53 protein-coding genes and 1 pseudogene (2 of these 54 cut by a window edge) are annotated in these 57,671 nt (G+C 51.9%); 11 read left to right on the top strand and 43 right to left on the bottom strand.

Going from position 1 to position 57,671, the window contains the following annotated elements; all coding sequences use genetic code 11:
- From RDN66_RS12520 to pabB, 16 genes and pseudogenes are all read right to left on the bottom strand, one after another.
- Positions 1–113, bottom strand: the 5' end (the start) of a protein-coding gene (locus RDN66_RS12520; RefSeq protein ID WP_308537885.1) for an EAL domain-containing protein. Its footprint begins 1,453 nt before the window's first position; 113 of the gene's 1,566 nt are visible here — the first part of the coding sequence; the start codon lies at positions 111–113; the stop codon falls past the left edge of the window.
- A 136-nt stretch (positions 114–249) separates the two neighbouring features.
- Positions 250–1,614, bottom strand: a complete 1,365-nt coding sequence (sdaA, locus tag RDN66_RS12525) for an L-serine ammonia-lyase (RefSeq protein WP_035891630.1) — start codon at positions 1,612–1,614, stop codon at positions 250–252.
- Between the two features lie 340 nt (positions 1,615–1,954).
- Complete coding sequence (locus tag RDN66_RS12530) at positions 1,955–4,438, bottom strand: calcium-binding protein (protein WP_308537886.1); 2,484 nt, start codon at positions 4,436–4,438, stop codon at positions 1,955–1,957.
- Positions 4,439–4,579: 141 nt separating this feature from the next.
- Positions 4,580–4,729: pseudogene (locus RDN66_RS24305) on the bottom strand (hypothetical protein); the annotation flags it as partial.
- A gap of 30 nt (positions 4,730–4,759) precedes the next feature.
- Positions 4,760–4,849, bottom strand: a complete 90-nt coding sequence (locus RDN66_RS12535; protein WP_202217762.1) for a calcium-binding protein — start codon at positions 4,847–4,849, stop codon at positions 4,760–4,762.
- 12 nt (positions 4,850–4,861) lie between these two features.
- A complete protein-coding gene (locus tag RDN66_RS12540) occupies positions 4,862–7,912 on the bottom strand; it encodes a calcium-binding protein (RefSeq protein WP_202217763.1) in 3,051 nt (1,016 codons plus the stop codon).
- A gap of 51 nt (positions 7,913–7,963) precedes the next feature.
- The gene (locus tag RDN66_RS12545; protein ID WP_202217764.1) at positions 7,964–8,512 is read right to left on the bottom strand and encodes a hypothetical protein; all 549 of its coding nucleotides are present in this window, start codon (positions 8,510–8,512) and stop codon (positions 7,964–7,966) included.
- Between the two features lie 23 nt (positions 8,513–8,535).
- Positions 8,536–9,027 (bottom strand): hypothetical protein, encoded by a 492-nt coding sequence (locus RDN66_RS12550; protein WP_202217765.1) that lies wholly within the window; start codon positions 9,025–9,027, stop codon positions 8,536–8,538.
- Between the two features lie 294 nt (positions 9,028–9,321).
- Positions 9,322–9,711 carry a hypothetical protein gene (locus tag RDN66_RS12555; RefSeq protein WP_202217766.1) on the bottom strand — a complete coding sequence of 130 codons (390 nt, stop codon included), beginning with the start codon at positions 9,709–9,711 and terminating at the stop codon, positions 9,322–9,324.
- A 112-nt stretch (positions 9,712–9,823) separates the two neighbouring features.
- A complete protein-coding gene (locus RDN66_RS12560; protein WP_202217767.1) occupies positions 9,824–10,312 on the bottom strand; it encodes a hypothetical protein in 489 nt (162 codons plus the stop codon).
- A gap of 293 nt (positions 10,313–10,605) precedes the next feature.
- Positions 10,606–10,989, bottom strand: coding sequence for a hypothetical protein (locus RDN66_RS12565; protein ID WP_202217768.1), 384 nt, complete (start codon positions 10,987–10,989; stop codon positions 10,606–10,608).
- Between the two features lie 109 nt (positions 10,990–11,098).
- A complete protein-coding gene (locus tag RDN66_RS12570) occupies positions 11,099–11,647 on the bottom strand; it encodes a hypothetical protein (RefSeq protein WP_308537887.1) in 549 nt (182 codons plus the stop codon).
- Positions 11,648–12,153: 506 nt separating this feature from the next.
- Positions 12,154–12,726 carry a hypothetical protein gene (locus RDN66_RS12575; protein ID WP_308537888.1) on the bottom strand — a complete coding sequence of 191 codons (573 nt, stop codon included), beginning with the start codon at positions 12,724–12,726 and terminating at the stop codon, positions 12,154–12,156.
- A gap of 23 nt (positions 12,727–12,749) precedes the next feature.
- Positions 12,750–13,307: a hypothetical protein gene (locus RDN66_RS12580; protein ID WP_202217771.1), complete on the bottom strand. Its 558-nt coding sequence runs from the start codon at positions 13,305–13,307 to the stop codon at positions 12,750–12,752.
- A 220-nt stretch (positions 13,308–13,527) separates the two neighbouring features.
- Positions 13,528–14,106, bottom strand: coding sequence for a CoA pyrophosphatase (locus tag RDN66_RS12585; RefSeq protein ID WP_035891628.1), 579 nt, complete (start codon positions 14,104–14,106; stop codon positions 13,528–13,530).
- 2 nt (positions 14,107–14,108) lie between these two features.
- Positions 14,109–15,464 carry an aminodeoxychorismate synthase component 1 gene (pabB, locus tag RDN66_RS12590; RefSeq protein WP_308537889.1) on the bottom strand — a complete coding sequence of 452 codons (1,356 nt, stop codon included), beginning with the start codon at positions 15,462–15,464 and terminating at the stop codon, positions 14,109–14,111.
- 90 nt (positions 15,465–15,554) lie between these two features.
- Between pabB and RDN66_RS12595 the strand changes: the two genes are divergently transcribed.
- Together RDN66_RS12595 and RDN66_RS12600 are read left to right on the top strand one after the other, a co-directional pair.
- Entirely contained in the window at positions 15,555–15,740 is a 186-nt protein-coding gene (locus RDN66_RS12595; protein ID WP_035891624.1) for a YoaH family protein, read from the top strand.
- A 40-nt stretch (positions 15,741–15,780) separates the two neighbouring features.
- Complete coding sequence (locus tag RDN66_RS12600; RefSeq protein ID WP_369708911.1) at positions 15,781–16,476, top strand: phosphodiester glycosidase family protein; 696 nt, start codon at positions 15,781–15,783, stop codon at positions 16,474–16,476.
- A 70-nt stretch (positions 16,477–16,546) separates the two neighbouring features.
- On the opposite strand, the gene RDN66_RS12605 is transcribed toward RDN66_RS12600, so the two are convergent.
- The 9 genes from RDN66_RS12605 to RDN66_RS12645 form a co-directional block, all read right to left on the bottom strand.
- Entirely contained in the window at positions 16,547–16,867 is a 321-nt protein-coding gene (locus RDN66_RS12605; RefSeq protein ID WP_035891621.1) for an AzlD domain-containing protein, read from the bottom strand.
- A complete protein-coding gene (locus RDN66_RS12610; RefSeq protein ID WP_202217773.1) occupies positions 16,857–17,609 on the bottom strand; it encodes an AzlC family ABC transporter permease in 753 nt (250 codons plus the stop codon). Before RDN66_RS12610 ends, RDN66_RS12605 begins: the two co-directional genes overlap by 11 nt.
- 168 nt (positions 17,610–17,777) lie before the next feature.
- Positions 17,778–18,788, bottom strand: a complete 1,011-nt coding sequence (gene gap, locus RDN66_RS12615) for a type I glyceraldehyde-3-phosphate dehydrogenase (RefSeq protein ID WP_202217774.1) — start codon at positions 18,786–18,788, stop codon at positions 17,778–17,780.
- A 78-nt stretch (positions 18,789–18,866) separates the two neighbouring features.
- Positions 18,867–19,847 (bottom strand): helix-turn-helix domain-containing protein, encoded by a 981-nt coding sequence (locus RDN66_RS12620; protein WP_308537890.1) that lies wholly within the window; start codon positions 19,845–19,847, stop codon positions 18,867–18,869.
- A 60-nt stretch (positions 19,848–19,907) separates the two neighbouring features.
- Entirely contained in the window at positions 19,908–21,785 is a 1,878-nt protein-coding gene (locus RDN66_RS12625; RefSeq protein ID WP_202217776.1) for a flagellin, read from the bottom strand.
- 125 nt (positions 21,786–21,910) lie between these two features.
- On the bottom strand, positions 21,911–22,288 hold the full coding sequence (locus tag RDN66_RS12630) for a hypothetical protein (RefSeq protein WP_202217777.1): 378 nt from the start codon (positions 22,286–22,288) through the stop codon (positions 21,911–21,913).
- 122 nt (positions 22,289–22,410) lie between these two features.
- A complete protein-coding gene (locus tag RDN66_RS12635; protein ID WP_202217778.1) occupies positions 22,411–23,658 on the bottom strand; it encodes an MFS transporter in 1,248 nt (415 codons plus the stop codon).
- A gap of 140 nt (positions 23,659–23,798) precedes the next feature.
- Complete coding sequence (locus tag RDN66_RS12640; protein ID WP_202217779.1) at positions 23,799–24,698, bottom strand: L,D-transpeptidase family protein; 900 nt, start codon at positions 24,696–24,698, stop codon at positions 23,799–23,801.
- Positions 24,699–24,784: 86 nt separating this feature from the next.
- Positions 24,785–25,681 (bottom strand): LysR family transcriptional regulator, encoded by an 897-nt coding sequence (locus RDN66_RS12645; protein ID WP_202217780.1) that lies wholly within the window; start codon positions 25,679–25,681, stop codon positions 24,785–24,787.
- A gap of 129 nt (positions 25,682–25,810) precedes the next feature.
- On the opposite strand from RDN66_RS12645, the gene RDN66_RS12650 reads away from it, so the two are divergent.
- Entirely contained in the window at positions 25,811–26,662 is an 852-nt protein-coding gene (locus RDN66_RS12650; protein ID WP_202217781.1) for a nitroreductase family protein, read from the top strand.
- A 57-nt stretch (positions 26,663–26,719) separates the two neighbouring features.
- Here the strand turns inward: RDN66_RS12650 and RDN66_RS12655 are convergent, their stop codons facing one another.
- From RDN66_RS12655 to RDN66_RS12665, 3 genes are all read right to left on the bottom strand, one after another.
- Positions 26,720–27,484, bottom strand: a complete 765-nt coding sequence (locus RDN66_RS12655; protein WP_202217782.1) for a class I SAM-dependent methyltransferase — start codon at positions 27,482–27,484, stop codon at positions 26,720–26,722.
- A 143-nt stretch (positions 27,485–27,627) separates the two neighbouring features.
- Positions 27,628–28,479, bottom strand: a complete 852-nt coding sequence (locus RDN66_RS12660) for a Vmh family MBL fold metallo-hydrolase (RefSeq protein ID WP_308537891.1) — start codon at positions 28,477–28,479, stop codon at positions 27,628–27,630.
- Between the two features lie 7 nt (positions 28,480–28,486).
- Positions 28,487–29,137 (bottom strand): DsbA family protein, encoded by a 651-nt coding sequence (locus tag RDN66_RS12665; protein ID WP_202217784.1) that lies wholly within the window; start codon positions 29,135–29,137, stop codon positions 28,487–28,489.
- 109 nt (positions 29,138–29,246) lie between these two features.
- On the opposite strand from RDN66_RS12665, the gene RDN66_RS12670 reads away from it, so the two are divergent.
- Positions 29,247–30,128 carry a LysR family transcriptional regulator gene (locus RDN66_RS12670; protein WP_123652008.1) on the top strand — a complete coding sequence of 294 codons (882 nt, stop codon included), beginning with the start codon at positions 29,247–29,249 and terminating at the stop codon, positions 30,126–30,128.
- Positions 30,129–30,182: 54 nt separating this feature from the next.
- On the opposite strand, the gene RDN66_RS12675 is transcribed toward RDN66_RS12670, so the two are convergent.
- The 3 genes from RDN66_RS12675 to RDN66_RS12685 form a co-directional block, all read right to left on the bottom strand.
- The gene (locus RDN66_RS12675; RefSeq protein ID WP_202217785.1) at positions 30,183–31,445 is read right to left on the bottom strand and encodes an MFS transporter; all 1,263 of its coding nucleotides are present in this window, start codon (positions 31,443–31,445) and stop codon (positions 30,183–30,185) included.
- A gap of 64 nt (positions 31,446–31,509) precedes the next feature.
- A complete protein-coding gene (locus RDN66_RS12680) occupies positions 31,510–32,457 on the bottom strand; it encodes an aminoimidazole riboside kinase (RefSeq protein ID WP_202217786.1) in 948 nt (315 codons plus the stop codon).
- A 30-nt stretch (positions 32,458–32,487) separates the two neighbouring features.
- Positions 32,488–33,924 carry a glycoside hydrolase family 32 protein gene (locus RDN66_RS12685; RefSeq protein ID WP_202217787.1) on the bottom strand — a complete coding sequence of 479 codons (1,437 nt, stop codon included), beginning with the start codon at positions 33,922–33,924 and terminating at the stop codon, positions 32,488–32,490.
- 173 nt (positions 33,925–34,097) lie between these two features.
- Between RDN66_RS12685 and RDN66_RS12690 the strand changes: the two genes are divergently transcribed.
- Positions 34,098–35,093 carry a LacI family DNA-binding transcriptional regulator gene (locus RDN66_RS12690; protein ID WP_202217788.1) on the top strand — a complete coding sequence of 332 codons (996 nt, stop codon included), beginning with the start codon at positions 34,098–34,100 and terminating at the stop codon, positions 35,091–35,093.
- A gap of 17 nt (positions 35,094–35,110) precedes the next feature.
- Here RDN66_RS12690 and RDN66_RS12695 read toward each other — a convergent pair whose 3' ends face one another.
- From RDN66_RS12695 to RDN66_RS12715, 5 genes are read right to left on the bottom strand one after another with little or no spacing between them, the layout of a single operon-like run.
- The gene (locus tag RDN66_RS12695) at positions 35,111–35,839 is read right to left on the bottom strand and encodes a molecular chaperone (protein ID WP_308537892.1); all 729 of its coding nucleotides are present in this window, start codon (positions 35,837–35,839) and stop codon (positions 35,111–35,113) included.
- Positions 35,839–37,173 carry a fimbrial protein gene (locus RDN66_RS12700; protein ID WP_202217790.1) on the bottom strand — a complete coding sequence of 445 codons (1,335 nt, stop codon included), beginning with the start codon at positions 37,171–37,173 and terminating at the stop codon, positions 35,839–35,841. The genes RDN66_RS12695 and RDN66_RS12700 overlap by 1 nt, the downstream gene beginning before the upstream one ends.
- A gap of 11 nt (positions 37,174–37,184) precedes the next feature.
- Complete coding sequence (locus tag RDN66_RS12705) at positions 37,185–39,719, bottom strand: fimbria/pilus outer membrane usher protein (protein ID WP_308537893.1); 2,535 nt, start codon at positions 39,717–39,719, stop codon at positions 37,185–37,187.
- A 15-nt stretch (positions 39,720–39,734) separates the two neighbouring features.
- A complete protein-coding gene (locus tag RDN66_RS12710) occupies positions 39,735–40,454 on the bottom strand; it encodes a molecular chaperone (protein WP_308537894.1) in 720 nt (239 codons plus the stop codon).
- A 40-nt stretch (positions 40,455–40,494) separates the two neighbouring features.
- Positions 40,495–41,028, bottom strand: coding sequence for a fimbrial protein (locus RDN66_RS12715; RefSeq protein ID WP_308537895.1), 534 nt, complete (start codon positions 41,026–41,028; stop codon positions 40,495–40,497).
- 920 nt (positions 41,029–41,948) lie between these two features.
- Here RDN66_RS12715 and RDN66_RS12720 point away from each other — a divergent pair.
- Positions 41,949–43,436, top strand: coding sequence for an EAL domain-containing protein (locus tag RDN66_RS12720; protein ID WP_308537896.1), 1,488 nt, complete (start codon positions 41,949–41,951; stop codon positions 43,434–43,436).
- A 281-nt stretch (positions 43,437–43,717) separates the two neighbouring features.
- Here the strand turns inward: RDN66_RS12720 and ychF are convergent, their stop codons facing one another.
- Entirely contained in the window at positions 43,718–44,812 is a 1,095-nt protein-coding gene (gene ychF, locus RDN66_RS12725; RefSeq protein WP_035891582.1) for a redox-regulated ATPase YchF, read from the bottom strand.
- 159 nt (positions 44,813–44,971) lie between these two features.
- Positions 44,972–45,556: an aminoacyl-tRNA hydrolase gene (pth, locus tag RDN66_RS12730; RefSeq protein WP_035891580.1), complete on the bottom strand. Its 585-nt coding sequence runs from the start codon at positions 45,554–45,556 to the stop codon at positions 44,972–44,974.
- A gap of 279 nt (positions 45,557–45,835) precedes the next feature.
- On the opposite strand from pth, the gene ychH reads away from it, so the two are divergent.
- The gene (gene ychH / locus RDN66_RS12735; protein WP_035891578.1) at positions 45,836–46,111 is read left to right on the top strand and encodes a stress-induced protein YchH; all 276 of its coding nucleotides are present in this window, start codon (positions 45,836–45,838) and stop codon (positions 46,109–46,111) included.
- A gap of 90 nt (positions 46,112–46,201) precedes the next feature.
- Here ychH and lysC read toward each other — a convergent pair whose 3' ends face one another.
- On the bottom strand, positions 46,202–47,563 hold the full coding sequence (lysC, locus tag RDN66_RS12740) for a lysine-sensitive aspartokinase 3 (RefSeq protein ID WP_202217798.1): 1,362 nt from the start codon (positions 47,561–47,563) through the stop codon (positions 46,202–46,204).
- Positions 47,564–48,174: 611 nt separating this feature from the next.
- On the opposite strand from lysC, the gene RDN66_RS12745 reads away from it, so the two are divergent.
- Together RDN66_RS12745 and RDN66_RS12750 are read left to right on the top strand one after the other, a co-directional pair.
- Positions 48,175–49,560, top strand: a complete 1,386-nt coding sequence (locus tag RDN66_RS12745) for a diaminobutyrate--2-oxoglutarate transaminase (protein ID WP_072011324.1) — start codon at positions 48,175–48,177, stop codon at positions 49,558–49,560.
- Positions 49,561–49,575: 15 nt separating this feature from the next.
- Positions 49,576–51,039 carry an aspartate aminotransferase family protein gene (locus RDN66_RS12750; protein ID WP_035891569.1) on the top strand — a complete coding sequence of 488 codons (1,464 nt, stop codon included), beginning with the start codon at positions 49,576–49,578 and terminating at the stop codon, positions 51,037–51,039.
- Positions 51,040–51,130: 91 nt separating this feature from the next.
- On the opposite strand, the gene dauA is transcribed toward RDN66_RS12750, so the two are convergent.
- The 4 genes from dauA to lolB form a co-directional block, all read right to left on the bottom strand.
- Positions 51,131–52,813 (bottom strand): C4-dicarboxylic acid transporter DauA, encoded by a 1,683-nt coding sequence (gene dauA, locus RDN66_RS12755; RefSeq protein ID WP_202217799.1) that lies wholly within the window; start codon positions 52,811–52,813, stop codon positions 51,131–51,133.
- Positions 52,814–52,937: 124 nt separating this feature from the next.
- Positions 52,938–53,885: a ribose-phosphate diphosphokinase gene (prs, locus tag RDN66_RS12760; RefSeq protein ID WP_003856663.1), complete on the bottom strand. Its 948-nt coding sequence runs from the start codon at positions 53,883–53,885 to the stop codon at positions 52,938–52,940.
- A 206-nt stretch (positions 53,886–54,091) separates the two neighbouring features.
- Positions 54,092–54,940: a 4-(cytidine 5'-diphospho)-2-C-methyl-D-erythritol kinase gene (gene ispE / locus RDN66_RS12765; RefSeq protein WP_202218103.1), complete on the bottom strand. Its 849-nt coding sequence runs from the start codon at positions 54,938–54,940 to the stop codon at positions 54,092–54,094.
- Positions 54,940–55,563, bottom strand: coding sequence for a lipoprotein insertase outer membrane protein LolB (lolB, locus tag RDN66_RS12770; protein WP_035891565.1), 624 nt, complete (start codon positions 55,561–55,563; stop codon positions 54,940–54,942). Before lolB ends, ispE begins: the two co-directional genes overlap by 1 nt.
- Positions 55,564–55,760: 197 nt before the next feature.
- Between lolB and hemA the strand changes: the two genes are divergently transcribed.
- Together hemA and prfA are read left to right on the top strand one after the other, a co-directional pair.
- Positions 55,761–57,017 carry a glutamyl-tRNA reductase gene (gene hemA / locus RDN66_RS12775; protein WP_123652483.1) on the top strand — a complete coding sequence of 419 codons (1,257 nt, stop codon included), beginning with the start codon at positions 55,761–55,763 and terminating at the stop codon, positions 57,015–57,017.
- A gap of 35 nt (positions 57,018–57,052) precedes the next feature.
- Positions 57,053–57,671, top strand: the 5' portion of a protein-coding gene (gene prfA, locus RDN66_RS12780) for a peptide chain release factor 1 (RefSeq protein ID WP_035891560.1). 464 nt of this gene lie beyond the right edge of the window; the window shows 619 of its 1,083 coding nt (coding positions 1–619); the start codon lies at positions 57,053–57,055; its stop codon lies off the right edge, out of view.

Below are 57,671 nucleotides of genomic sequence, written 5' to 3' on the forward strand. Positions count from 1 at the left end.
TGCGAAATAAATCGTATTCCTAGTGTCAACGCAAAAGCACAGAGCGCGACAATCACACAGACGGCGATTCGCTTATGAAGGTAGAGCCTGATAATTCCTTGTGCTGATTGCATATCCGCTGCTCGTCGCGCTTTGAGTGGTTATGAAAATAGCAGTGACAACAGAGCAAGTGTAGTGGGTAGCGAAAATAGTGAGAAAAAATAGGGAAATAAATCGCCTACCCGTATTAGGGGTAGGCGAAATAACGTATTAGTCGCACTGAACCTTAATGGCCAGACCACCACGCGACGTTTCGCGATATTTGGCGTTCATGTCTTTACCGGTTTCGTACATGGTTTCAATAACCTTGTCGAGGGAAACGCGCGGCTCGCTGGTACGACGCATCGCCATACGTGCGGCGTTAATCGCTTTGACCGAGGCAATGGCGTTACGCTCAATGCACGGCACCTGAACCTGACCTGCAACCGGGTCACAGGTCAGACCGAGGTTATGCTCCATACCAATTTCCGCCGCGACGCACACCTGCTCTGGGCTGGCACCCAGCAGCTCAGCCAGGCCGGCCGCCGCCATCGAACAGGCTACGCCCACTTCACCCTGGCAACCCACTTCCGCGCCGGAGATAGAGGCGTTCATCTTATACAGCGCGCCAATGGCACCGGAGGCCAGGAAGTAGCGAATATAGATATCCGGGCTAACGGACTCGATAAAGTGATCGTAATAGGCCAGTACCGCCGGAACGATACCGCAGGCGCCGTTGGTCGGTGCTGTGACCACGCGGCCACCGGCGGCGTTCTCTTCGTTTACCGCCAGCGCGAACATGTTCACCCAGTCGATGACGTTCATCGGGTCGCTGGAGAGCTTATCGCTGGAAACCAGCATACGGCGCAGCGCGGAAGCACGACGCGGTACGCGCAGCGGACCCGGCAGCACGCCTTCGGTATTCATGCCGCGGTCAATACAGGCGCGCATGGTCTGCCAAACGTTCTCGAAGTAGTCTTCAATCTCTTTCTTGCTGTGCAGCGCCAGTTCGTTCTGCATCACCATGCCAGAGAGCGACAGGCCGGTCTCTTTGCAGTAGTTGAGCATTTCGGTCGCTGAAGCAAACGGGTAAGGCACCTGCACTTCACCGCTGTCCGCTTTGCCAAAATGCTCTGCGTCGACGATAAAACCGCCGCCGATAGAATAATAGGTTTTGCTGTAGAGCTCGGCGTCACCTGCCCAGGCGGTTATCTGCATGCCGTTTTCGTGCAGCGGCAGATTACCGTTATGGAAGCGCATGCCGTTATCGGCCGGGAAATCGACCTCAACGCGGCCAAGCGCTAGCAGCAGACGGCCGCGTGCTTCAACGTCACGAATAAATGCCGGGATGGCATCAATATCGACGGTATCCGGCTGGTTGCCCGCCAGACCCATAATAATCGCGATATCGGTATGGTGGCCCTTACCGGTGAGGGACAGTGAACCATAGACGTCGACGGCAACGCGCGTCACGTCATCAATCAGTCCCTTTTCGACCAGGTCATCGACGAACTGTTTGCCAGCCTTCATCGGCCCTACAGTATGGGAAGATGAGGGACCAATCCCCACCTTAAACATGTCGAATATACTAATCACTTTAACACTCCTGACAGGGTTGCCGCGTTGTTGCGGCAACGATGTAATAACTGCGCATAGTGTATGAGGGAACCTGAAACTCAGCTTAACTATTCACATGAATTTAATTAATGTGTAGCGTTGATTTTACTAATGCTGAAAAGCTGGTTTTCAGGGTAAGTATAGTCAGGGTTTTAGGCCCACCTGTAGCGCCAGCTCACGAATAATGCCTAAGGTTAGCCCCGACATAGCGCTGAGGCTACAACGGCCAGACTAGATTACTGCGTAGCAATACAAATAGAGAACCCGGAGCGTAAATTATTGCCGGGCTCTCTATGGTGGAAAGAACTAGTCGCCTGAATCAAAGATGAAATAGTGGGCTGGTTGGAATCCGAGAGGAACTGAGCACAGGGCCAAAATCAACGATGCTATCTGCATCATCGTCAAATTCTGACATAAATGCCGCCATCTGTTCGCGGATCAAAGACATTGAGACCGGTGCATCGGTTGGCGCAGCCAGAGGCAGTTGAATATCATATTCTACATAATTCAGGATATCTTCCGGTGCCCAGTCAGTGCCATCGGCAAAACTAATATGTTCCACCTGATATTTCGCCGCAGTGAAGTAATTTTTCACCGTCACGCTGTCAGTATTGCCGGAAAAATTGATCACCAGATCGCCACCATTGCGCTGTATTCGGGCATCCTTTGCCTGCACACCTTCACCAAAGCGTAAGGTATCTGCATCACCGGTGTTTTTGCCGCCTTCAGTAATCGTGTCCTGTCCATTTCCGACATTAAACAGATAAGTATCGCTACCGGTTCCGCCTTTCAACGAATCATTGCCTGTACCTCCAGCCAGCAAGTCATTATCGTCACCACCGTCCAGACTGTCATTGCCATCACCGCCGCTCAGCCAGTCGTTATCGAAGCCGCCGGTAAGCATATCGTTTCCTGCATCGCCGTACAGCATGTCCCGACCGTATTCCCCTTTGAGCGCATCATCTCCTTCACCGCCAGACAACAAATCATCCCCGTCCCCACCAAACAATGCATCATTACCGTCGCCACCATAAAGCGTGTCTTCACCACTCGCACCATCAAGTGTGTCGTTTCCTGCATCGCCGTACAGCGCATCATTGCCACCCGCGCCGTAGAGGCTATCATTTCCGCCAGCGGCATGGATAACGCTGCCACAGTCCAGTGCCAGCAGGGTCTGTGCTTCACTCGTACCGGTATGTATTTGTGATAATACGGCGGCGGTATCCCAGACCGTACCGTCGGCAAACATGATCTGTTCTATCTGGTAGAGGAGCTCATCGCCCCCCTCGGTAGAGAAATAGTTTTTAATCGTCACGCTGTCAGTGCTGTTTTGAAAATAAATGATAAGGTCGTTATCCCACTGCTGCATAACAGCATTTTCTGCCAACAGACCATCACCGAAATGCAGCGTGTTGGTTTCGTTTACGTGACGACTTTCGCTGATGATGTCCTGCCCATCTCCTGCATTAAACAGATAGGTATCCCCATCCTCACCACCTTCGAGGGTGTCATTGCCCGCGCCACCTACCAGTATGTCGTGGCCACCGTGTCCCATCAGTCGATCATCGCCATCATCACCATAAAGCGCGTCATCAACATCAGAGCCGTACAATTTATCGTTTCCACCTGCTGCATGGATATCGCTCCCGCGATCGAACGCCCACAGTGTCTGAGCTTCGTCGCTACCAATCAGTATCTGGGCTTGTACGGTGGCATAATTCCATACCGTACCATCGGCAAAAGTAATCAGGTCGACCAGACAGCGATCCTGATCAAAGTAATTTTCTACCGTAATACTGTCGCTGTTATCGCGGAAGGTAATCGTTAAGTCAGTGCCGCTCTTATCAGCAATGGTGTTGCTCGCCAGCAGGCCATCACCGAGCACAAGGGTACCTGGAACGTAACTTTCGTTATCTGCATTAGGGGAGGGGATGTCTCCATAAGAAAAGTTTGCAGTGATTCGATCCTGACCATCTCCAGTATTAAACAGATAGGTATCACTACCAGACCCGCCGTACAGCACATCATTGCCTGCACCGCCTGCCAGCACATCATCACTCTGCCCGCCGTACAGTACATCATCTCCGCCACCTGCATAGATTACGCTGCCATGGTCGCTCGCAATCAGCGTTTGATCTTCATCTGTTCCCACTTGAGCAAATGCTTCCACCGCAGCAATATCCCAGAGCGAGCCGTCGGCGAAAATGATCAGGTCAACAGGGTGAACGTCCTGCGCGAAATAGCCGGGAATGACGATGCAATCGTCACCCCCGCGGAAGTCAATAACCAGATCATCATAGTAACGAGCAACATGCGAATCTTCCCTATGCAACCCATCGCCAATGCGCAAAATGTTGTGGTCGAGATTGTCGGCATAGCGGCAATCCTCGATAATATCCATACCATCCCCGGCGTTAAATACATAAGTATCGCTACCTGCGCCACCCGTTAAGATATCTTGTCCGGCTCCACCGGTTAGCGTATCGTTACCATCATTGCCATAAAGGCGATCGTCTCCGGAGAGCCCCGTTAACGTGTCATCATTACTACCGGCCTCCAGAACACTGCCTTCTTCTTGAGCAATGAGGTTTTGCACAACATCTTTTATGACAACGACACCATCAAGAATGGTTGCCGTATCCCAGACTGAGCCATCAGCAAAAACAATCTGCGCTATTGGCCAGGTGTTAGAATGGAAGTAGTCAATGACGGTAATACTGTCCGCACCGTCGCCAATGGTAATCAGCAGATTGCCATCCTTTCGCTGCAGTTGTATCTGGTCAGGAAGAATGCCGCTACCCAAGCGCAGGATATCCTGCTCCTGATGAGTGTTATTCCACGAGTCGTCAGTGTCGCCATAAATGACATCATGTCCATCGCCGACATTAAACAGGTAGGTATCATTACCGCCGCCACCGCATAACGCGTCGTTTCCCTGGCCGCCGGAAAGAATATCATCTCCTTCATTACCAATAAGCTCATCTGAGCCATTATCACCATAAAGAATGTCATTCCCTAGCTCTCCGAAAAGAACATCATCCCCGCCCGCGGCATGAATTTCATTGCCCTCAGGGAAGGCCCACAGGGTCTGGTTGCCCTCAGTGCCGACAAGAAATTGGGAGTTTCATTCGGTAAGATCCCAAACAAAGCCGTTGGCAAACGCCAGCTTTTCGACTTTGTAGTCGTCAGCAAGAAAGAAATCCGTTATCGTCACGCTATCGTCGCTTCATCGAAAGTCGACAATAAGATCGTCCCAATCGCGACTGAATTCCACCTGCTCGGGCGATAATCCTTCGCTGAAATAGATAATATCCTGCTCGCCGTGATACTCTTTTATTATATCCTGTCCGTCACCAACATTAAAAATATAAATATCATCACCACCTTCTCCTTTAAGTACGTCATTGCCTTTTCCGCCGGAGAAAATGTTATCATCTGCATTGCCAGAAAGTGTATTGCTGCCGTCATCGCCTAAAATGATATTATCATTTACAGTTAAAGATGGCAGATATTGGAGCATCCTAGGTTCATTTTTGATGAGATTGACATACAGACTGACTAATTGTACTCGGTTATTATCCGAATAGATGGTTAGATTAAATAATGCTTGTGTAACGTCATCAAGCTTACCATATTCTCCATTTAAATATAGGCTGTGAATTAACTGTTCTGCCGCGCTCAGGCTGAGTACCAGACCAGTAACCCTGGAGTTATATCCCGTCAGAACCACATCTTTAAGCTCTTCGTATAAATAAGTCTGCGCAAGAATTTGAGCTTCGGTATAATTTCTGAATTTTTGATATTCATTAAGTAGTACCAGTGATGCTGAATCTCCTACCGTCGACCCGCTATATTTATTGTTATAAGGTGACATGGTTAACTGCTCAATGACCGCAACCTGTTGTAGGGTAATGGCATAGAGTTGAGTCGCCTTAACATCCTGTACCCCTGCCCACTGGTAAATTAGCTTGTCTAGTAACGCATCTTTTTTAGTACGGTCTGTTTCGATAAGATAATCACGAAGTAATGCTTGCAGAATATCATCCGCCACCATCGCCTGACGTAAATCAGGAAGATGCCCAAAACCCCGAGCATTAGGGAGCCGAATGACCTCTTCGGTCAGAGGCAAATCGTTATTGTGAATTCGAACGGATTTGTCCACCTTAAACCAAATATCCGCGCAGGCTGCGGTTATACCGTTGTCCAGCGTAACGTTGCTAATTTGCTTATGATATTCACCGTTATCATCCTGATATGTTGAAGCGGAATAGCGAACGTTGACGGCAGTGATACCCGCATCCGCCATGCTATATAATTCCCCGGCGTCCGTTTTGCCATTACTATTTTTATCCTGCCAGATATGGAGCGACGACCAGGCTTTATCATTGCTATCCAGACTACCGTCCAGATTATCATCCAGTTCCGCTAGTGCCTGAAAACCATTACTGGCTATGCTACCATCGCGCAAGCGCGTGTTGTTACCAAACAGCTCCAGACCGCTGGTAATCTTCCCGTCGCCATTAAGATCCCGCACTAACAGGCCGTCAGTGGCGGCTACCCAGCCGCTAAGTTCTTTGAGTCCATCATTGGCATGATCAAAATAGACCTCTTTATCGGATAATGTTTCGACGCCATTACCGTTCAGATCGATAACAACAGGAGATACCGTCTCTTCAGCTGCACCATCGTCTGGTTCGTCATCGGGCTCTCCTTCTTCACGTAACGTAATACCCATTGCGGAATAAATGTCGCCGCCATCGGAATCCTTGGTTTGCCGGGCATATTTTTTAAAATCAACAATTCGCAGCCCATCATTAATGACCAACGTGTCACCGTCAAAATAGTATTTGTCACCTTCGCTACTTAAATAGGTGATATTGCTATCGGCTTCAGTTTCTGGAACTGCTTCTGAGTTTTCATCTGTGTTTTCTTTTTTCTCAAGAATAGCTTCGGTCAGTTCTATTAATTGACCGTCAGCATTCTTAAGAAATATAGCACCATCAGGATTACTCCCTGCCGTAATAATAATAGTGTCATACTCATCGACAATATAGGTATTAAAACCGGCACCTCCATATAAAGTGTCGGCTTCACCATCATCAAGCTCATCTTTACTGCCCCCGTAAATGACATTTCTGCCTTCACCGCCGTACAAAATGTCTTGTCCCGAACCGCCTTCAAGGGTGTCGTCGCCGTTTCCTCCTTCCAGATAATCGCTTCCCGCAGCACCCGAGATGACATCATTCCCTTCATTGCCATAAAGATAATCGCTCCCACCGGCGCCAGTAATACTGTCAGATTTCTGGCTACCAAATATGATTTTGTGGTCATCCATCGAGATTCCGCGGCCGTCTATGCTTAATTGCATATAATCACTGCCAGACAGCGGTGTGCTCATGTCCACAAAATCATAATTGCCGTATGTTGAATCGCTGTTCATCTGCTCACTGACGTCCAGACCCTGCAGTTGATACTGAATCCGCCAGTAGGTCATTTTTGCGCGATCCTGCCAGTACTGTTCAGAGTAATTAGCGTACTGATACTCCGGGTTGAGCGCGTATGCCGAATAATTGTAATCAGTAATCACAAAGGGATTAAGGTTAATCAGTGCATAACGGTACGCCAGGCTGTTTTTTGCCATTGCCGCCATGGCACTCGCACTGGAGCGCGTATCCAACGTATAGCGGTGTTCCGGCGTAAATCCGGGAGGTAAGCGGTTTGGTAATTGACCATTCACTCCAGTGAAGACATTCTTGATTCTGTCCAGCAGATCCATCACCCCGTTGGCATCATGGTCGCGGATCAAATCGGCGTATTGGTCCACCGTTTCTGCCGTAATGAATCCTCCCAGTATCGCAGTCCCAAACCCTACTGCTGCAATGACCGATGCAGGCGCTCCCACTGTTGTGGCCGCTGCTCCAGCCGCGATCCCTGCCAGAGTAGCAACGATCTCGCCACCAAACTCTTCAAGGGCAAATTCAATCCAAATGGAAATGGCTTCATTTTTATCACCGCGATCCATCGCAGCTGACGATTCCGCAGCCACCATCGCCAGTGATGCCCCTAATAATGTCTTGCCAACTAATGGAGCATGTTTGACTAGTTTTGTACTTATTTCCGCCAGGTAATTCGCCGTTTTTTTATAGCTGGTGAGTTGGGCATCATTCAGTATACGTAGTTCTTTTCTTAGATTATTAATATAATCTACATCGCTGTAGCTTTCCGGAGTGATATTAAGCCACGAGTCAATGTGTCCGTGTATAAGGTCGGTGCCCATGATGTTTTGCCAGGCGGAGTCGCGTAGCAGTTTAAATATCTCAGAGGTGCTTTATCCTGAAAGTTCCGATTTGGGGATACCCTCAATCGTCGTGATATTAGGGTTATCCATCAGGGCCGGTAATTCCGTTGCGCCAAATACCCGAGTGGGATCGGTGTTCATGCCGACCAGCAGACGGACTTCACCGGTGGTTTCCGCAACAAAACGCTGGGAAATGATATCCCATGCACCGTTGGGCTGGCGGACACCATCGATAATTTCGCCAAAGAGGAATTGATTAGATTTAGAGCCAATCTTATATGGGTTATCAGCAAAAATAGAAAGTAATGTATCTTTAAATGCCTTGCTTTCCATGAATTCACTTGCTTTAGTTTTATCAATAAGACGTATATCAGGATTGTCTTTTAAACCATTGACTATATCTGATGATCTGATGGTATTCATATTACCATCAGATGTTTCAACTTCACCTAAAGCCCCACTGTAAAGTACCGTTGTACTGCCAGCACAACTGACGTCGAGTTGATATAATAGCTCCCGTAACTCTGCTTCAGTAGTGATAGAGCTCAGCAGATTGTTTGCCTGTCTTGTCGTTAACATATCCCTGTCCTCATATCCTTTCGTTAAAATTCAAATCTGACAATGGTGTCTGGCATTTGATATCTTGCGCCGAGAATCCCAAAAACCCCCAGCGCTTCTTTCAATACCGATATCAGTTGATTTTTTTCTTTGTTCTCCTTTATTTCAGTAGGAAAAGAGACAAGCTGCCATATAACAATTCGAGGTGATTCATCACGATAATTGCACGTGCTATCATTTGAACATTTAAGTCTGAATTCATAATTTTTTCCCGAATAATGGAGGATAAACACATACACTCCGGTCGGTTCAGGATAACCACTACGACTATTTTCATAACTATGTATAACTCCAGGGTGCATCAGCCAGATATTTCTCTCCCGATCGATAGTGAGATTAGGTCTGTCAGAACCGTCAAGACGGGCCTCTGGCCATTTCCGATTGCCCGGCCCCAGGTCACAGGCGTTATAGACATTATCCAGATCAAATTTTTGAATCTCTTTTTCATCGGTAATAAATTCATTCACAAAACCCATATTATTCACCTCATTAAAACATTTCATTAAAACAAAAAGTACCAGTATATTAATATATATGTGATACGTGGTTTTCTGCTTACTTTATATCGTAGAAAATCGCGTGCGTCATGAATTATTATTTACAACAACGAATTTTCTTTGCACGCTAAGTCCTGGTGTCGCTAGTCAACATCGCAGGTGAGGGAAGTTTGCCATGCTAAAGATATCTGGTGCGGGTGTGATGATATTGCGTGTATCTACTAAAGCTCAGAGCAAGGATTCATTCAGAGGAAAGAGATTTGTTAACGAGGACTATGCAACGGCGCCAAATACCCGAGTGGGGTCGGTGTTCATGCCGACAAGCAGACGGACTTCACCGGTGGTTTCCGCAACAAAACGCTGGGAAATGATATCCCATGCACCGTTGGGCTGGCGGACACCATCGATAATTTCGCCAAAGAGGAATTGATTGGATTTAGAACCTACGTTGTAACGATCATCACCGAATATTTGGAAGAGTATGTCATCAAGTGCAGGATTTGATAAAAATGCACTGGCCTCTGTTTTATCGATAAGACGAATGTCAGGATTATTTTTTAAATCATTAACTATATCAGATGCTCGAACAATACTCACTGCTTCACTAGTTGAGCCGACCTCTCCTAATACACCACTATAAAGTACGTTGTGCTGCCAGAACAACTGACATCCAGTTGATATAATAGGGCCTTTAATTCTTCCTCAGATGAAATGGTGTTAAGAAAACTATTCGCTTGCTTTGTTGTTAACATATCCCTGTCCCTATAGTCTTCCGTTAAAACTCAAATCTGACAATCGTGTCAGGAACCTGGATTCTAGCTCCGCGAACACCAAAAATTGTCAATGCATTTTTCAAAGACGAGATTACCTCAATATACTCGTTTTCATTATTTATTTCCGGTGAGATAGATATCAGCTGCCAGATGATAATAAATGGTAAACTATAAATATTCGGACTACTATCCTCTGATTGTTTAAGTTTAAATTCATAATTTTTTCCTAGATAATGTAATATAAATACACGTACCCCTGTGGGTTCTGGATAACCGGATCGACTATTATCATAACTTGTTACCCCCCCGACAAACATGAGCCAAATATTCCTTACTCGATCAATAGTGAGGCAAGGTCTGGCAGAACCGTCAAGGCGGGCCTCTGGCCATTTCCGATTGCCCGGCCCCAGGTCACAGGCGTTATAGACATTATCCAGATCAAATTTTTGGATCTCTTTTTCATCGGTAATAAATTCATTCACAAAACCCATATTATTCACCTCGATAAAACATTTCATTAAAATAACAAGTATCAGTATATTAATATACGTATGATAAATTGTTCTCTGCTTACTTTATATCGTAGAAAATCGCGTACGTCATGAATTATTATTTACAACAACGAATTTTCTTTGCACGTTAAGTCCTGGTGTCGCTAGTCAACATCGCAGGATAGGGAAGTTTGCCATGCTAAAGATATCTGGTGCGGGGGAATGATATTGCGTGTATCTACTAAAGCTCAGATCAAGGATTCATTCAGAGAAAAGAGATTTGTTAACGAGGACTATGCAACGGCGCCAAATACCCGAGTGGGGTCGGTGTTCACGCCGGCTAGTAGACGGACTTCACCGGTGGTTTCCGCAACAAAACGCTGGGAAATGATATCCCATGCACCGTTGAGCTGGCGGACACCATCCATAATTTCGCTGTAGAGGAATTGATTGGATTTTGAACCCACTTGGCGAGGGTCATCATCAAATATCCGTTGTAAAGTGTACTCAAGGTCAGAATTGTCAATTAAAAAGATCGAGGCTTCTGTTTTATCTATTACACGAATACCAATAGCAATAGTATTATCTAGCTCAGATACAATATTTGAAGTATGTATGTCTTTGGTAATAGAATAATTATATAAAACAGTAGTTTCCTCAGGGCAGTTGACATCCAATTCATTTAATAGATTACGTAATTCTTCGGCAGTAGTGATTGTTGCTAATTTTCTATTGCCCTAATTTGTTGTTAACATAAATCACATCTATATCATTCATTAAAGTAAATTAAAAATCAAATTCAACAACCGTGTTTGCTATTTGACGACGAATTCCATCCTGACCGAATGTGATCAGCGCATTCTTTAACATAGGTATTATTCTAACCGGTATTTGTTCTTCATTTTGGTTTGGTGAAACCAACTCCCATATAATTACATATGGATTACTTTTATAATTTAAAGATGTGCGTGGTCCACGCTTCAATCGGACATTATATTTTTTATTGTCGCAATGAAAAATAAAAATATATTCACCTGCCGGTTCAGGGTAACCCGTTCTACTAATTTCATTATCTTGACTGTGTACCATGCCAATATTCATCAACCATATATTGTGGCTATGATTTGTCGTCCAGTAATATTGACACAATTGAGACCCTCTTAACCGTCGCTCTGGTTGTCGACGAGCCAATGGATTATAATGATTCCATAATTCATCTAAATTAAATTCTTTGATGAGTTTTTCATCTGTAACATATTTATTCACAAAATTCATATCATTTACCTCGTTAAAATATTTTATTAAAACAACAAACGCTAATGTAATAATATACATGTGATACGTTGTTCTTTTTTTATTTTATATCGTAGAATATCGTGTGTCATGAACTATCATCTTCAATGAGGATTTTTCTTCGTATGTTTAGTTAAGGGGGCTCTAGTCAACTTTTCACGTTGGAAAAATGTTATTGCTAAGGATATCTCGTTCCAATGTAATGATATTGCGTGTATCTGCTATAGCTCAGATAGTTCATCACGAAAATAGAAAATAATGTATCATTAAATGCCTTGCATTTCATAAATGCACTTGCTTCAGTTATTATCGATAAGACGCATATCAGTATTATCTTTAAACCATTGACTATATCTGATGGTATTCATATTACCATCAAATGCTTCAACTTCATCTAAAGTTCCACTGTAAAGTACCAGTTGTACTGCCAGCACAACTGACGCCGAGTTGATATAATCGCTCCCGTAACTCTGCTTCATTAGTGATAGAGCTCAATAGATTGTTTGCCTGTCTTGTCGTTAACATATCCCTGTCCTCATATCCTTTAGTTAAAATTCAAATCTGACAATGGTGTTTGGCCTCTGAATATTTGCGCCAAGAATTCCAAAAACCTCCAGCGCTTCTTTCAGTACAGACACCAGTTGTTTTTTTTCTCTGCTTTCCTCTATTTCAGGAGGAAGGGAGACAAGCTGCCATATAACAATTCGAGGTGATTCAGTATTAATATTACGTGAGCTATTCTTTGATTGTTTAAGTCTGAACTCATAATTTCTTCCTGAATAATGGAGAATAAACACACACACTCCCGTCGGTTCAGGATAGCCAGTCCGGCTATTTTCATAGCTGTATACATCACCTGGGTGCATCAGCCAGATATTTCTCTCCCGATCGATAGTGAGATTAGGTATGTCAGAACCGTCAAGGCGAGCTTCTGGCCATTTCCGATTACCCGGTCCCAGATCACAGGCGTTATAGACATTATCCAGATCAAATTTTTGGATCTCTTTTTCATCAGTAATAAATTCATTCACAAAGCCCACACCATTCACCTTGCTGAAACCTAAATCCGCTTCAGTTGTAATGGACCTCAGAAGATTGTTTGCCTGTCTTGTCGTTAACATATCCTTGTCCTCATATCCTTTCGTTAAAACTCAAATCTGACAATGGTGTTTGGCCTCTGAATATTTGCGCCAAGAATTCCAAAAACCTCCAGCGCTTCTTTCAGTACAGACACCAGCTGTTTTTTTTCTCTGCTTCCCTCTATTTCAGGAGGAAGGGAGACCATCTGCCAGATTACAATTCGAGGTGACTCAGTATTAAAATTACGTGAGCCATCCTTTGATTTTTTAAGTCTGAACTCATAATTTTTTCCTGAATAATGGAGAATAAACACATACACTCCCGTCGGTTCAGGATAGCCAGTCCGGCTATTTTCATAGCTGTATACACCACCTGGGTGCATCAGCCAGATATTTCTCTCCCGATCGATAGTGAGATTAGGTATGTCAGAACCGTCAAGGCGGGCCTCAGGCCATTTGCGATTGCCCGGCCCCAGGTCACAGGCGTTATAAACATTATCCAGATCAAATTTTTGGATCTCTTTTTCATTGGTAATAAATTCATTCACAAAGCTCATATTATTCATCTCGCTAAAATATTTAATTAAAACAATAGATATCGATAAGGTAATATGGCGCGACATCGTATTTTATGCTTATGTTATATCGCAAAAAATCGTTCTCGTCGTGATTTATTGCTTACGATAAATACAATATAGTGGTGAATATATACTGATTGATAATTGATCTACTGTATAGTGGTTACCACTATTGCCGAGGTGGGGTTTAACTATTATGTTCACAATAGTAACCGCCAGCGGCATCGCGCTGGCGAAAATAATCTCTATTTGAATTGGTGGACGCTCAGGGTTTAAGGCCCACCTGTAGCGCCAGCTCACGAATAATGCCAGCGGTCATGCCCCAGACAAAATAGTGCTGATACCACGAGAGCCAAACGCGATGCTCATTGCCACGGCGGTGAATATCGAGCGGGTGATAACGCCCCAGACGCAGCGCTTCGGCAAGCGGCATTTCAAACACCGACGCCACTTCATCTTCACTGGCGTGATAGTGCAGATCCGGTGGGATCACCCCGAGCACCGGCGTAACCTGAAAGCCGGTCACGCTGTCGACCGGCGGCAGCACGCCGATAATATCCACGCACTCCGGAGGAATGGCGACCTCTTCCTGCGCTTCACGCAGTGCGGCGGCAATCAGCGAGGCATCGGTGCTGTCTACGGCACCGCCGGGGAAGGCCACCTGGCCGGGGTGTTTGCGCAAACGCGCCGAGCGCTGGGTCAGCAGCAGGCCCGGCTCGGGGCGGCGAACAATGGGCACCAGTACCGCCGCCTGTCTGGCGTTTAATGCTGCCCGCGCGGTCTGCGGGCGAAGCAGCTGAAAGCGGGAGAGGAAGTCATCCAGGTTCAGCGCGGGCTCTTGCATTGTCAGGACTCCAGTTGTTGAAGGATTCTATTCACTTTATCAAATGTTTCCTGATATTCCGCATCTTCGTCGCTGTCGGCGACAAGGCCGCCGCCCGCCGAGCAGTAAAGCGTGCCGTCCGAGGCCGTTACCGTGCGAATGGTGATGCTGGTATCCATGTTGCCGCAGGCGCTGACATAGCCGATGCTGCCGCACCAGGCGTTACGGCGATGGGGCTCCAGCTCGTCGATAATTTCCATCGCGCGAACTTTTGGCGCGCCGGTAATTGAGCCGCCGGGAAACGCGGCGCGCAGCAGATCGGTAGCGTGCAGCGTCGCTGGCAGCTGTGCGGTGATGGTGCTCACCAGATGATGTACCGCCGGGAACGGTTCAACGACGAACAGCTCCGGCACGCGTACACTGCCCGGGACGGCGACGCGCCCGATGTCGTTGCGCATCAGGTCGGCAATCATCAGGTTTTCTGCACGATCTTTCGGCGAGTTGGCCAGCCGCTGGGCCTGCTCGGCGTCAGCCTCTGGCGAGCCCAGACGCGGCAGGGTGCCTTTAATCGGCCGAGTCTGAATGCAGCCCTGCTCGAGCTGAATAAAACGCTCGGGAGAAAGGCTAAGAATGGCGCTCTCATCAAGACGTAAAAACGCGCTAAACGGCGCACGATTCGCGCGGTTGAGTTCCACAAAGGCCGCCCATTCGTCGCCGCGATAGCGCGCCTGAAAACGCTGGGCGAGGTTCACCTGATAGCAGTCGCCGCTGTGCAGATAGGCCTGCACCTGGCGAAACTTCTCGCCGTATTGCTCGCGGGTCATGTTCGACTGCCAGCCAGAGGTGAGGGCGAACGGCTCGGCGACAGGGGCAATCTGTTGTTCCAGCCAGCGTAAGCGGGCCTGAATATCGCCGTGGCAGAGCAGCGTTACCTTCTGGCGCTGATGATCCACAATCAGCGCCCAGTCATAAAGCCCAACGGCCATATCCGGCACACTCACATCCTGCCGCGCCTGGTCGGGCAGCTTTTCAAAGCGACGGCCTAAATCATAGCCAAAAAGACCAACCGCACCGCCGGTAAACGGAATGTCGGCGAGGGGAGCGGTCGTGATGTTAAGCCGTTCAATGGCCTGCTGCAGCAGCGCGAGCGGGCAGTCACCGGAGGCCTGTGTTTGCCCTGCTTGGGTGATGAGGGTGCTGTCGCCACGGGTTACCAGGGTCTGGCAAGGGTCGGCCACCACGATATCGTAACGGCTGTGCGGGTGGTCCGCGAAGCCTGAGTGCAGCATCATCGCCCAGGGCGATGCGTTTAACGGGGCAAAGTAGTGTTCGGCGGCATCCTGTCGCCAGGGAAGCGTCATCGTTGAAGGGGGTAACATTGTTTCTCTGTCCAGCCTTGTTGCACTGCCACTGGCGAATGTTCGGGCAGCATGAAATAATACGCGCTCACAATGTAGCAGGAGTAAATGATGTTTGCAGGATTACCTTCACTGAGCCATGAGCAGCAGCAAAAAGCCGTTGAGCGCATTCAGGAACTGATGTCGCAGGGCATGGCTAGCGGTCAGGCGATTGCGCTGGTGGCCGAGGAGCTGCGTGCTACCCATACTGGCGAGCGTATTGTCGCGCGTTTTGAGGATGAAGACGAAGACGAATAACGTCATGTCCATTCGTACAATACCGCTGCTGCTGGCGCTGATGGCCGTGCCTTTCGTGGCAGCTGCGGGCAGTTCGTGTCGCCTGACGGACCCCAATCTCACGCTACAAAGCTATACCGCCGATCCCCAGCACGAACGCATTGCCATGTACTGGCTAAAAGCCAACGGTAAAGACTACGGTTCGCTGCGCGCGCTGCTGTCCGACATTAACGGCGACGGTCGCGTGCGGATGGCGATGAACGGCGGCATCTACGATAAAGCCTACGCCCCCCTTGGGCTGTATATTGAAAACGGCCAGCAGAAGGTGGCGGTAAACCGGGCGTCCGGCGGCGGAAACTTCTTTATCAAACCCGGCGGTGTTTTCTACGTTAAGGGTGACCGTGCGGGGATAGTCAGCCTCGACAAACTGAAATCGACGAAAGGCATGGACTACGCGGTGCAGTCCGGCCCGATGTTGATTGAAAACGGCGTGATTAACTGGCGGCTGAAACCGTCGGCAAGTTCACGCAAACTGCGCAACGGTGTCGGGATCACCGCGCAGGGCAAGGTTGTGTTTATGCTGAGCGAGCGGGAAACCAATTTCTATGATTTCGCCTGCTATGCGAAATCGCGCCTGAACGTGCGGCAAATGCTCTATCTCGACGGCACCATCTCAAAGATGTACCAGCAGGGGAGCAGTGTCCCCTGGCAGTACCATCCTTTCGTCACCATGATAACCGTGGAAACACGCGAGTAGTCCGGACGAGGCGCATCGCGCCGACTCCGGGGACTTATCCTCGCATATTACCGCTCGCCCGGTTACGCACCTAAGCCAACAAATAGCTTAACCCCATAAACGCCGCCATTCCCGCAATCACCGTCGCAAACAGGCTGCGGCTCAGCGCACCAATCAGCGTGGCTACCGCGGCCGCCAGCAGTGAAATGCTGATTCCACTGCCGGTTAACGCCGGTTTTCCCACCAGTTCAGCGGCGATAATGGCCGACATAATCGCCGCAGGAATAAAGCTCAGCCACTGCTGCAGCGCAGGCGGCATACGAAAACGCGACAGCAGCAGTACCGGCACAACGCGCATTAGCGCGGTTACCCCCGCCGAAAACACAATCGCCAACAGAATATTACGCTCCATCCTGATGCTCCTTTTGCTTAACAAATCGCATTCCTAGCGTTGCCAGCGTCGCGGCAACAGACGCGGCGACAATCACCACCAGGCTGGTATCGGTATGCCCGGACATGAGCAGCGTAATGATCACGGCCACCGCGATGCTGAAAGACTCCAGCAGCTTACGACGGCTGGCAAACCACAGCATCAGCACCAGGCCGATAAACATCGACACCAGGCTAAAGCTCAATCCTTCCATCAAGGCTTCCGGCAGCGCTGACGCCAGCCCCGCGCCAATCACGCAGGCCAGGATCCAGTTCAGCCATGCCGCAACGTTCAGGCCAAACATCCACGCAAAGGAAACCTTATTCTGCGCGCCCGCGCGCTGTATCGCGACGCCAAACGTTTCATCGGTCAGCAGCAGACCGCTGACGATTTTCTGTAACGTTGTCTGCTCACGAAAATAGACGCTCATTGCCGAACTCATCAGCAGATAGCGCAGGTTGACCAGCAGCACGCTGAGCACCACGGAGGCGACTTCCGCGCCTGCCGCCCAAAGCGAATAGAAGAGAAACTGTGCTGACCCGGCGTAGAGCAGGCTCGCCAATAGCGCCGTTTGCAGGGTAGTAAAACCGGAAAGGGTACCAATGGCACCGGCGGCGAAACCAATGCTCCAGTAGCCTGGAATAGTGGGGAAGCAGGCGATTACCCCGGCGCGAAACTGTGCCCTGGCCTCATTGCGTGGTGAGGCGGCGGTGTGAGTTAACATCCATCTGTCCTGTGGTTTGTATGTCGGTCTGACGATGGGCACGAGTGCGCCATCTTTTATAAGAAAATCGTATGTATCAGAACAAACAGCATATTACAGGTTTGATGTCGGAGGATAAAAAAATCCACGCGGGGGCGTGGATTTTAGGGGCGATGCCAGAACGTCGGATTAGTTTTCGCGTTTCGCCATCATCACCGCGAGGTCGACGAGACGGTTGGAGAATCCCCATTCGTTGTCATACCAGGCCAGGATTTTAACCATATTGCCGCCAATCACCAGCGTTGACAGACCGTCAATAATGGAAGAGCGCGGGTCGCCCTGGTAATCACTTGAAACCAGCGGCTCATCACTATAGCCGAGGATCCCTTTCAGCGGACCTGCCGCGGCGGCCTCACGAAACGCATTGTTCACCTCTTCAACGGTGACATCACGCTCAAGGGTTACGGTCAGGTCGACGATGGAAACCACCGGTACCGGTACGCGCAGTGAATACCCGGTTAAGCGTCCGTCCAGTTCGGGAATGACTTTACCCAACGCTTTCGCCGCACCGCTGGAGTAAGGCACGATTGACAGCGCAGCAGCGCGCGCGCCTCGCAGGTCTTTCTCTGGCTGATCGTGCAGTGCCTGGCTGTTGGTATAAGCGTGGGTAGTGTTCATCAGACCATGTTTGATACCAAAGTGCTGATGCAAAACCTGCGCGGCAGGCGCCAGCCCGTTGGTGGTGCAGCTACCGTTGCTGACGACAACGTGTTTGTCCGGGGAATAGAGTCCGTTATTCACGCCCATCACGATGGTCAAATCCTCGTTTTTACCGGGGGCAGAGATAATCACGCGTTTTGCGCCACCGCTGTGGATATGCACCGCTGCCTTGTCGCGTTCGGTAAAGAAGCCGGTGGCTTCAATGACGATGTCGACCTGTTCCTGGCGCCACGGGATGTTGGCCGGGTCGCGTTCGCTAAACACTCTGATGGGCTTTCCGTCGACCACCAGCCGTCCTTCACCGGCGGAGACCTCTGCGGCGAGGGTGCCGAGCAGTGAGTCGTGTTTCAGCAGGTGCGCCAGCGTTTTGCTATCCGTCAGATCGTTAATCGCCACAATCTGCATATCCGGGTTGCCCAGCGCCGCGCGCAGTACGTTACGTCCGATTCGGCCAAAACCGTTAATACCGACCTTTACCATGATCAACTCCTTATCTGTTGTCTCTGGCATTACTGTAGGCCGGTGGCTATTTGGCGTAAATGACAAAAAAGGATCACTTTACGCCATTTTTCGGCAGTGGAACCGCTGGCGATATTCTCCCGGTGTCAGGTGAAGCTGTTTTTCGAACATACGACGCAGATTAATGCTGCTGCCAAAGCCGGTTTGCTGGGCAATTCTCTCCAGCGTGTCGTTCGTCTGCTCTAGCCTTTGTCGAGCGGCAGCCAGACGGGCTTCAGCGACATAGCGGGCCGGAGAGGCACCGGTTTCCCGGGTGAAGACGCGGGTGAAATTTCGTGGGCTCATGGCCACTTTTTCCGCCAGTTTTTCCACGCCAAGGTCGTCGGTGAGATTATCAAGGAGCCAGGCCAGCAGGTCGTTAATGGGGCCAAGCGTGCTGGTTTGTTGAAGGTGGTAGCGGCTAAACTGCAGCTGGCTGCCGGGGCGATGCAGGTACATCACAAAATCCTGGGCGATATCGCGCGCCAGGCTGAAGCCGTAGTCCTCTTCAACCAGCGCCAGCGTCAGGTCAAAACCGGAGCTGACGCCGCCGGAGGTCCAGATATTGTCGTCCTGCACATACAGCGGCCCACCTTCCACGCGTACCTGAGGATATTCTGCTTGCAGGGTTTCCAGCAGCTTCCAGTGGGTGGTGGCGCGCCTGCCGTTCAGCAGCCCGCTCTGTGCGAGCAGCATCGCGCCGCCGCAGATAGAGGCGATACGGCGAGTATGGGGGGCGGCAAGACGCAGCCAGTCGACGACAGCAACCCCTTCCTGCGGATTCTGCCCTCTGCCGGTAATGATGATGGTATCAAGAGGTTCCCGCGGGTCTATCTCGTGGAGACGATGATCGGCCAGCAGATTTAAACCCGACTGGCCGTGGATCACCTGATGCGGTTGAGTGGTTGCCAGCTGGACCTGGTAGCAGGGAGTGGTGGCGTTTTCTGGATGCAGACGGTTTGCCTGCATCAGGATGTCAGCAATACCAGCGGATTCGAACAGCATGCCGCCATCGGGGACGATAATCAGGATTTTCTTCATGTCCTGAAAAGTAGTCTTTTTACAGAATAAGTCAACAGGACATAAGAGGGCGGTGACCCGTTATCCCTGAAGCAGCGACAGTACCGCTTCGGGTTGATGGTTTGATTTTGCCAGCACAGAGTTGCCCGCCTGCTGTACAATTTGTGCGCGAGACATTTGAGAAACCTCGGCTGCGTAGTCAGCATCTTCAATCCGTGAACGTGAAGCGCTGAGTGCTGAAGAGGTGTTGGTTTGTACGTTCTGAATGGACTCAAGACGGTTCATTGTGGCCCCCAATTGACTTCGGCGCTGATCAACCCGAGCAATGGCAGCATCAATCGCCGCCAGCGGGTCGTCAGGCTGGCGAAGCCGAATACCGTCTGCTGTTTCTTTCAGGTTGATGGTCGTCCAGCCTGTAGCCGCATCGGTAGAGGCGGTGTAGCTATTTGGATAATAAATCTGGACTTCACCGCTGCCGTTGAGAGTTTTAATCAGCAGTGTCCCGTCGGTTTGTTTCACCATCGTCGCGGTTTTTCCATCAACGCCGAGGTTCATGATGTAATTGCCATCGGCATCCGTGCTCAGCACATTCGCAAAGGTCCTGCCTGCGTTATCGGTATAGCTGAGCTGCATTTTGCTCGGGTCGAGGGTGATATTCGACGAGCCACTTACGGTGGTGACGGGAGTAAAGGCATTCTGCGAAACTGCGCTATTCGCCTTCACGGTGACGCTTGGTACCCCGCCATCGCTTTGCATCGAGACCGACGCCGCGTAATAGCGATAATCGCCACCGCCATTATCCACTTCCATGTAGTATTGATTTCCGCTCTTGACCAGCCGAGAGGCGCTGGAGATATCCGCACCGCTGTTATCAAGGAAGGTTGGCGTTATGCTGGTTAAATCGACGTCAGGCGTGCTGGTGACCTGGACGGGAGCGTTGAGCGTGGTCAGCGCCGTGGCGTCGGTTATCTTTGCCTGCATCGCACCAGTCGGCCCCCAACTGAGCTCTGCGGCAAAATAGTCAGTGCCTTGCTGGATGTAGTACTTCCCATCGCTATTCACCAGTGCATCTGCTGTGATAGGCGTGTTGGTATCATCCATAAAGGACAGTCCCACGACGGCGCGGGAAGACAGCGTATCGACACCGCTATACAGCGCTGTGGCGGAGGTCGGTATCACGTTAACGTCGGCAGAATCAGTGGCGGTGGTGTAGGTCGCACCATAGGTCGCTGGAAGATAGGTATTTTTACCTTGCGCGTCCGTCGCCTGAATATAAAGTTGTCCGTTATTGTTGCTGCGTACCAGCTGCGCGAAACTGTAGGTGCTGCTTAGGGTAAATGTCACGCTGGTGGATGGATCGCTCAGTGAAATGTTGCTGGCGCTGCCCAACAGCTGGTCGGTTGGCGTCACTTTACCGCTTATCCCGCGAATAACCAGATCGGTCAGACCCAGTTCATTAACGCTAAAGCCCGGCTTACCAAGGAAAAGGCCCATGGTTTCGTTGTCGTTGACGCCGACCTGCAGGGAGACGGTTCCCGCGCTACCATCAAGGACATTTTTGCCATTAAAGCTGGTCTGGCCGTTGAGTCGGGCTATCTCTTTGAGGTTGAGGTTAATCTCGGCCTGGATGCTGTCTGCATCCTCTAAAGAGTAGGTTTCACTCATTGCCTGGACGGAAAGTTCACGGATGCGCTGCAAGCGCTGGTTTACTTCACTCAGTGCACCTTCAGCGGTTTCTGCCATGGAGCGTCCGTCGCTCGCGTTTCTGCGTGCCTGCAGCAATCCCGCTATCTGGCTCCCCATTCGGTTGGCGATCGCTTGCCCAGCAGCATCATCCTTAGCGCTGTTTATGCGTGATCCTGAGGAAAGGCGTTCAATCGACTGCTGTAAAACAGAGCTGTTTTTTAATGCGTTGTTTTGTACGACCAGAGTATTGATGTTGGTGTTGATCCCTGCCATCTTGCGCCCGCATTTTTGATTTTGCTTTTACGGTATATCGTCCGGATGGAAGAAATATTTAGACATAAACATAAAAATCAGCGGGTAATTTGACAAGGGGCGGTGTTAACCCCCGTAATCTTTGATTAAAAGCAGCCCTGTTGGATGATAGGTTTACCTACTGCGACCACGGTATGGGTTTTTGGGTCGACGTTTAGCACCACTGAGCGAATTTGCGGGCAGATAACCTCCATGCTCTGTTTACTGCATTCCAGCTGTAGCCAGCGATGCTGAACGCCATCCTCGGTCTGGACGTGATTCAACGCGGGAGCGGGACTACAGATGAAGCCGTTTTCAGCCAATCTGGCCTTTGCGGCGTTCATACTCAGGCCAACGACATGCAGCGCGTCAACCTCTTTGGCATGCGTACTGTCTGATACACGAGTCAACATGCAGCCAGACAGCGAAGCGGTGAGAAGGAGTAACGGCGCAATGCGCAGGAAGGCGAAGTATTGAGTGAGCATCCGGCAATTTTTGTGGGGTGACATCATCATTCACCGTAACGGGTTATCGGGGTGTTACGGCACGCTATCATTGAATCATAGACAATGAAAACCACGCTGCGCCGTTTTTGTACCCGAGGAATTCAGCTATTGACTGCTTTGTGCGGTTTCGCCTGCGCGGCATTATCAAGTCGTCGGATAGCGGGCACCAGGCTCGCGCATACCGTTGCCATAACCACCGCGACCGCAGATACCATCAGCACATGACTGCTGCCAAAACGCATGGCCAACGGGCCCGCAACCAGCTCGCCGAATGGGATAGCCACAAAAGAACCCACCGCATCGTAGGCATATACGCGCGCCAGCTTTTCTGGCGGAATATGCGTCTGCAATGAGTGCGCCCAGGAAACGCCGAAGAGGCCGAAAGCCACGCCGGTAACAAAGAAAGCGACAATCAACCACGATGCGCTGACAGCCTGGCTCAGCATAAAAATCGGCACCGCGCAGAGGACAACCAACATCACGCCAATGAAAAGATCCCGACGCGGACGCCAGCGCAGCGCGAGGAAGGTACCGGCGATAAGCCCAATGCTTTGCGCCGCGACGATCATGCCCCAGCGCGCGCGACCAAAAGAGGCGTCCGCAATGGCGGGACCGAGCACCATCACCACGCCGCTGAACGCCGCATTGACGATGGTGAACTGCACGACGATAGACCATACCCAGGAACGGCTGGCGAACTCTGTCCAGCCTTCTTTTAAATCCTGCAAGATATTGCTTTGTGACTCGCTTGCTTTAATGGCGCTGACCCGAATCAGGGAGTAGAGCGGGGCGGCGGCGGTGAAGCCAAGCGCATCAATCGCCAGTCCCCAGCCGGGCCCCACCGAGCTTGCCAGCACGCCGCCCAATGAGGCGCCAATAACCGTCCCGCTATAGACGCCAAGCTGAATCAGGGCGTTGGCTTCACGCAGGTTTTGGGAGGGCACCGTTTGAGGAACCAGCGCAGACGACGCCGGTAGAGCAATGCCCGCCGCCGCGCCGTTCAGCGCACCGAGGAGCGCAAGACTGATGACGGTGGCGGAGCCATCCAGCACCGACCACGCGACAATCCCCTGGGAAATGGCGGCCACAACGGAGGAGTAGACCAGCACGCGGCTGCGTGAATAACGGTCGGCCAGCACGCCGCCGAGCAGCAGAAACGCGACGTTAAAAATCGAACGTGACGCGACGACAATGCCTAAATCGGAGACCGAACCGCCGATATCAAGCACCGCAAAAGCCAGTGCAATCGGGGCAATGCCGTTGCCAAGAACGGTCAGTAAACGCGCCGTAAAAAGATGGCGAAAAACGGGGAAATGCCAGGCTCGAATTTTTTTATTATGCGTCGTCATTGTCGCGGCAACTTCTGGTCTGAAGAATGGGTAAGAGCAAGAGGTCGCAACAGAGTATCGGCAGGTTCAGCGGGGGTAAAGCGGCAGCGCTAAAAAAATCCACGCCGCGACGTGGATTTATCATGATGCGGTATTCGATATTAATTCAACCTGACCGGCATGCCTGAACGCATCGCCAGCGCCTGTTTGAGAACGGGCTGCTGGATATCCGCCGCCGCTAACGTGGCGTTGAGGGATGCCGGTATCACCGTTGCTTTTGCGGTGCTGGCACCCGATTCAGATAACGGGCTGTGCACTTCGATGTAGCGCGCGCCGTCAGGTTCAACGCTGGCTTTTACAGGCTGATTAACAAACTCAACGCGGGTGCCAACGGGAACTTCGCTAAAGAGTTTTTTCAGATCGTCGGCCCGTAAACGCACGCAGCCGTGGCTGACGCGCAGACCAATACCAAAATTCGCATTGGTGCCATGAATGGCAAACTGATTGCCAATATACATGGCATACAGCCCCATTGGGTTATCCGGCCCGGCGGGGACGACCGCTGGCAGGATATTCCCTTCGGCGGCAAATTCAGCACGCTCGTTCGGGGTCGGTGTCCAGGTCGGCCCGACCTTTTTCTGTTTCACTGAGGTGACCCAGTGTTCTGGGGTATCGTGGCCAATCTGACCGATGCCGACCGGGTAGATTTCAACCGTACCACTGCCCGCGGGGTAGTAGTAAAGGCGCATTTCAGCGGTATTTATGACGATTCCCTGATGGACGGTGTCAGGTAAAAGCGTCCGTGACGGGAAAGTCAGGACGGTACCCGGTGCAGGTAAATACACATCCACGCCGGGGTTCGCATCCAGCAGGTTACTCATACCGATATGATGCTTTGCCGCGTAGGTCTCCAGCGGCGATTTTTGCCCCTGCGGGATCTGTTCGTATTGGTTGCTGCCGACCAGACTGCCGCCCCCGTTGGGCAGCGTGTAGGTAAGAGCAAATGCGGGCGAGACGCTGAAGGAAATGACCAGTGATACCAGTAATGTGTTAACTTTCATTTGGTTGAATTGTACGACAAATTAGCGTGCCATTGATTGTACTCGCCTGGTATCTGCAACTCCATTGTTTTCGGCGGGTCACTGCGCTACTGAAAATCAGAAAACCGCTCTACCATCCAGTCTATAAATAGTCTCAGGCGCGCATTCAGCTGTTTTGTCGGTGGATAGATAATCGAAACGGGAAATGCCGTCCGGGTAATATCGGTAAGTACGGGAACCAGTTCACCCGACTCAACAAAGCGTTTGCTGACTGAAGCATGCGTTTGCCCAACCCCCATGCCATTTACAAGCATACCTATCAATGCGGCGCTATCATTGGCGGCGATATCGAAGTTGGCGACGAGTTTTTCGCCTCCGCGGTTTCGAAAGCGCAGTGGCCAGGCTTCTCCCGTTGCAGCGCTAAAATAGCCGACAATCTTGTGCTCATTTTCAAGGCAGGAAAGGTTCTTCGGAACGCCATATTGTTCGAGGTAACCGGGACTCGCACAAGTTATTAATTGATCGACAAATAATTTCCGAGCGATTAAAGATGAGTCTGCCAGCTCACCGGCACGAATAACACAATCAACGCCTTCCTCAATAAGGTTTACCGGCCTGTCACCAACGCCAATTGCTAACTGAATGTGAGGATAGCGTTCGCGAAATTCAGCCAGTACGGGTAGGAGTACAAAGTTAGCAAGCGAGGAGTGAAGGTCGATTCTCAGCCTTCCTTTGGCAGCCGCCCCCATATCTCTTAGCGCTGATTCTGTCTCATCAAGCCTGGAGACAATCTTGCTTATCCTTCTGTAATACTCTGCACCCTCGGTAGTGAGAGTGACCGAGCGCGTAGTGCGCTGTATGAGTTTTGTACCCAGATGAGCTTCTAACTCTTTGAGCGTTTTGCTGACCGTGGAACGTGGTAGCCCGAGGTGAGCGGCGGCCTTTGTGAAAGAGCGTGTCTCAACGATGCGCTGGAATGTACGTATAGCTAATAAATGGTCCATATGTCCATTCTATAAGAAGCGGCCTGATTGTGCACGATGGTGAATACTGAAGTCGTAAATCACGTGATTATCTGGAGCGATGTATTCGATATCCTGCTGCCATACTTAATTGGTAACAGAGGATCCAGAATGACCACGACAACAGCAGTTCAACAGTCGCTGCTAGAGGCGAGATACGGTGCCGCGCAACAGAAACCCGATAACCTTATCTGGACACCACAGGTGGAAGCGCTGATGAGCCATAAATCAATCAGAACCTTTTTACCGGATAGCCTTCCCGATGGTGCAATTGAAACGATGGTTGCGGCGGCGCAGTCTGCTTCTAACTCATCGGCCCTGAACCAGTGGAGCCTCGTGGCGATAACAGACTCCGTGCTAAAACAACGAATCTCGGACGCCGTGGCTCATTCTGTACCGGTTGACCGCATCCCATGGATTGAAGAAGCACCTGCACTCCTGCTTTGGGTTGCCGACTTGTCTCGAGGGGCTGAATTAACGCAGGATGCCGGGAAGGAGGCCGTGACGCTCGATTATCTCGATGCGTTTCTAATGGCATCGATCGATACAGCGCTTGCGGCCCAGAATGCGGCGATTGCGGCGGAATCACTCGGCTTAGGAATCGTGTATCTGGGCGTGATGCGTAATATTTCAAAAGCGCTTGCCGAGATTATTAACTTGCCCCAGCACAGTTTTGTGGCCTTTGGTATGGCGGTCGGGATTCCTGATGCTTCAAGGACCAGTCGTATTCGTCCACGCCCCGCTCAACCTATGGTGTTGCATTACAATCACTATGAGCAGGGACGTTACCGCGCATACCTTGACGATTATGAAGCAGCCTGCCAGGCATTTCGAACCAGCCAACGAATGAGCTCTAAAAGCTGGGCTGGGGCAGTGGTGGAATCGGCGACCAGCATGGATTACATGGGAGGACGAGAGAACCTACGTTCGACGGTTCAGATGCGCGGATTTAAACTGAAGTAGCCAACCGGCGGCGTAAGTGCCGTTAGACACCGCCGGATGATGGCCGGTGACTCTGCGCTATTTGCGCGAACAGCAGGCTATATAGTTTAGCTGGTGGCGGTTACGGCGAAAGAAGCGAAACATGCCCAAAAAGCGCGTCCGATTCTCGCGGGTGCGCAAAGCGTTAAACAGAATTTTTGCAGCGCGCGCCAGCCCCTCGTCGCGAATCATTCCGGCGGGGGACATCAGAGACATCGCGCCGTGGTGAGTGTCGACCGAGCGGAAACCGCTATCGAGAAAGAGCGTTTTCCACGCCGCCTGGGTCATCGGGCTGACGTTGGATTTCACTATCTCTTCCAGCTGCGCTTGCCCCCGGGTTTCCAGCCGCTCCTGGGTAAACATAATGTCATGCGTCAGCAGGCGGCCGCCCGGTTTAAGCACGCGATAGTACTCGTCGATAAGCCGGGTTTTAGCCTTGTCCACATACATGGTTAGCATGGCTTCGTTGATCACCACGTCGAAAGTTTCATCTGCAAAAGGAAGCTTTGTTGCGTTGGCTTCCATGACCGTAATGTTCTCTCCAAGGCCAGCGGCGGCGATATTTTCACGTGCTTTAGCGAGCGCGTTTTTATCCATATCGACGGCATAGATAGTGCAGCCAAAACGCTGGGCCAGCTCGATAGAAGTGGTGCCCATATTGCAGGCGACTTCCAGAACGGTGCTGTCCGGTGACAGCGCGGACTGATTAAAGAGCCATTCAGTGGCATCAACGCCACCGGGACGCAGCCGGGTTTTCCCCAGACTTGCTAAAAAGGTGTGACCGGCTTTTTCACTTGCGCTCATGGTTTGCTCCTGCCAATAAGGTTCATTTAAAATGCAACTTATCATATTTGCAAGTTAATGAGAACCATTTGCATTGATGAGCATTCCAGCCGGTCTTACCTTTGTGACGTCCACGTTCAGGGCGCGAGGCGATTAAACCAGTGTTACCATTTCATTTCACCGGTATTCACCTTGGCGCTGAGTTCGAGCGAGCTTTCATCCGCCAGGTTCGGGTAGGCCGCTTTCATCGTCTTGATAACGTCGGCAGACCCTTTATGGTTTGCCAGCGCCTGCTCGAACGTTTGTAGATAGCGGTGAGTAAAGGTGATGGCCGCGTCTTTTGCCGGGCGCTCACCGAGATAGTGACCCGGAATAACCTGCTGAGGTTTCAGCGACTGCATTTCGCTTAATACCGTCATCCAACCCTGGCGAATGGCGGGAGTCTGGGTATCGGCGGTCCAGACGTGAATGCCTGACGCAATCCCGGTTCCGCCCAGAATGGCCTTGTTCGCGGGGATCCACACATAGGCGGCATGGTCACCAGAATGCTTGAGTTCCAGCGGCTCGCCGTCAACGGTGAAACGCGTCGCCTTGGTCGCCTGCGGCACGGTGATTGTTGTTGGCGCACCGTCCTTCATCTGCGGGCCCCAGAAGGCCAGCTTGGCATCCTTGGTGGCCTTGATATTTTCCACGACCGATGGCGAAGCGACGACGCTGACGCCCGGGAATGCTTTCACCAGCGGCTCAAGCCCAAAATAGAAGTCGGGGTCGCCAGAGGTAATCACGATCGTTTTTAACGTCTTACCACTGGCTTTGATCATCTCTACCAGTTTTTCGCCATCTTTGACGCTGAACTGGGCATCAACCAACACCGCTTCTTTCGGGCCAGAGACCAGCGTGGAGGATACCGGGAAAATGCCTTTTTCCTGTGGATTGTAGACTTCCAGGTGCAGCGGGGCGGCAAATACGGGAGCCGCTGCCAGTGACAAGGCCAGCGTGAGTGATTTCATGTTCATAGGTTCCTTAGCGGTGTATCCGGGTAAGTTGAGGTTTGACTAACGCCAGAAAGGCATCCGGCTGGCCGTAGTACTGTGCGACGGGCAGCAGCGTGCACTGTCCGTCGGTATCGATAATAACCGCCGTTGGAAATCCCTGGCCTTTAGCCATGGCCATCAGCATCCGCGCGTGCTGAATGCTCTCCAACGCTTCACTCTCGGTGATTTGCTCGAGTTTCACGCCAGGCGAGATGGCCTGTTCGAGCATCTGGTTGACGACGGCGGTCTGGGTAATGTTTTGCCCATCGACATACCAGGCGCGCTGCACGGCGTTGAGATAGTTGAGATCCTCGCCGGGTTTGGCAAAGCGCTGCGCCGCTAGCAGCCCGCGCGTCGCGGGTAGGGAGTCGAGCATTAACGTGCTGTCTTCCAGCAGCATCTGGTGATAGCGATCGCCAAATTTCATTCCGGTTAACGTTGCGATGCGGGCATCGTGTTCATTCACGTGCGCCACCCACTCGGGGTTCAACGTGCGGCGGTTGGCGCCAATAAAAAGCCCGCCGGACAAAATTGGCTGGTGGGGAAAATGTTGGGCGATACGGTTCATCAGCGGCAGCGCGCCGTAGCTCCAGCCGCATAGGGGGTCGATAATCCAGTAAAGCCCGGCCTGAAATACCATGACGTCGTTCTCCGTTAATGGGGTAAATCCATTCTACGGATTTTGGCTTCTGCTAGAATTCCTGAAACAATACATGCTGAGTTTCATAAAACGATCAAATGGAGTGGCGATGGATAGGGTCATGGCGGCAATTACCTATAACCGCATTTGCGAGCTTGGGAGTCTGAGTGCGGCCGCGCGCTCGCTGGGGATTTCTCGTCCCATGGTCAGCCGCTATCTTGATGAGATGGAACAGTGGGCCGGCGCGCGGTTAATTCATCGCTCAACCCGGCGGCTCACGATTACCCCCGCGGGGGAGAAAACGCTGGAGAAAACGCGCCAGTTGGCGCTGTTATCTCAGGGTATTGAGGGCGATGCGACGCGGCTGACGCCGTCGGGTACGCTGCGCATTGCCTGCGCCCATTTTACGGCGACGCACCTGCTTGGCCCTGTTATTCCAACCTTTCTGAATCAGTATCCCGCGTTACGCATTGAAGTGGATATTAATAATCATCCGGTCAGCCTGGTGGGCGAGCGCATCGACCTGGCCATTCGAATTACCAATGAACCGGAGCCGGGCGCGATTGCCCGTTTTCTCGGAACCTGTCAGTCGGTGCTGTGCGCCTCTCCGCGGTATCTTGCACGAGCGGGCATGCCCGAGACGATTGAGAGTCTCGCGCAGCACAACTGTCTGCACTACAGCCGCTTTTCCGGGCAGTCCTGGTCTTTCCGCGACAGGGAAACAGGGGGAATGTCGGTGGCGGTGAGCGGCAATTTCAGCGCGGGGATATCGTCACTGCTCTGCGATATGGCGGCGGCGGACATGGGGCTGGCGATGGTGCCTGAAATAGAGGCGAGGGCGGGGTTGGAAAGCGGGCGTTTGGTGCGAGTGTTGCCGCACCTGGAGCCAGCACCGCTAGGGATATACGGGCTTTATCAGTCGCGAGACCATCAGCATGCGGCGCTGGGGCTGCTTATTGATGCGGTTAAAGGGTATCTGGCGGCTGGGTAAGTACGATTGAGGTACAACGGGGCCATTCCGGCCCGTTGTACCGTTGAGCCCACTTTACTGCTCGGCCGCCAGTTCCTGCCGTTCGCTCTGCGGATGATGTTTCTTGCTGAGCGTGAAGTAACCAAATATCAGCGTGATGACCACGATACTCGCCATAACCAGGAAGATTTCCTGATAGCCCACCTTATCAAACAGCTTACCGATAGGCAGCGACAGTACGATGATGCCGATGGAGCTGGCGATATTAAAGCCAATCAGGTACATCGTTGATGAGAGACGTTTATCAAAGTTCGCGACGCTGAATTTAAACACGGAGATGACAAACAGCGGCACTTCCAGCGCATGCAGCATTTTGATCAAGGAAATAATATAGATATCGGTGAACAACGCAGAGCCCAGAATGCGACAGGTCATGATGGTGCCACCCAGCAGCAATGCGGATTTAGGCCCGATGCGGTTAATCAGGAACGGAATCATCGCCATGCCGACGGCTTCCATAAACACCTGTACCGAGTTGAGGTAGCCGTAGACGCGCGGAGCCAGTTCAGGGTCGTCAAATAAGCTGGCGTAAAACACCGGGAACATCTGCTGATCGTAGATGCTATAGAACGACCAGGTACCAACGACAAAGATAACGAAAAACCAGAACTGCGAATCTTTAAAGATGGTGAGAAAATCCTTTCGGGTCAGCGCGTCTGGCTCGGGCGCACGTGTATCCACGGATGCCGGGGCCGGTGCGTCGGTTTTGAACACTACGTTAATTACCAGGAATAACACCCCCATGACCGACACGCACCAGAAGTTAATATGCGGGTTGATACTGAAGAAGATGCCACCCACAAACGTCCCTGCGGCGTAGCCAAGCGATCCCCAGAAGCGGGCGGTGCCGAATTCAAAGTTGAATTTGCGGCTCACTTTTTCGACGAAGCTTTCCACCAGACCGCAACCGGCGAGATAGCCAAGGCCAAAGAAAATGGCGCCCAGCACCATGCCAAGCTTGAAGTTGGAGACCAGCAGCGGTTCATAAACATAAATCAGGAACGGACCGCTGAGCGTGATGACGGTCCCCATCATCCAGATAAGGGGCTTGCGGGTACCGAGCTTATCCTGCAGAAAACCGTAGCCCAGCATAAACAGCATGCTGAAAAACTGGTTTACGGCATACAGCATTCCCAGCTCCGTTCCGGACAGGCCTAATTTGCTTTTTAGCCATATGGCATAAAAAGACCACCACAGAGACCAGGCGGCAAAGAAAAAGAGCAGATACCCGGAGGAATACCGGTATTTATCATTACTGAACGGCATCGTTATTTTCATGTTTTTCCAATCCAGATTAGGTCATTGTAAGGTCTTGCCGCCGAGACGTAACGCGTGCTCGGTATTACGGGTTTATCGTTCTGCGTAGCGAAGGTTGTGACTGAATAAAGCGGCTCAGTTGCTGGTTGTTGGGGAACGCGCTAAGCGCGCCACGCTGGGTAGTTGCCAGAGCACCGCAGGCGCTGGCCTGCTCGAGAAGGGAGGACAACGCCGCCGTTGACGCAGGCCAACCTGCACCGGCAAGTGCTGCCAGCAGCCCGGCCATAAAGGCATCACCTGCTCCGGTGGTATCGATGCTGTCGACGTGATAGCCGCTTAAGGTCAGCCTATGGTTTTGCCAGAAAGCGATAGCGCCATCGGCGCCGCGGGTGATGATTTTCAGGCGTGCGGGAAAACCAGTCAGGCGCTCGCAGGCGCTGTTCAAATCGTCGGTCTGCGTTAGCCAAAGCAGTTCTTCCTCCGACATCTTCAGTATGTCGCTCTGCCGTGCGAAGTCGCTCACCTGGTCGAACATCTGCGTCTCATTGCTCCACATTTGCGGACGCAGATTGATGTCGAAGCTCAGCGTGCCACCGGCCTGGCGCATAGCCGCCATCGCCTGGGTAAGCGTGGCTCTGCAGTCAGGGGCGACCAGCGCCAGCGAGCAGAAGTGCAGAATATCGTGGCCAAAGTCGGGCAGGCTCGCCGGGCTGAGAAACTGATCGGCAGAGGGGTTGACCAGAAAATCAAATTGCCGCTCACCGTCAAGGTCCAGCGACACCAGTACGGTGCTGGTGTGCCGCTTGGGATCAAACTCCAGGCTTTTGGTGTCCACCTGCGCCGTCACCAGCGTTTGGTGCAGAAAGCGGCCGAAGGCGTCATTGCCTACGCGGCCAATAAAGCCGCTGTCATGGCCGAGGCGGGCGACGCCGATGGCCACATTGAAGGGCGCGCCTCCCGCACAGGCTTCAAACTGCATATTGTCGCGCGGTAGCAAATCCACCACGGCATCTCCGAGCGTCCAGATTGTCATTATTTTTCCCCAAAGCAGTGAGACGGGTGGTTATTTGGCGGCGAGCGGCCAGGCATGCCCGTTATTAAAAATGGCGTGTCCGTTCTGGCTAAATAAGGTCAGTTGGCGATCGTCCGGTTCAGGATAAATACGGCTGCTGAGGGTGTACTCGCCGTGATTAACAAAGACTTCTACCGACGAACTATCGATAAACAGGCGCAGGTCCAGCACATCATTGGCGGGCAGCGGTACGCTACGGCAGCCCGACAGGCCGTGTTGCGGATAGCGGCGTTCCAGCACCAGACGCTGTGCCTGGGTATCGACGAAGACGCGCAGCCCGTCACCCAGCGCGATGCCATACTGTTCAGCTTGGCTGCGGGCAATATCGAGGCTCAGTTCGACTTCGAGAGCAAGCGCCTGTTCTTCTACCATCAGGGTGCGATTGTTCAGGTCACTGACCGGCCAGACATGAAGCTGACCGCGTAATGACTCCAGCTCTTTGACCGGGTTCATGCGCAGCCGCAGATCTGCATCGAGCGTCACTTCCCGGGGAAGAGTAAGCATGCCCGCCCAGCCGTCGGCCTGTTCTGGCATCGGCGACTCCCACATGGATAGCCAACCGATCACCACGCGGCGACCGTCCGGAGTGATAAATGACTGAGGGGCGTAAAAATCATGCCCGTGATCCATCTCCTGGAAGGGGTGGGTAACGTGGAACTGATGGTTATCCTGCCATTCGCCGACCATATAGCCGCTCTGGAACAGGTTACGGTAATTGTAGCCTTCGGCGGCGATACCCTGCGGCGAGAACATGAAGACGAGCTTATCGTCCAGCGGGAAGAGGTCTGGGCACTCCCACATGTAGCCCATGCCGTCATCGGCCTGGGCGAGCGTGCTGGCAAACTGCCAGTGCTGCAGATCCTGCGAGCGATAGAGCTGTACTTCGCCCACGTCATCGACCCGGGCGCCCACCACCATGTACCAGCTTTCTCCCTCTTTCCAGACTTTCGGATCGCGAAAATGGTGAACACCCTGCGGGGTATCCAGAACCATACCCTGGCGTTCGAAGTGAACCCCATCGGTGCTGGTGGCCAGACACTGCACCTGATACAGGTTTTCCTCTTTCGCTTCGCCGTCGAATTTGTGCCCGGTGTAGATCAGGGCCAGTTTATTGCCGTCAACCACCGCCGAACCGGAAAAACAGCCGTCTTTATCTTCTGGTCCTTCTGGCGCCAGTGCTATCGGTAAGTGCTCCCAGTTCACCATGTCGCGGCTGCGCGCGTGGCCCCAGTGCATGGGCCCCCAGACCGGTTGCCACGGATAGTGCTGATAGAACGCATGGTAGTAACCATCAAACCAGGACAGGCCGTTAGGGTCATTCATCCAGCCCGCAGGAGGGGCGAGGTGATAGCGCGGATACCAGCGCGGATTGATACGGTCTTTTTGCTGGTTTAGGGCCTCGTTGGCCGTGGCGAGTAATGCTGTCATTTGTTTGTCCCTATCAGTTAATTGAGTAAAAGATAACGTTAACATTCTCGGTTTTCTCGCAGAATTGATGGTAATATCGATGTTAATCACAAAAGTTAACGTTAACATTTTGCGAGTGTTATCAAGATCGCATTTTCAGACCCGGTAGGGTGAACGCCGTCAAAGGAGAGGGTATGGCATCTTTAAAGGATGTGGCGCAACGGGCTAACGTCTCGTTAATGACCGTATCGCGAGCGATTAACGAGCCCGAACGACTGCGGCCAGAAACCTATAAAAAGGTGATGGAAGCGGTAGATGCGCTGGGGTATGTCTCCGATCTCTCCGCGAAAAAAATTCGTGGCGCGAAAACCACGGCTAACACTATCGGGGTGTTAGCGCTGGACACCATGACCACGCCGTTTTCCGTGGAGATAACGCTCTCTATCGAAGAGACCGCGCGGGCGCACGGTTGGAATAGCTTTGTGGTGAATATGTTCAGCAATGACCAGCCAGAGAAAATGGTGGATCTGCTGCTGGCGCATCGCCCTGACGGTATTATCTACACCGCGATGGGGCTGCGTCAGGTTCCAGTGCCGGAAAAGCTGCATAAGTATCGCTGCGTGCTGGCGAACTGCGAAAGCATCAGTGGCCCTTTTCCCACCTATATTCCTGATGATGAGCAAGGGCAATACATTGGCGTGAAAGCGCTGTTGGCCGCAGGCTATCGTCGGCTGCTGTGCATCCACCTGCCAAAAGGGATTGTGGCGACCGATCGCCGTAGGGCGGGAATGGAGCGCGCCTGTCGTGAAGCGGGTGTCGACCCTGATGCCATGTTCCACCACTATCTGCCGCCCGGTGAGCGCCACCATATTGATGCGGCGGAGATTGCCGGGCATTACCTGAGCGGTACACGTCCGATGTTTGATGCGGTGGTATGCGGTAACGACCGCGTGGCTTTTGTTATCTACCAGGTCTTGCTGGGGCGAGGGCTGCGCATTCCTCAGGATGTTGCCGTTCTGGGCTATGACAACATGGTAGGCACCGGCGAGCTGTTTTTGCCGCCGCTATCCACAGTACAGCTGCCGCACTATGAAATCGGTCGTCTCAGCGCACTGCATCTTATCCAGGGGCTCGATCACCGCGATACCGTGCGGGTAGACAGCCCCTGGCTTGCCCGTGAATCGATATGATTAACCGAATCCGCGGATTATCTGTTAAGAGTATGGCTTATTTCTTCTCGCTCTCCCGCATCGTTAATCAACCGAAAGGTGATGTTATTTCCCGTCCCGAGTGACGCTTGCGGCAGCGCTTTTAACCCAAATCGCTGAGTGGAGAAGGGGGGCAGCATCAGGTCAAGCTCGGCAGTGGCCTGGTAGCGGTGTCCGCGAAAGCTCACGCTTATGTCGTTATAGGAGAGAAAATAGCCGCTCGGATTACGACAAACTAAGGCGAGGGGCGCATTATCTTCTACCGTACACGAAACGGATTCCCCCGCAGCAGTGACGTTATCGCGCAAACTTTTGGGGCGGTAAATGAGCTTTAGCTGCGTCTTCATTGACATCAACAGATACTGCTGCTGGGTAAGCCCCGTTTTTACCGCCGGTACCTCGTAGAGGTTAATCCAGAACAAACTTTCCCTATCGGCCGCTAACTTTTTACCGTCGTAGATGATTTTCACCGATTTCACTTCGTCTGCCCGGAGATTAAATATCGGGGGGATAAGGACAAACGGTGCATCGGGGCTCTGGGTGAAATTATTAATGTCGCCGGTATCGACCCACACCTGAACAAAAGCAGGGTAGGCGTTAATGTTCATGACGTTGATGCCCTGAGTGTCTTCATCTTCATGAAAAATGACGCGCGTTTTGTCGACCAACATCCCCGCGTGCGCGTTTAACGTCATCGCCGCGAAAAATAGTGCAGTGAGTTTACGCATCACTGTACTCTCACCCAGACGTACGCTTTAGCGCTGACTTTGCCTGCGGTGACCGTCTGCCCCGGTATTTTTTTCAAGGTTGCGGTCAGCACCGACTGGTAGTTGGTATATCCAGAGGCCGAACTACCGCTGGCGGATGCGCCGTTGAGCACGGAATACCAGCCCACGTCGTTACCGCTTGGGCAACCGGTGGAGGTACAGGCTCCCCAGCCCAGGAAGTTCATCGCCGTACCGGTTGCGGCGTTGCTTAACGCGATGCCGACACCGGTGGCGATAGTGGCATCGGTGCCATAGCCATCGGATAAGAGATAGCTCACGCCGCCGGAGGCATTCACTAGCCCCAGTTTTTGCGCTGCTAAATAGCTTTCATACGGTACCTGTAGCCCTAACGCCGTGCCTCCTGATGAGACGCCGGACACGGCGGTGTTATCGCATTCAATGGAGACGGTAAAGTTAGACTGTGACGTTCCGCCGCCTTCCAGAGATTGGATGCTGATAGTGGGTAACAGAACCAGTGGCGTGACGTTACGCGCCACGCAGGTCGCCGTGTGGGTTAAGGTCGAGATGGGGGACGTACCCATACCCATCGCTATCCAGCGTCCGGTGCCCCAGGTTGAATAGTTATAGGCTGAATCCGAACCGATAGTATCGGTGGCGATACCGGGCCCTTTGAAGGTGACGTAACCATTCGGCTGAGTACAGGAATAACTTGAGGTTCCCGTAGCTGAGGCCATTCCCGCATAGGGATTGCTGGAACTGGTCGCGCCACAATAACGGCTTGCACCATTGCCAGGAAGCCCGCTGATACGTATCAGGTCAGCGCGAATGGCGCTGAAATCTTTCACCCGGATCTGTATTTTGCTGCCGACAGTGGCGTAGCTGGTAATCGGGTACTGCTGCCAATAGCGCGTGAAGGGCATACCAGAATTGAGGTGTGTGAGCTTAATGCCGACATAGGGGAAATAGGTCGCGTAATAGTCTGGATTCCCGTCATCGGTGCCCAGGTCGTAGAAACCGCCTACGCGGTCGTCACCGTTGGTGGCAAACACTTCGTAGATACTGCCGACATCGCTGGCGTCGCATTCGTATAAAACCAGGTCGCCTGCGCCGCTGCTGCTGTAGCGTGATGCGGTGGTGATGCTGAATACGGTGCTGCCCAGCGGCGTGCCCGTAGGCTGGAGATAGGCGCTGGTGATATTGACGTTGCCGAGCCCAATCCCCACGCCACAGCTATCGCAACCGGCATCGATTGATGATTTACGGGTACAGGTTGCCTGCGCGGTGGCGGCAGATAAAAGCAGGAGGGCAGCGCCCCAGATTAATGTACGTAACATGGAATGGTGTCTCACCGGCATTCTCCAGGCGTTTTAATAATGGTGTCGTGGCTCTGCTCATCCGCAATGTGATAATGCAAGCGGCAGGATTGCTGATTCCCCCACTGAATGGTCAAGGTGTCTTCCAGTTTGTCATTGCGAACCCAAGCCTGATTGTTCTGCCCAACCGTGCCAACAGGGCGACCGTCGTTGTCGTAAATGCTGGCGCCAATCGGCAGGCTGCCGCGATAGCGAATATCAATGAGCATGGGGTAGCCGTGGATGACGCTAAATTTGACCCGCACCATCGCGCCAGCCAGGGGGGCAATGCGCTGACTGCTTGATACCAGTTCGGCATTTTTGTTTATCCCGGACGAGTCGAGAACGACGTTGTTATATTGATATGGCGCGACAGATGGGCTTAGGGCAAAGCCAAATCTGTCGATAGCCACGTTCTGACTTCCGGCGATCGTCGCGCCCTGGGCGCCTTTGGCTTCCACTAACGCGAAGGTTTCGCCCAGATAAGGTCCTGCGGTGATGCCATCTTTATGAATCACCACCGCGCCCTGCAGCCCCGCTGAACCCTGAGAGTAGTTTTTGCCATGCGAGAGGGTGCCTTGCAGAGACCCAATTGTCGTAGCGGTTTGCAGGGTACCGCCGACGGAATGCGTGTTGTCGTAGTCGCGCGCGTAGGTAACGCCATAGCTTAGCGGGCGTTCGCTGTCCGTGACGCCGGACAGCGTGGACTGCAAGGTTGAACCGATGCCGTTTTGTTGCGTGTAGGTTGAGCTAAGCGTCGTCTGCCGGTTCTGGCCAAAGGGAATGGAAACCGAGACCGAGCTTAGGGTCTGCTGATTGGCGGAATAATAGTTATTGATATAGTTGTCATAGCCAATTCCTCCATCAATGGTTGAGCGATAAACCTCGCTGTAGCGGGTACGTGCAATTGACGCATTTATCGACATGCCGTTGGCAAACTGCTTGCTGTAGCCAAACTGGTATTGTTTGTCCGGGCTTCGGCCGTCGCGGTAGGCCTGCGTTGAGCCCGAAAGCCAGACGCTGCCAAGGGCATCCATATCCTGGGTGACGGAGACTTCAAAGCGGGAAGACTGGTTTAAGGTCGTTGAGGTCCAGTCCTGCTTATTCTCTTCCCATGCCTGGCGTAAGCCAAAAACGTCTGAAAGATCGCGGTAGCCAGCCGTTGAGTAGCGATATCCGGCGATGGCGATGGTGGTGTTGGTGGGTTCAATACGTTTGCTATAGCTGGCATGGAACATCCAGCCGGTTTGCGAACCGCTGGGTAAATCGGCCTGGGAGAACGTTGAGTCAAGTCCGAAGGCGCCTAGCTCAGAGGAGTGCACTGCGCCCATGACGGCGGAGAAGTAGCCCTGCGCCAGGCGGCTGCCAAGGTTGGTGGTGACGTTATTACTCACGCCGTATTGGAGCGTGAATTCGGTGAAAGGGTCCTCGTCGCCTACATAGCGGGAACGGCCCGCGATGGCGGAGTATTTGAACATTCCCTGTCTGACGGATTCTGGACCCGCAGCGTAGGGCACGGTAAAGGTGCTGACGCTACCATCGGCTTCGGTGACCGTCACGGCGAGATCCCCGGAATAAGAGACCGGGTACAGGTCGCTAATCTCAAAACTGCCGGGAGGAACGGTGGTTTCGTAGATAACGGCTTTGCCCTGGCTCACGGTGACGCGGGCATTGCTTCTGGCAACGCCGCGCACCACAGGGGCATAGCCCTGCTGGGACTGAGGCAGCATCCGGTCGTCAGAAGCGAGCGAAACGCCGCGAAAGGCCATACCGGAGAAGAAATTACCGGCGGTATAGCTATCGCCAACCGTCAGGCTGCTTCTGATGGGCAAAATAGGGCGCTGGAGGTAGGCGCGGTTGCTGGACCATAAGGTTTTCCCCGGAGAGCTATGTGACCAGGAGCCCTGCTGATGCAGCTGCCATTGCCCGAAGTTTATCGCGTTATTTAAGCTAACCCAGGTTGATTGATAATCACCGTTAGCGCTGCCGTTAAATCGCGAGTAGTACTGATTCAGGCTGTAATTCGACAGGAACATGGTTTCTCCGGCATTCAGATCGTCCGGCGGAACATATCCTCGAGGTGTTTTAATCAGCTCGGTTTCAGGAATAATAATATTCACCCGCATTTTGGTCATGTCGGTATCGACGGATGACTGTGCAACCACTGCGGATAAAAAATAACAACTGTCTGATTTTACAGTGGCTTTATCTTTTAGCGGCAGCTGCGCGATGAGTGCAGGCGAGAAGCATGGCTGCGTACTATCTTTAGTGACGCGGAAATCAACATTCTCATGAGATAAGAATATGCCATTAAGCTGAATATCAACCGAATAGACGCCAGGCTTTATTTTATCATTAGAGATATAGTTGATAATATCATCAACCGGTAAACCGCTCCCTTTTAATAGTGTTGTGTCAAAAACATAGTCGCTACCGCTGTTATGTAGATCCGTGCTGCCCGAACTGGCATATACGGATAATGATAACGGGGTAACGAACAGTGTTAACACTATTGTCCTTAACATCATTCCCACGTTTCCCGGTTAACGCGCTCTCAGCGTTTTTTCTTGCAATACGCCGTAGTCATTGAGGAAACCAACGCGAATCTCTTTTGCATTCTGCACGGCATCGCAGTTGGCCTTTAGTTGGACCGCTGACTCAGGTGCGAGCATGGTCATGGGGATCTCGGTTTTTGTCGCGCCAGACGGCATAGAGACACGAATACTATTGAGATAATAAGGTGACTGATTGCTTAGCTCGAGGTAGCAACCATGTGTATTTTTCTCAATTTTATAATGAACGAAATCGAGCATCTGCTCGTAGGCAATAGGCAAGTCAGAGGGGCGCAAGAAGATCTTCACCGTACTATTAACGATGAGAACCAGCTTATTTTTATCCTGCTGGTCTGCGGGCATTGAAGGGACCTGAGTAAAATGCAGATAGGATACCTGCTCTTTAGTTAGTTTCTGTCCCGCCGCCGGATTTAGCAGGCTGATCACCTGATCTTGCTTCGGCCCAATTTTAAAAATAGCCGGCGATACCGCGAGCCTATTTTGCTGGCCGTCAGCCTCTTTACCATCTGGCGTTACGGATAGCCAGACCTGAACGATGTAGGGAAAACTATCGTTGTTGGTAAATTTGACGGTCTTCTGCGCGAGGCTGGCATCTAAAATGACGCGGTTACCTTCCATAACAACGCTAGCGCTGGCCGGTAAGCCGGTGAAATACAGCAATGGCAGAATGCAGACTGTTTTTTTAAACATGGGGATCCTGGCAGGCACATATTGCTATGCGCCTGACGGTTTAATTATAGGAAATGGAATACTGTGCCGAGGCGATTACGGTCCCAGGCGTCACGCCTGCCGTTTCTGCGTAGTAACGTGCGGTGAGATCCTGTGACGCGGTTGCTGAGGCTGCGTCTTTACTAAATGAGGTGGTTTTCACCGTTGAACCATTTACAAAAGATAATGCCGTAGAGCCGTCGCTATCCAGAATCTGAATAGAAACGTTGGTTGCGGTACCGCCCACGTTGCCAAGGTTGCTGTTTGTGGTGATGTTATTGCCAGCCAATACGGTTGAAATGGTTGCCGCATCGGTGGTGTTGCAGCCGGTGACGTTCACGGTGAATTTCGTATCGCCCGCGGTGGCTTTTGCTGTGCTAAGAGAGCCCGTTGATACCGTTGGCAGTAATACAATTGGTGCCGTCGAGTTGCCATTAATATTGACCGTACAGGTTTGTGCGTTGACTTCGCCTTTAAATTGCACGGTATTTGCCGAAGCCGCAAATGCGGATGACGACATCATGGCAAGAGATATGAAAAAAAGTTGAGCTTTCATTAAGCATCCTTGTTTTGAAGATGAATCATTGTGTGTGATAAGCGTGCAAAACCGCCGCCGGTGTTAAATCCGGGTTGAGGTTAGTGTGAGGGTTATTATTATAGAGTAGGGGCATGAGTAAATGGCGGATACGCCAGTAATGTTCGTCAAAAGTATTCATGGCCGGGTTTTGTCCCACTCGCCAATTCAGTTCTGATGGTTGGAAATATATTAAGCCCCACCTAACATAAACCACGAGATTTATCTTAAGACTAATCTCATCTAACTTTAATTTTTTTCATTTTTTTTACATGATTTCAGATTTGTCCCGTTATTTTCTGAGGTAATTAGTTATTTTGGGAAAAATCCTAAAAGATATGAATGCACCCATAAAATTTGTTATTTTTCCTATGTTGCTCATAATGACTGCAAGTTAATCATTTGAATACAAAGACTTAAGTATGTTGCATTGTTGTTTTTTCGAGCGTATTGCGTGTCAAGATATTGAGCGGAATGGGGAAAAATCGTAGTGATAAGATCGTAGGCATCATTATGTGACGTAATACTACTTAAGTGGGTGAATGGGATGACTGTTGACAGTATCGCGTCGCTAATGCCACGGTGGTTTAAGCATCGTTTTATTCAGTTAGTGCAGTATAAATTAATATAAAGTTATTTTTAGTAGTTTAAAAAATGAGGAATGATGGATGTTGACGTATTAAGATTACCGATGGTGTTTATCTGTACCAGGAGGTTTTGCATTCTAAGTCTGTATTCAAACATGAGTTTTAAAAGCATATTTAAACATATGACCACTTAAAATACGGATAGCCAGGACAGAGGCTACTGTGTTGATTTTGATGCCATAGTGTAAATTCTTAAACCTCGTTTTGTGTATGACAACGTCGAATCAAGGTGATTTTCAGACAAATGAGGCAAGGATGTTTGATAAAGACATAGATAGTGTCAGTTGTAGAGATGTTGATTATATTTTATCACCCTGTGGTATGGCTACTCATGGTCTTCTCGCGATGCTGCATGATAATAATGATGTGGCTGTTTTAGATGTTGAAAGTGAGGAAAGTATCGATAATGTGCAAGTCCTTCAGAACGAAAGAATGGTTGTTTATGTTCCTAATGAACCCTATTGGATGCTTTCAACGCTTAAGTCATTAATATCGATATTAAATCGCTCGGGACATATCTTCTGGGTGCTCATTATCAGCAAACTGCCGGCTTCCTGGCTGTGGAATGTGATTAAATCCCAGGTGGCAAAAACTAAAATTGATAACGCAGTGATTCATATTGCGCCATCCGATCTGCCCTGTGATAAATTATCTGAACTTTTATTACCTGAGAGGAATGTTTGTCCATATTTAAAAAGTGTGGTGATAGCAGAGAATTTCTATTTAGGGAAGCATGATGATCTGCATGGTAATGATAGGAAAGAAGGGCTATCAAAAAAAGAAATGCAGGTCATGGCGGGTCTGTTTCAGGGAGTTAATATTGCCGAACAGGCTGACTATCTAGGTGTGAGCAAAAAAACGCTATATAATCAGCGCCTGTCTGGGATTAAGAAAGTATCAGGAGTGATTCCCTATTTATTTTCTAGTATCCATGAAAAAACAGGCATGGCTAACGGAGATATCACTATGCTAAGTCGTCTTTCTTCATTTGAGAGGGAGATCGCACATGCTTTATACAGTAATGAGCTGTTTGTTGTCTTCCAGCCGGTGACTCAAGGTCCTAAAAATCTTGAGGGTTTTGAAATTCTGATTAGATGGTATAGCAAAGGTCATGTTTTAACACCGAATGAGTTTTTGCCTAAGTTACATTCCACTTATGTGTGGATTATCTTGACGGCATTTCTTATCCAGAAAACGGTAAGCTATATTAACTTTTATCAAGGCAAGTATTTCTTCTCAATTAATATTGAGTCCAGTACCATCGATAATGATGGCCTGGTCAGAATGTTGGAAACGGCCAAAAAACAGCTGACATCCTCTGACTGGACTAAAAAATTTGTTCTGGAGATTAATGAGCGTAACGATCTTAGCCAAAATGAACAATCGCTAGACAATCTTGCCTACCTGCAAAAGTTAGACTTTAGCATCGTCCTGGATGATTGTTTTTCACGCAATAGCGTGAATTTCCCGGTACGAAAGTTTCAGTTTGATGGCTACAAGCTGGATATGAATGTGGTGGATGCCCTGAGTCGGGATGGTGAGGCGTTAGCGCTGGTCAAAAGCCTCTCTTATTACTGCAAGCTGACGAATCGCTATTGTATTGCCGAAGGCGTAGACAGGCCGGAGAAAATGGCTATTTTGCAAGAGTCTGGTATTTCGTTCTATCAGGGCAACTATATATCAGAGCCTATTACCGGTGATGAGTTGCCGCAGTTTATCAGCGAATTTACCGTTAAAACCTAAGGTGTACGCGCGCAGAGCAGGTTAAGTTACGTAAGAACAACAACGATTTTAGCAGCGTTGAGAGCCCTAACAGCCAACCACATGGCTCTTGCCTGTGTCTGGATAGCCACAATTGGCTGGTGGTGCTATACACCCGTTAACACCGCTGCCATATGATCTTAAGTCCCGGCAGCGGTATCCAGTTGGGAAGTGCTGGTGATGAAAAAAATCCACGCAGTTGCGTGGATTTTTAGTTCATGGGCTGGTTTCCCGGGCGATGGATGACCGCCAGGAATAGCGGATTAGACGTTGAACAAGAAGTTCATCACATCGCCATCTTTAACGATGTAATCTTTCCCTTCTGCACGCATCTTGCCGGCTTCTTTCGCGCCTTGCTCACCTTTGTAGGTGATGAAGTCTTCAAACGCGATGGTCTGTGCGCGGATAAAGCCTTTTTCGAAGTCGGTGTGGATTTTACCCGCAGCCTGCGGTGCAGTTGCGCCAACAGGGATGGTCCATGCACGGACTTCTTTCACGCCAGCGGTGAAGTAGGTCTGCAGGTTCAGCAGTTCATAACCGGCACGGATAACGCGGTTCAGACCTGGCTCTTCGAGGCCCATTTCAGCCATGAACTCTTCACGGTCGGCGTCGTCGAGTTCAGCGATGTCGGCTTCAACGGCGGCACATACGGCGACCACAACAGAGCCTTCAGCCGCTGCAATTTCGCGCACTTTGTCGAGGTACGGGTTATTTTCAAAACCGTCTTCGTTGACGTTGGCGATATACATGGTTGGCTTCAGGGTCAGGAAGCTCAGGTATTTGATGGCCGCTTTGTCTTCTTCAGTCAGCGTTTTCAGCGCGCGCAGCATGCCCGCGTTTTCCAGCTGTGGCAGACATTTTTCCAGCGCAGCCTGTTCAGCTTTAGCGTCTTTATCGCCACCTTTGGCTTTTTTCTGTACACGGTGTAGGGCACGTTCGCAGGTGTCGAGGTCAGACAGCGCCAGCTCGGTGTTGATAACGTCGATGTCGTCAGCCGGGTCCACTTTGTTGTTCACGTGGATGATGTTGTCGTTTTCGAAGCAGCGAACAACGTGGCCGATAGCTTCGGTTTCACGGATGTTGGTCAGGAACTGGTTACCCAGGCCTTCACCTTTGGAAGCACCTTTTACCAGGCCCGCGATATCAACGAATTCCATGGTGGTTGGCAGGATGCGCTGAGGTTTAACGATTTCCGCCAGCTGGTCCAGACGCGGATCGGGCATCGGAACAACGCCTGTGTTCGGCTCAATAGTACAGAACGGGAAGTTTGCCGCTTCAATACCCGCTTTGGTGAGCGCGTTGAACAGGGTGGATTTGCCTACGTTTGGCAAACCAACGATACCGCATTTGAATCCCATGTTTAAATCACCTTAATCTTTTGATATTCAACCTGTTGTAGAAAACAGATTGTAGAAAAGTAAATAACTCCGCCTATTATACACGTCATACAGGAAAAAAACCGTACTTCATCCTGATGTGGTGGCGGCACCTGAAGACTTTTTCGTACCGCAGTAGATTTATTGCGCTTTGAAAGCGTGCAGACGATTCGTCGCTTTGGTCAGCCCGTCTTTCAGCCAGATCTCGGTACAGCGCGCCGCTTCGTCTACGGCATCGTCAATCAGCTTCTGTTCGGCAGACTGAGGCTTGCCTAAGACAAAGCCAACAACTTTGCTTTTATCTCCCGGATGACCAATTCCGATGCGTAAGCGGTGAAAATTAGGGTTATTACCCAGTTTGCTGATGATGTCCTTCAGGCCATTATGGCCGCCGTGGCCGCCGCCGAGCTTGAACTTTGCCACACCGGGTGGGAGGTCCAGCTCATCGTGAGCCACCAGAATTTCATCTGGATTAATACGATAGAAGGTCGCCAGCGCCGCAACGGCTTTGCCGCTGAGGTTCATAAAGGTGGTTGGCACCAGCAGGCGAACATCTTCTCCCGCCATATTAATGCGCGAGGTGTAGCCAAAAAACTTACTTTCTTCACGCAGCGGCGCGCGAAAACGCTCTGCCAGCAAATCGACGTACCAGGCACCCGCGTTATGACGCGTTCCCGCGTACTCTGCGCCGGGGTTAGCCAGGCCGACAATCAGTTTAATCGTCACGTTGTTATTCCTGAGTGGGCAATCTTTCCGGCGGCTAGTTTACGTCGAGAGGGCGCGCTTGACAAAAATAAGCGCCCTGAGCGGCAAAACTTGAATAATTCATTACCGGAATAATATTGATTGAAAAGTATTTCAGTCACTTAAATGTAAAGATTTGTTGATGAGATGTTCTTATTTGTGATCGCCAGCGCACTTATCCACAGCGGTGTTGTCTATACTTTACACACTAGGAATAGGGATATATCCCTAAACCCAAAGCCAATCTACGGAGGTGACATTATGAAACGCAAAAACGCTTCGTTACTCGGTAATGTGCTCATGGGGTTAGGTCTGGTCGTTATGATCGGCGGCGTTGGTTACTCTATTTTAAACCAGATGCCACAACTTAACCTACCGCAGTTTTTTGCGCATGGTGCGATTCTAAGCATCTTCGTCGGCGCGGTGCTTTGGCTGGCTGGGGCGCGTGTCGGTGGGCACGAGCAGGTGAGTGATAGATATTGGTGGGTGCGTCACTATGATAAACGCTGCCGCCGCAACTCTCATCGCCACAGCTAAAATACAATAATGGCTCCCGCAGGAGCCATGAATAAAGCTTTCAGAGTCCTGGTCAATGGCCGGGACTTTGTGCTTTCAGGACGGTCGACGTTATTCGAACAGTCGGTGATGCAACGCTTTGACCGCGCTGTCGGCCGCATCGCCGGGCAGCAGGAAGCAAAGGTTGTTATGAGATGCGCCGTGGCAAATCATCCGCACCGCATGCTCTTCCAGACGAGAAAAAACATCGTTGCACACGCCCAGCTCTTTCGTCAGCTGATTTCCCACCAGCGTCACCAACGCCAGCCCGGTTTCCACTTCAACACGACAGTGGGAGGCGAGGGCGGTAAATAACGCCGTGGTCAGCGTATGGTCTTCGCCGGAGGTGGCGTTTGAAGAGTCCAGCGCCAGCGCAATGGTCGATTCTGATGTGGTCACCAGATCCGTTGCGACGTTGTGCTCAGCCAGCAGCGTGAAAATCTGTGCTAAGAAACGGTTAGACGGCTGATCGCCCAGGCGATGCAGGCGCAGCAGCGTTTGCTTGCGGCGTACCGCCACTGCACGATAGCGCGGTGGGTTGTCGGTAGTGCAGCAAACCAGCGTACCGCCAGCGGCCGTATCTTTACTGGAACCCACAAACACCGGTATGTTCTTACGCATCGCTGGCAGCAGCGTAGCCGGGTGCAGCACTTTCGCGCCGTAGCCTGCCATGTCACTCGCTTCAGAGAACGAAATACTGTCGATGCGTTTCGCGTTTGGCGCGATACGAGGATCGGTGGTGTAGATACCGGCGACATCGGTCCAGATATCAACGCGGCCTGCGTGCAGCGCTTCACCCAGCAAAGAAGCCGTATAGTCGCTGCCGCCACGGCCAAGCGTGGTAGTGCGACCGTTAGCATCACGGCCAATGAAACCCTGGGTAATCATTATTTCTTGTTCGATGCGCGGGCGCAGGTGCGTTTCAGCAAGATCAGCCACGGCGCTAACCTGAGGTTCCGCACAGCCGTGAGTGGAGTCGGTGCGAATCACGCTGCGCGCGTCAAACCAACTGCTTTCTACGCCGCGCTCACGCATGACTTCCGTAAACAGCAGACTGGACATCAATTCACCATGACTCACCAGCTCATCGCTCAGCGCTGCCGACGGAGAAACCGCCGCCGTTTGTGCCAGGCGGCTAATATTGTCGAGGAGATTATCGATCTCTTTGCTGATAACGGTCGGCTGCTTCAGACGGGAAATAATGTTGTACTGAATCGTCCGTAGGGTATCCAGTTTGTCCAATTGCTGATGACTTTCCAGACCTTCAGAAAGCTCAACCAGTAAGTTGGTGACACCTGCGGAAGCAGACAGTACGACTAAACGAACATTTGGATTGGCAAGCACAATGCTGGCACTGCGGTTCATCGCATCAAAATCAGCAACGCTGGTGCCGCCAAATTTGGCAACGATGAATTGTGGGTAAATGCGGGTCATAACACTCTCATATCAGGGCGCCATATGGTGATGGCTAGAAAATTTTCATTCTCGGCATAAGGGAAGGTTCCTTCTCCTTACGAAATGTCCGCCCGCGAACATTTCTGGATGACAACCCAGGAGTAATCCTGTTGTCGATAACGTGTTCTGCCCGTCACACGCTACCGGGTGCTGCGCATTAGTCTATATTTACTGGGGGGTAAATAAGCGCGCCATAGTAAGTGATTTATCTCTATGGATCGACTTTTTTATTTATATCTCAGTAAATAAATGAAAAATCCCGTTTTATTCGAAATCCTCAAGCCTATTAACGGTAAAAACACGTAAAAAAATAATAAATCCTTAACAATTGGGTGGCTATCATTACATCATCAGCTTTGTATTTATCTGAAGCTTTTAAAAATAAATGGTAACAATTTGGTACCAGGGTGTTGTGGGTTTTGTAATGTTATTCATTGATTTTAAAGTGAAAAATTAAGACTGGAAACCGCGAAAAATAAATGATTGAGTCCTTCGCTAAAACAACATATATTAGCCGCGATTTTTTACAGGTAATCCTTATAACCATTTATTCAATCAGGCGTTAATCTACACCTGGTTGTAGGAGTGATATGATGACGGATAAAGTCCGTATTGATACTTTACGTGCTAATTCATTACCACAGAGCAATGATACCTTTTTAGCAAGACAAGCTGAGTTTGAATCTAACGTCAGAAGCTATCCACGTAAGCTGCCATTAGCGATTGCGAAGGCACAGGGCGTTTGGATCACTGACGTTGAAAATAATCAATACCTTGACTGTCTGGCGGGTGCCGGCACCCTGGCACTTGGTCATAATCATCCTGATGTACTTCAAAGCATTCAAAGTGTCATCACGAGTGGCTTACCGTTACATACGCTTGATCTCACGACCCCATTAAAAGATGAATTTTCATCTTATTTACTTTCCCTGTTACCGGGTGAGGGTAAAGAATATTGCCTGCAGTTCACCGGCCCATCCGGCGCGGACGCTGTAGAAGCGGCTATCAAACTGGCGAAAAAAGCGACCGGTCGTTCTGGCGTAATCAGCTTCTCCGGCGGTTACCACGGTATGACTCACGGCGCGCTGTCCGTGACCGGTAACCTGTCACCGAAAGAAGCCGTCAGCAACATGATGCCGGAAGTGCAGTTCATGCCATATCCTCACGAGTACCGCTGCCCGCTGGGTATCGGTGGCGAAGCGGGCGTGAAAGCGCTGACCTACTACTTCGAAAACCTGATCAACGACGTTGAAAGCGGCGTACGTAAACCTGCGGCGGTGATTCTGGAAGCCGTTCAGGGTGAAGGCGGCGTGAACCCGGCTCCGGTCGAGTGGCTGCAACGCATCCGTAAAGTGACTCAGGAACACGGCATCATGCTGATCCTCGACGAGGTTCAGGCTGGCTTCGCGCGTACCGGTAAGCTGTTCGCCTTCGAACACGCTGGTATCGAGCCAGACATCATCGTGATGTCCAAAGCGGTTGGCGGCGGTCTGCCACTGGCTGTTCTGGGTATTAAAAAGCAGTTTGACGCATGGGCACCAGGCCACCACACCGGTACCTTCCGCGGCAACCAGCTGGCAATGGCGACCGGCCTGACCACGCTGAAGATCCTTAAAGACGACAAGATTGCCGATAAAGTTGCCGCCCAGGGCGAGTGGCTGAAAGGCAAACTGGCAGAGCTGCAGAAACGTTACCCGGTTATCGGTCACGTTCGCGGTCTGGGTCTGATGATCGGTCTTGAAATCGTTAAGCCTAACGAAGCACCGGATCACATGGGCTGCTTCCCGGCTGATGGCGAGCTGTCTGCCTTGCTGCAGAAGAAATGCTTCCAGGCGGGTCTGATCCTGGAACGCGGTGGTCGTAACGGTTGCGTACTGCGCCTGCTGCCATCCCTGCTGATCACGAACGATGAGCTGGAAATCTTCCTCGATAAATTTGAGAACGCCCTGAATGCCGCTGGCGTGAAGCCGGTTTAAACGGAGTAGGATCGAATGTCTGACGTAAACCCGATTCTGTCCGGCTCGGCGCAGAGTATTGCTGCCTATCAGGACGCTATCGAGCAGAGTACTAAAGCGGTCGTTGAATGGTTAAAACAGCCTGAGATGTATCAGGGCAAAACCGTTGAACAGCTGCGTGAACGTATCAACCTGAACTTTACGTCTCAAGGCCTGGGTAACCAGGCCGCTATTGAGCGTGCGGTTGAATACTTTCTGAAAGACAGTCTGTCCGTTCACCATGCGCAGTGCGTGGCGCACCTGCACTGCCCAAGCCTGGTCATTAGCCAGGCGGCGGAAGTACTGATCAACGCCACTAACCAGAGCATGGACTCCTGGGACCAGAGCCCGTCCGCGACCATTATTGAGATCAAACTGATCGAATGGCTGCGTGAACAGGTTGGCTTCCCGGCAGGCGATGCAGGCGTGTTCACCAGCGGCGGCACCCAGAGCAATCTGATGGGCCTGATGCTGGCGCGTGATGCGTTCTATGCGCGTCAGGGGCACTCTGTACAGCAAGACGGTATTACCGGCGACCTGCGCAAGATGAAAGTGTTCTGTTCTGAGAACGCGCACTTCTCCGTGCAGAAAAACATGGCGCTGATGGGTCATGGCTATCAGTCCGTCACGCTGGTGAAAACCGATGCTTTCTCTCGCATGGACATCAATGACCTGAAAGAGAAGTTGGCGCAGGCGAAAGCCAACGGCGAACAGGTGATGGCGATTGTTGCGACGGCTGGTACTACCGATGCGGGTGCAATCGACCCGTTAACGGAAATTACCGCGCTGGCAGCGGCAGAGCAGATCTGGGTTCACGTGGATGCCGCATGGGGCGGGGCATTACTGCTGTCTGAGAAGTATCGTCATTTCCTCAATGGACTTGAGCAGGCTGACTCCGTCACCCTGGACTTCCATAAGCAGTTCTTCCAGACCATTAGCTGTGGGGCGTTCCTGCTGAAAGATGCGCGTCATTATGAACTGATGCGTTATCAGGCTGCGTACCTGAACTCTGATTTCGACGAAGAGCACGGCGTGCCGAACCTGGTATCCAAGTCTCTGCAGACCACGCGTCGTTTCGATGCGCTGAAGCTGTGGATGGGCCTCGAAGCGCTGGGCAAAAAGCAGTATGCCGAAATCATTGATAACGGCGTAACGCTGGCGCAGCAGGTTGCTGAATTTGTTGCTTCCGAGCCGCACCTGGAGCTGGTCATGCAGCCTCAGCTGGCAAGCGTTCTGTTCCGTTTCCGTCCGGAAAACAACGACAGCGCGTTTGTGGCTCTGCTGAACCAACGTATTGGTGACGTACTGCTGGCTTCCGGTAGCGCGAACGTGGGTGTGACCGAAGCTGATGGCGTAACCTGCCTCAAGCTGACGCTGCTGAACCCAACGGTATGCCTGGAGGACGTTAAAGTTCTGCTGGCGAGCGTGAAAGACACCGCTGAGCAACTGTTGAAAGCATAAGCAATCACGTTGCGATAAAAATGGCTCCCGAGGGAGCCATTTTTTTTGCCTGTTATGCTGCCCGGCGGCGCTTCGCTTGGCCGGGCTACGGTTAGAGGATGTCTGCTAATGCGGCATCTTTGTTTGGGAAGAAGGTCAGGCGTCCTGGGATTGGCTGAATACCTGCGCGCGCCATGGTACGCAGCGGCTGGAACTCCAGGTTGGAGACGCGCAGCTCGCAGCCTTCAGGCAGTTTTTTCACGAAACGCTGGAAGGCATCCAGACCACCGGCGTCCAGCACAGGAACGGCATCCCACTTCAGCACCACGATACGTTTGCCCTCAATACGTGTTTCAAGATCGCTGAACAGGCCTTCGGCGGCGGCAAAGAACAGCGGGCCAATCACGCGCAGCACCAGCACATCGTCCGGCACGGTCACGTTCACGGCGGAAAGGCGGGTCATACGCGCAATACGGCGCATAAACAGCAGCGAAGCCAGCACGATACCGACGCTGATGGCGATAACCATATCAAACAGCACGGTCAGCGACATGCAGATAAGCATCACGATGATGTCGTCTTTCGGTGCTTTGCGCAGCAGGTACACCACCTTGTGCGCCTCGCTCATGTTCCATGCCACCATCAGCAGCAGGGCCGCCATGGCAGAAAGCGGCAGCCAGGAAAGCACCGGGGCCAGAATCAGCAATGCCAGAATCACCAGAATCGCGTGGATCACCGCCGAAACCGGTGAGGTAGCACCGGCACGAACGTTTGCCGCCGAACGGGCAATTGCCGCGGTGGCGGTAATACCACCGAAGAACGGCGCGACGATGTTGCCGAGACCTTGGCCGACCAGCTCGCTGTTCGCTTTATGTTTAGTGCCGGTCATACCGTCGAGCACCACCGCGCACAGCAGAGATTCAATCGCCCCCAGCATCGCCATGGAAAACGCCGCTGGCAACAGGGCGTGAATAGAAGCCCAGCTTAAGGTGAAGGTGGAACCCGGCATGTCCCATGGTAGCACAAACTGCGGCAGCAGCTGCGGGATACCGTTGCCCTGAGAGCCGTCTGCCAGAATGTAGTGGAACTGGGAGCCGATGGTGGCAACATGACCACCGAGCAGGTTCACAATCAGCATCACCACGCAGCCCGCAATCAGCGCAGGTAGGTGGCCCGGCAAACGCAGACCGAGGCGCGGCCAGAGGATCAGCGTGCCGAGGGTGACGATGCCAATAGCCGCATCGCCGACGTTGATGGTCGGCAGCGCCATCACCAGCGCGCCCACCTTCTGTAAATAGTGTTCCGGAACGTGCGTCATCTGCAGACCGAGGAAGTCCTTAATCTGCATGGTCCCGATGGTGATACCAATCCCCGAGGTGAAGCCCAGCGTCACCGACAGCGGAATATATTCAATCAGGCGGCCAAAGCGGGCCAGGCCAAAGAGGATCAGGAATATACCGGACATCAGGGTCGCGACCAGCAGGCCCGCCAGGCCAAACTGCTGCGAAACGGGGTAGAGAATAACCACGAAGGCCGCGGTCGGCCCGGAGACGCTAAAGCGCGAGCCGCCGGTCAGGGCGATAACAATCCCCGCGACGGCAGAGGTGTACAGGCCGTACTGCGGTGCCACGCCGCTGCCGATCGCCAGCGCCATCGCCAGCGGAATAGCGATAATCCCGACGGTGATACCGGCAATCAGATCGCGCATAAATCGCGCGGAGGTGTATTTCTCTTTCCAGCAGGCATCAATCAGCGCGCGGAAAGGCATAACGTGAGGGGAGAGTAATTTATTCACAGTCGTGTTTCATCCATGAGCGCATCATCTACCATATGAATGATAGTTGAAGTTGGCATAAATCATACAAATTAAATACATAAACAAAAAAACCCGCCGCAGCGGGTTTTTTAACCAGATTCGATTAATGTTCGAACATGGCAGAGATGGATTCTTCGTTGCTGATACGACGAATCGCTTCGGCCAGCATCCCGGACAGAGTCAGGGTACGAACGTTTGGCAGCGCTTTGATCTCATCACTTAATGGGATGGTATCGCAGACGACCACTTCATCGATAACGGAGTTACGCAGGTTGTTCACCGCATTGCCGGAGAAGATCGGGTGGGTTGCGTAAGCGAATACGCGTTTAGCACCACGTTCTTTCAGCGCTTCAGCGGCTTTGCACAGCGTGCCACCGGTATCGATCATGTCATCAACCAGTACGCAGTCACGACCGGCAACGTCACCGATGATGTGCATAACCTGGGAAACGTTCGCGCGAGGACGACGTTTGTCGATGATAGCCATGTCGGTATCGTTGAGCAGTTTAGCAATAGCACGAGCGCGGACTACGCCGCCGATGTCTGGAGAAACCACGATTGGGTTATCCAGGTTCAGCTGCAGCATATCTTCGAGCAGGATAGGGCTACCAAATACGTTATCAACCGGAACATCGAAGAAGCCCTGGATCTGTTCAGCGTGCAGGTCTACGGTCAGTACGCGGTCAACGCCAACGCTTGAAAGGAAGTCAGCAACAACTTTAGCGGTGATAGGTACACGAGCAGAGCGAACGCGACGGTCCTGGCGAGCATAACCGAAGTAAGGGATAACGGCGGTGATACGGCCTGCGGAAGCACGGCGCAGGGCATCTACCATAACGACTAATTCCATCAGGTTGTCGTTAGTCGGGGCACAAGTGGACTGGATGATGAAAATATCACCACCGCGTACGTTTTCGTTAATTTGTACGCTGACTTCGCCGTCGCTAAAGCGACCTACAGCGGCGTCGCCGAGAGAAGTGTACAGGCGGTTGGCAATACGTTGTGCTAGTTCCGGGGTGGCGTTACCAGCAAAAAGCTTCATATCAGGCACGAGAAGAACCTCAGGCATGCGTCCAGTGGTGGATGAAACGAGCCAAAAACTGTGCGGGCCAGGCGCGGTTTCATCCAGGCGGTGTATTAAAGAGCGCGATGCAACGTCTGGAACAGGGTGACGTTGTCACCAGAGCTCAGTTTGCCCGGCTTGGTTACTCATCACTATTCTTCTTTCGTCAGCATGACTGACGAAAAACGAATGAATCAGAGCAGGGCTTGCTTCAATGGTGAAAGGTTTACGCCTTTCGCCACAAAGCCTTGCAACCATTCCGGGGCTTGCTCAAGCACCTGGCGGGCAGCGAGTTCCGTGTCGAATTCAGCAAAGACACAGGCTCCTGTTCCAGTCAGGCGCGACGGCGCGTATTCTAACAGCCAGGAAAGCACATCATCAACCTCGCGAAAACGTTTTCTTGCGATAACCTCGCAATCATTGCCGAATTCACAATTTAATAACGTTTCTATTGACCTGACCGGGGTGTTTCGTGGCAGCTCCGGGTCGCGGAAGATAACCGGAGTTGGAATGCTGACACCGGGGTGGGCCACAAGGTACCATTTTTCCGCAACTTCTACCGGCGTTAGCACCTCACCAACCCCTTCAGCGAAGGCCGCATGACCGCGGACGAACACCGGAACATCGGCACCGAGCGTCAGGCCAATGGTCGCCAGCTCATCATCCGAGAGCCCGCACTGCCATAAATGGTTAAGCGCAACCAGCACGGTAGCGGCGTTAGATGAACCGCCGCCAAGGCCGCCTCCCATTGGCAGGCGCTTATCAATGCTGATGTCCGCGCCGCTGCCTTCAGGCAGACGCTGGCTATCGGCGGCGGTTTTCATCAGCAGGCGCGCGGCGCGAATAATCAGGTTCTCTTCGTTCGGCACGCCGTCCACGGGGGTGAGCAGCCGCAGCTGACCATCCTGGCGCGGCACAATGGTCAGCGTATCGCCGTAGTCGAGAAACTGAAACAGCGTCTGCAACGTGTGATAACCGTCCGCACGCTGCCCGGTGATGTATAAGAACAAGTTCAGCTTTGCCGGGGAGGGCCAACGGGTCATCATTTAACGATCCAGTTATCCATTTTCAGCTTGATGCGCTGTGAACCTTCGGTCAGTTCCATGTTAGACGGCAGGGCCGGTTTGGTTTTGCTGTCATAGCCGCCGTACACCACTTTCCAGGTTTTCCCGTTCTGGGTGTAGTTGAGCTCGCTCAGGCGATACTGGTCATCGAGCTTATAGTCGGTAGCGTCGCCCGGCAGGCCGAGGATCCACTGACGTAGGCTGTTGAGCGGAATGGGCATCCCGGTAAGCTTACCAATCATCTCTTCGCCGTCGGCGGCGGTATAGTGCTGGCCTTTGTTATCGGTCAGCTGTGCGGAACCCGGTTTACCAATCAGCTCAAGCTCAGTGCTGCCAAGCGGGTTGGTCAATAGCAGACGATAGTTGTCCTGGCCGGTTTGCTGCCAGAAGAAGCGAGCGTAAACCTTTTGCTGGTCGGACAGATACGCAAACGCGCCGCGGGTCTGATACTGGCTTAATTGACGGACCTCTTGCTGGTGCTGCTTCCACTCAGGGGCGGTTGGGCTTTTGCCCGGGCCCGTTGGCGCAGTGGTGGTACAGGCGGTAAGGACCAGGGCTGCCAGCGGCAGCAGACGAATCAGGCGGAAATCAGACATGACAATCCTTGAAATGCGTTGCAGTGATAACGCTTAATGCTAGCGTTGCCTGCGGGCAGCGTCTACGCTCAAGTTGTCTTAAATCATAAAATTAACCAAGCCCGCCTATTACTCCAAAAGGGGGGCGTCCCTTTTATTGATCTCGCGCATCCTGTATGATGCGCTCAGACTAACCTTATCAACGCTGGTACTACTCCCGCACAATGACCCTTTTAGCTCTTGGCATCAATCATAAAACAGCCCCGGTAGCGCTGCGAGAACGTGTGACGTTTTCGCCAGATACGCTTGACCAGGCGCTGGAGAGCCTGCTGGCTCAGCCAATGGTGCAAGGAGGCGTGGTACTGTCGACCTGTAACCGCACCGAACTCTACCTCAGCGTAGAAGAGCAGGATAATCAGCATGAAGCGATTATTCGCTGGCTGTGCGATTACCACGGCCTGAATGAAGAAGAACTGCGCCAGAGCCTTTATTGGCACCAGGACAACGACGCCGTCAGCCATTTGATGCGCGTTGCCAGCGGACTGGACTCGCTGGTATTGGGTGAGCCGCAAATCTTAGGGCAGGTTAAAAAAGCGTTTGCTGATTCCAGCCGCGGGCATCTGCACGTCAGTGAGCTGGAACGCATGTTCCAGAAATCCTTCTCTGTTGCCAAACGCGTGCGCACGGAAACGGATATCGGCGCCAGCGCGGTGTCGGTGGCGTTTGCGGCCTGCACTCTGGCGCGACAGATTTTCGAATCGCTCTCGTCGGTCACCGTACTGTTGGTGGGTGCGGGTGAAACCATCGAGCTGGTGGCGCGCCATCTGCGCGAACATCACGTGAAAAAAATGGTGATTGCCAACCGTACCCGCGAACGCGCACAGGTGCTGGCCGATGAGGTCGGAGCCGAAGTGATCGCGCTGAGCGACGTCGATGAACGCCTGAAAGAGGCCGACATCATTATCAGTTCTACCGCCAGCCCGCTGCCAATTATCGGTAAAGGGATGGTGGAGCGCGCGCTGAAAGCGCGTCGCAACCAGCCGATGCTGCTGGTGGATATTGCCGTTCCACGCGACGTAGAGCCAGAGGTGGGGAAACTCGCTAACGCCTATCTCTACAGCGTGGACGACCTGCAAAACATTATTCAGAATAACCTCGCGCAGCGTAAAGCCGCCGCGGTACAGGCTGAAACCATCGTCGAGCAGGAAACCAGTGAGTTTATGGCCTGGCTACGCGCGCAAAGCGCCAGTGAGATCATCCGTGATTATCGCTCCCAGGCTGAAACGGCGCGTGAAGAACTCACCGCTAAAGCGATCGCCGCACTCGAACAGGGTGGCGATCCGCAGGTCATCATGCAGGATCTGGCGCGCAAGTTAACCAACCGCCTGATCCACGCGCCAACCAAATCTCTTCAGCAGGCCGCCCGTGACGGGGATGACGAACGCCTGCATATTCTGCGCAACAGCCTCGGGCTGGAGTAGCACAACTCTATTTATAACAAGGTGCATTTACGCCAATGAAGCCTTCTATTGTTGCTAAACTGGAAGCTCTCTACGAGCGCCATGAAGAAGTTCAGGCGCTGCTCGGAGACGCAGCAACTATTGCCGATCAGGACCGTTTCCGCGCGCTGTCCCGCGAATACGCACAGCTGGGCGACGTGGCTCGCTGTTATACCGACTGGCGTCAGGTTCAGGACGATATTGAAACTGCCCAGATGATGCTCGACGACCCGGAAATGCGCGAAATGGCGCAGGAAGAGTTGCAGGAAGCCAAAGCCAAAGAAGAAGAACTGGAGCAACAGCTTCAGGTACTCCTGCTGCCTCGCGATCCGGACGACGAACGCAATGCCTTCCTTGAAGTACGCGCCGGTACCGGCGGTGATGAAGCCGCGCTTTTTGCCGGCGACCTGTTCCGCATGTACAGCCGCTACGCCGAATCGCGCCGCTGGCGTGTCGAGATCATGAGCGCCAACGAAGGTGAGCACGGTGGTTACAAAGAAGTGATCGCCAAAATCAGCGGTGAAGGCGTTTACGGTCGTTTGAAATTTGAGTCCGGCGGCCATCGCGTGCAGCGCGTTCCGGCCACCGAATCTCAGGGGCGTATTCACACCTCCGCCTGTACCGTGGCCGTGTTGC

It is taken from the genome of uncultured Kluyvera sp. (assembly GCF_902485085.1).
In the GTDB taxonomy this organism is placed as follows: Bacteria; Pseudomonadota; Gammaproteobacteria; order Enterobacterales; family Enterobacteriaceae; genus Kluyvera; species Kluyvera ascorbata.

Excerpts from the sequence above, each read along its gene's own strand:
- RDN66_RS12540 (WP_202217763.1), bottom strand. The coding sequence starts at position 7,912 with ATGGGCACCGACCTTATACACGGACACATTGACTCGTGGCTTAATATC.
- RDN66_RS12545 (WP_202217764.1), bottom strand. The coding sequence starts at position 8,512 with ATGTTAACGACAAGACAGGCAAACAATCTGCTGAGCTCTATCACTACT.
- RDN66_RS12550 (WP_202217765.1), bottom strand. The coding sequence starts at position 9,027 with ATGGGTTTTGTGAATGAATTTATTACCGATGAAAAAGAGATTCAAAAA.
- RDN66_RS12560 (WP_202217767.1), bottom strand. The coding sequence starts at position 10,312 with ATGGGTTTTGTGAATGAATTTATTACCGATGAAAAAGAGATCCAAAAA.
- RDN66_RS12570 (WP_308537887.1), bottom strand. The coding sequence starts at position 11,647 with ATGTATATTATTACATTAGCGTTTGTTGTTTTAATAAAATATTTTAAC.
- RDN66_RS12575 (WP_308537888.1), bottom strand. The coding sequence starts at position 12,726 with ATGTTAACGACAAGACAGGCAAACAATCTTCTGAGGTCCATTACAACT.
- RDN66_RS12580 (WP_202217771.1), bottom strand. The coding sequence starts at position 13,307 with ATGTCGCGCCATATTACCTTATCGATATCTATTGTTTTAATTAAATAT.
- RDN66_RS12585 (WP_035891628.1), bottom strand. The coding sequence starts at position 14,106 with ATGCAAGAGCCCGCGCTGAACCTGGATGACTTCCTCTCCCGCTTTCAG.
- pabB (WP_308537889.1), bottom strand. The coding sequence starts at position 15,464 with ATGTTACCCCCTTCAACGATGACGCTTCCCTGGCGACAGGATGCCGCC.
- RDN66_RS12595 (WP_035891624.1), top strand. The coding sequence starts at position 15,555 with ATGTTTGCAGGATTACCTTCACTGAGCCATGAGCAGCAGCAAAAAGCC.
- RDN66_RS12600 (WP_369708911.1), top strand. The coding sequence starts at position 15,781 with ATGGCCGTGCCTTTCGTGGCAGCTGCGGGCAGTTCGTGTCGCCTGACG.
- RDN66_RS12605 (WP_035891621.1), bottom strand. The coding sequence starts at position 16,867 with ATGGAGCGTAATATTCTGTTGGCGATTGTGTTTTCGGCGGGGGTAACC.
- RDN66_RS12610 (WP_202217773.1), bottom strand. The coding sequence starts at position 17,609 with ATGTTAACTCACACCGCCGCCTCACCACGCAATGAGGCCAGGGCACAG.
- gap (WP_202217774.1), bottom strand. The coding sequence starts at position 18,788 with ATGGTAAAGGTCGGTATTAACGGTTTTGGCCGAATCGGACGTAACGTA.
- RDN66_RS12620 (WP_308537890.1), bottom strand. The coding sequence starts at position 19,847 with ATGAAGAAAATCCTGATTATCGTCCCCGATGGCGGCATGCTGTTCGAA.
- RDN66_RS12625 (WP_202217776.1), bottom strand. The coding sequence starts at position 21,785 with ATGGCAGGGATCAACACCAACATCAATACTCTGGTCGTACAAAACAAC.
- RDN66_RS12630 (WP_202217777.1), bottom strand. The coding sequence starts at position 22,288 with ATGCTCACTCAATACTTCGCCTTCCTGCGCATTGCGCCGTTACTCCTT.
- RDN66_RS12635 (WP_202217778.1), bottom strand. The coding sequence starts at position 23,658 with ATGACGACGCATAATAAAAAAATTCGAGCCTGGCATTTCCCCGTTTTT.
- RDN66_RS12640 (WP_202217779.1), bottom strand. The coding sequence starts at position 24,698 with ATGAAAGTTAACACATTACTGGTATCACTGGTCATTTCCTTCAGCGTC.
- RDN66_RS12645 (WP_202217780.1), bottom strand. The coding sequence starts at position 25,681 with ATGGACCATTTATTAGCTATACGTACATTCCAGCGCATCGTTGAGACA.
- RDN66_RS12650 (WP_202217781.1), top strand. The coding sequence starts at position 25,811 with ATGACCACGACAACAGCAGTTCAACAGTCGCTGCTAGAGGCGAGATAC.
- RDN66_RS12655 (WP_202217782.1), bottom strand. The coding sequence starts at position 27,484 with ATGAGCGCAAGTGAAAAAGCCGGTCACACCTTTTTAGCAAGTCTGGGG.
- RDN66_RS12660 (WP_308537891.1), bottom strand. The coding sequence starts at position 28,479 with ATGAACATGAAATCACTCACGCTGGCCTTGTCACTGGCAGCGGCTCCC.
- RDN66_RS12665 (WP_202217784.1), bottom strand. The coding sequence starts at position 29,137 with ATGGTATTTCAGGCCGGGCTTTACTGGATTATCGACCCCCTATGCGGC.
- RDN66_RS12670 (WP_123652008.1), top strand. The coding sequence starts at position 29,247 with ATGGATAGGGTCATGGCGGCAATTACCTATAACCGCATTTGCGAGCTT.
- RDN66_RS12675 (WP_202217785.1), bottom strand. The coding sequence starts at position 31,445 with ATGAAAATAACGATGCCGTTCAGTAATGATAAATACCGGTATTCCTCC.
- RDN66_RS12680 (WP_202217786.1), bottom strand. The coding sequence starts at position 32,457 with ATGACAATCTGGACGCTCGGAGATGCCGTGGTGGATTTGCTACCGCGC.
- RDN66_RS12685 (WP_202217787.1), bottom strand. The coding sequence starts at position 33,924 with ATGACAGCATTACTCGCCACGGCCAACGAGGCCCTAAACCAGCAAAAA.
- RDN66_RS12690 (WP_202217788.1), top strand. The coding sequence starts at position 34,098 with ATGGCATCTTTAAAGGATGTGGCGCAACGGGCTAACGTCTCGTTAATG.
- RDN66_RS12695 (WP_308537892.1), bottom strand. The coding sequence starts at position 35,839 with ATGCGTAAACTCACTGCACTATTTTTCGCGGCGATGACGTTAAACGCG.
- RDN66_RS12700 (WP_202217790.1), bottom strand. The coding sequence starts at position 37,173 with ATGTTACGTACATTAATCTGGGGCGCTGCCCTCCTGCTTTTATCTGCC.
- RDN66_RS12705 (WP_308537893.1), bottom strand. The coding sequence starts at position 39,719 with ATGATGTTAAGGACAATAGTGTTAACACTGTTCGTTACCCCGTTATCA.
- RDN66_RS12710 (WP_308537894.1), bottom strand. The coding sequence starts at position 40,454 with ATGTTTAAAAAAACAGTCTGCATTCTGCCATTGCTGTATTTCACCGGC.
- RDN66_RS12715 (WP_308537895.1), bottom strand. The coding sequence starts at position 41,028 with ATGAAAGCTCAACTTTTTTTCATATCTCTTGCCATGATGTCGTCATCC.
- RDN66_RS12720 (WP_308537896.1), top strand. The coding sequence starts at position 41,949 with ATGTTTGATAAAGACATAGATAGTGTCAGTTGTAGAGATGTTGATTAT.
- ychF (WP_035891582.1), bottom strand. The coding sequence starts at position 44,812 with ATGGGATTCAAATGCGGTATCGTTGGTTTGCCAAACGTAGGCAAATCC.
- ychH (WP_035891578.1), top strand. The coding sequence starts at position 45,836 with ATGAAACGCAAAAACGCTTCGTTACTCGGTAATGTGCTCATGGGGTTA.
- lysC (WP_202217798.1), bottom strand. The coding sequence starts at position 47,563 with ATGACCCGCATTTACCCACAATTCATCGTTGCCAAATTTGGCGGCACC.
- RDN66_RS12745 (WP_072011324.1), top strand. The coding sequence starts at position 48,175 with ATGATGACGGATAAAGTCCGTATTGATACTTTACGTGCTAATTCATTA.
- RDN66_RS12750 (WP_035891569.1), top strand. The coding sequence starts at position 49,576 with ATGTCTGACGTAAACCCGATTCTGTCCGGCTCGGCGCAGAGTATTGCT.
- ispE (WP_202218103.1), bottom strand. The coding sequence starts at position 54,940 with ATGACCCGTTGGCCCTCCCCGGCAAAGCTGAACTTGTTCTTATACATC.
- hemA (WP_123652483.1), top strand. The coding sequence starts at position 55,761 with ATGACCCTTTTAGCTCTTGGCATCAATCATAAAACAGCCCCGGTAGCG.